Source organism: Halomicrococcus gelatinilyticus, assembly GCA_024227995.1.
GTDB lineage: Archaea > Halobacteriota > Halobacteria > Halobacteriales > Haladaptataceae > Halomicrococcus > Halomicrococcus gelatinilyticus.
In genome coordinates, this window is record CP100465.1 from 1,317,558 (window position 1) to 1,371,643 (window position 54,086).

Annotated in this window: 56 protein-coding genes and 1 tRNA gene (1 of these 57 only partly in view); 33 read left to right on the top strand and 24 right to left on the bottom strand. The window is 69.0% G+C overall.

The window, feature by feature from the left end:
• Window positions 1-246: the 5' end (the start) of a thermosome subunit alpha gene (gene thsA, locus NKT36_RS07025; RefSeq protein ID WP_327053370.1), read on the bottom strand. It extends 1,428 nt beyond the left edge of the window; only the first 246 of its 1,674 coding nucleotides appear in the window; its start codon is at window positions 244-246; its stop codon lies beyond the left edge, outside the window.
• A gap of 168 nt (window positions 247-414) precedes the next feature.
• Window positions 415-963: a KH domain-containing protein gene (locus NKT36_RS07030; protein ID WP_327053247.1), complete on the bottom strand. Its 549-nt coding sequence runs from the start codon at window positions 961-963 to the stop codon at window positions 415-417.
• Between the two features lie 146 nt (window positions 964-1,109).
• Here NKT36_RS07030 and sufU point away from each other — a divergent pair, with 146 nt between their 5' ends.
• A complete protein-coding gene (sufU, locus tag NKT36_RS07035; protein WP_327053248.1) occupies window positions 1,110-1,526 on the top strand; it encodes a Fe-S cluster assembly sulfur transfer protein SufU in 417 nt (138 codons plus the stop codon).
• 63 nt (window positions 1,527-1,589) lie between these two features.
• On the opposite strand, the gene radA is transcribed toward sufU, so the two are convergent.
• Both radA and pspAB read right to left on the bottom strand, forming a co-directional pair.
• On the bottom strand, window positions 1,590-2,621 hold the full coding sequence (gene radA, locus NKT36_RS07040; protein WP_327053249.1) for a DNA repair and recombination protein RadA: 1,032 nt from the start codon (window positions 2,619-2,621) through the stop codon (window positions 1,590-1,592).
• 171 nt (window positions 2,622-2,792) lie between these two features.
• On the bottom strand, window positions 2,793-3,398 hold the full coding sequence (gene pspAB, locus NKT36_RS07045; RefSeq protein ID WP_327053250.1) for a PspA-associated protein PspAB: 606 nt from the start codon (window positions 3,396-3,398) through the stop codon (window positions 2,793-2,795).
• A gap of 103 nt (window positions 3,399-3,501) precedes the next feature.
• On the opposite strand from pspAB, the gene NKT36_RS07050 reads away from it, so the two are divergent.
• From NKT36_RS07050 to NKT36_RS07085, 8 genes are all read left to right on the top strand, one after another.
• Entirely contained in the window at window positions 3,502-3,660 is a 159-nt protein-coding gene (locus NKT36_RS07050) for a DUF1059 domain-containing protein (RefSeq protein WP_327053251.1), read from the top strand.
• Window positions 3,661-3,722: 62 nt separating this feature from the next.
• On the top strand, window positions 3,723-4,853 hold the full coding sequence (locus NKT36_RS07055; protein ID WP_327053252.1) for an ORC1-type DNA replication protein: 1,131 nt from the start codon (window positions 3,723-3,725) through the stop codon (window positions 4,851-4,853).
• Between the two features lie 52 nt (window positions 4,854-4,905).
• On the top strand, window positions 4,906-6,969 hold the full coding sequence (gene uvrB / locus NKT36_RS07060) for an excinuclease ABC subunit UvrB (protein WP_327053253.1): 2,064 nt from the start codon (window positions 4,906-4,908) through the stop codon (window positions 6,967-6,969).
• Between the two features lie 453 nt (window positions 6,970-7,422).
• Complete coding sequence (locus tag NKT36_RS07065) at window positions 7,423-8,508, top strand: sulfite exporter TauE/SafE family protein (protein ID WP_327053254.1); 1,086 nt, start codon at window positions 7,423-7,425, stop codon at window positions 8,506-8,508.
• Complete coding sequence (locus NKT36_RS07070) at window positions 8,509-8,946, top strand: universal stress protein (RefSeq protein WP_327053255.1); 438 nt, start codon at window positions 8,509-8,511, stop codon at window positions 8,944-8,946.
• A gap of 161 nt (window positions 8,947-9,107) precedes the next feature.
• The gene (locus NKT36_RS07075) at window positions 9,108-9,755 is read left to right on the top strand and encodes a hypothetical protein (RefSeq protein WP_327053256.1); all 648 of its coding nucleotides are present in this window, start codon (window positions 9,108-9,110) and stop codon (window positions 9,753-9,755) included.
• Between the two features lie 91 nt (window positions 9,756-9,846).
• Window positions 9,847-9,919: transfer RNA gene (locus tag NKT36_RS07080), tRNA-His, on the top strand.
• A gap of 371 nt (window positions 9,920-10,290) precedes the next feature.
• Entirely contained in the window at window positions 10,291-16,830 is a 6,540-nt protein-coding gene (locus NKT36_RS07085) for a PGF-pre-PGF domain-containing protein (protein ID WP_327053257.1), read from the top strand.
• 3 nt (window positions 16,831-16,833) lie between these two features.
• Here NKT36_RS07085 and NKT36_RS07090 read toward each other — a convergent pair whose 3' ends face one another.
• Window positions 16,834-17,520: an SOS response-associated peptidase gene (locus tag NKT36_RS07090; protein WP_327053258.1), complete on the bottom strand. Its 687-nt coding sequence runs from the start codon at window positions 17,518-17,520 to the stop codon at window positions 16,834-16,836.
• 114 nt (window positions 17,521-17,634) lie between these two features.
• On the opposite strand from NKT36_RS07090, the gene NKT36_RS07095 reads away from it, so the two are divergent.
• The 6 genes from NKT36_RS07095 (at window position 17,635) to NKT36_RS07120 (ending at window position 23,142) form a co-directional block, all read left to right on the top strand.
• Window positions 17,635-18,615 (top strand): CapA family protein, encoded by a 981-nt coding sequence (locus NKT36_RS07095; protein WP_327053259.1) that lies wholly within the window; start codon window positions 17,635-17,637, stop codon window positions 18,613-18,615.
• Between the two features lie 62 nt (window positions 18,616-18,677).
• On the top strand, window positions 18,678-19,934 hold the full coding sequence (gene thrC, locus NKT36_RS07100) for a threonine synthase (protein ID WP_327053260.1): 1,257 nt from the start codon (window positions 18,678-18,680) through the stop codon (window positions 19,932-19,934).
• Window positions 19,935-19,977: 43 nt separating this feature from the next.
• Window positions 19,978-20,664, top strand: a complete 687-nt coding sequence (locus NKT36_RS07105) for a DUF4129 domain-containing protein (RefSeq protein ID WP_327053261.1) — start codon at window positions 19,978-19,980, stop codon at window positions 20,662-20,664.
• Complete coding sequence (locus tag NKT36_RS07110; protein ID WP_327053262.1) at window positions 20,661-21,218, top strand: DUF7269 family protein; 558 nt, start codon at window positions 20,661-20,663, stop codon at window positions 21,216-21,218. Before NKT36_RS07105 ends, NKT36_RS07110 begins: the two co-directional genes overlap by 4 nt.
• Window positions 21,215-22,462 carry a DUF58 domain-containing protein gene (locus NKT36_RS07115; protein WP_327053263.1) on the top strand — a complete coding sequence of 416 codons (1,248 nt, stop codon included), beginning with the start codon at window positions 21,215-21,217 and terminating at the stop codon, window positions 22,460-22,462. The genes NKT36_RS07110 and NKT36_RS07115 overlap by 4 nt, the downstream gene beginning before the upstream one ends.
• On the top strand, window positions 22,459-23,142 hold the full coding sequence (locus NKT36_RS07120) for a DUF7519 family protein (protein ID WP_327053264.1): 684 nt from the start codon (window positions 22,459-22,461) through the stop codon (window positions 23,140-23,142). Before NKT36_RS07115 ends, NKT36_RS07120 begins: the two co-directional genes overlap by 4 nt.
• On the opposite strand, the gene NKT36_RS07125 is transcribed toward NKT36_RS07120, so the two are convergent.
• Together NKT36_RS07125 and hjc are read right to left on the bottom strand one after the other, a co-directional pair.
• On the bottom strand, window positions 23,139-24,374 hold the full coding sequence (locus tag NKT36_RS07125) for an MFS transporter (protein WP_327053265.1): 1,236 nt from the start codon (window positions 24,372-24,374) through the stop codon (window positions 23,139-23,141). The genes NKT36_RS07120 and NKT36_RS07125 overlap by 4 nt on opposite strands.
• Window positions 24,375-24,649: 275 nt before the next feature.
• Window positions 24,650-25,180, bottom strand: a complete 531-nt coding sequence (hjc, locus tag NKT36_RS07130) for a Holliday junction resolvase Hjc (RefSeq protein WP_407652206.1) — start codon at window positions 25,178-25,180, stop codon at window positions 24,650-24,652.
• A 96-nt stretch (window positions 25,181-25,276) separates the two neighbouring features.
• Here hjc and NKT36_RS07135 point away from each other — a divergent pair, with 96 nt between their 5' ends.
• The 5 genes from NKT36_RS07135 (at window position 25,277) to rio1 (ending at window position 28,189) form a co-directional block, all read left to right on the top strand.
• The gene (locus tag NKT36_RS07135) at window positions 25,277-25,492 is read left to right on the top strand and encodes a hypothetical protein (RefSeq protein WP_327053266.1); all 216 of its coding nucleotides are present in this window, start codon (window positions 25,277-25,279) and stop codon (window positions 25,490-25,492) included.
• A complete protein-coding gene (locus NKT36_RS07140) occupies window positions 25,489-25,899 on the top strand; it encodes a formate/nitrite transporter family protein (RefSeq protein WP_327053267.1) in 411 nt (136 codons plus the stop codon). Before NKT36_RS07135 ends, NKT36_RS07140 begins: the two co-directional genes overlap by 4 nt.
• A 71-nt stretch (window positions 25,900-25,970) precedes the next feature.
• Complete coding sequence (eif1A, locus tag NKT36_RS07145) at window positions 25,971-26,255, top strand: translation initiation factor eIF-1A (protein ID WP_327053268.1); 285 nt, start codon at window positions 25,971-25,973, stop codon at window positions 26,253-26,255.
• Window positions 26,256-26,546: 291 nt separating this feature from the next.
• The gene (locus NKT36_RS07150) at window positions 26,547-27,215 is read left to right on the top strand and encodes a nitroreductase family protein (protein WP_327053269.1); all 669 of its coding nucleotides are present in this window, start codon (window positions 26,547-26,549) and stop codon (window positions 27,213-27,215) included.
• Between the two features lie 110 nt (window positions 27,216-27,325).
• Window positions 27,326-28,189 carry a serine/threonine-protein kinase Rio1 gene (rio1, locus tag NKT36_RS07155; protein WP_327053270.1) on the top strand — a complete coding sequence of 288 codons (864 nt, stop codon included), beginning with the start codon at window positions 27,326-27,328 and terminating at the stop codon, window positions 28,187-28,189.
• A 33-nt stretch (window positions 28,190-28,222) separates the two neighbouring features.
• Here the strand turns inward: rio1 and NKT36_RS07160 are convergent, their stop codons facing one another.
• Complete coding sequence (locus tag NKT36_RS07160) at window positions 28,223-28,888, bottom strand: HD domain-containing protein (protein WP_327053271.1); 666 nt, start codon at window positions 28,886-28,888, stop codon at window positions 28,223-28,225.
• A gap of 70 nt (window positions 28,889-28,958) precedes the next feature.
• Entirely contained in the window at window positions 28,959-29,111 is a 153-nt protein-coding gene (locus tag NKT36_RS07165; RefSeq protein WP_327053272.1) for a hypothetical protein, read from the bottom strand.
• A gap of 118 nt (window positions 29,112-29,229) precedes the next feature.
• Between NKT36_RS07165 and NKT36_RS07170 the strand changes: the two genes are divergently transcribed.
• On the top strand, window positions 29,230-29,592 hold the full coding sequence (locus NKT36_RS07170; RefSeq protein WP_327053273.1) for a hypothetical protein: 363 nt from the start codon (window positions 29,230-29,232) through the stop codon (window positions 29,590-29,592).
• A 12-nt stretch (window positions 29,593-29,604) separates the two neighbouring features.
• Here NKT36_RS07170 and NKT36_RS07175 read toward each other — a convergent pair whose 3' ends face one another.
• On the bottom strand, window positions 29,605-30,849 hold the full coding sequence (locus NKT36_RS07175) for an aminotransferase class V-fold PLP-dependent enzyme (RefSeq protein WP_327053274.1): 1,245 nt from the start codon (window positions 30,847-30,849) through the stop codon (window positions 29,605-29,607).
• 195 nt (window positions 30,850-31,044) lie between these two features.
• Between NKT36_RS07175 and NKT36_RS07180 the strand changes: the two genes are divergently transcribed.
• Complete coding sequence (locus NKT36_RS07180; protein ID WP_327053275.1) at window positions 31,045-31,224, top strand: hypothetical protein; 180 nt, start codon at window positions 31,045-31,047, stop codon at window positions 31,222-31,224.
• Here NKT36_RS07180 and NKT36_RS07185 read toward each other — a convergent pair whose 3' ends face one another.
• Together NKT36_RS07185 and NKT36_RS07190 are read right to left on the bottom strand one after the other, a co-directional pair.
• Window positions 31,225-31,515: a DUF424 domain-containing protein gene (locus NKT36_RS07185; protein ID WP_327053276.1), complete on the bottom strand. Its 291-nt coding sequence runs from the start codon at window positions 31,513-31,515 to the stop codon at window positions 31,225-31,227.
• Window positions 31,512-32,315, bottom strand: a complete 804-nt coding sequence (locus NKT36_RS07190; RefSeq protein WP_327053277.1) for a tetratricopeptide repeat protein — start codon at window positions 32,313-32,315, stop codon at window positions 31,512-31,514. The genes NKT36_RS07185 and NKT36_RS07190 overlap by 4 nt, the downstream gene beginning before the upstream one ends.
• A gap of 251 nt (window positions 32,316-32,566) precedes the next feature.
• On the opposite strand from NKT36_RS07190, the gene NKT36_RS07195 reads away from it, so the two are divergent.
• Both NKT36_RS07195 and NKT36_RS07200 read left to right on the top strand, forming a co-directional pair.
• The gene (locus NKT36_RS07195; protein WP_227776536.1) at window positions 32,567-33,127 is read left to right on the top strand and encodes a TATA-box-binding protein; all 561 of its coding nucleotides are present in this window, start codon (window positions 32,567-32,569) and stop codon (window positions 33,125-33,127) included.
• Between the two features lie 200 nt (window positions 33,128-33,327).
• The gene (locus NKT36_RS07200) at window positions 33,328-33,678 is read left to right on the top strand and encodes a DUF7473 family protein (RefSeq protein ID WP_327053278.1); all 351 of its coding nucleotides are present in this window, start codon (window positions 33,328-33,330) and stop codon (window positions 33,676-33,678) included.
• 287 nt (window positions 33,679-33,965) lie between these two features.
• On the opposite strand, the gene hisG is transcribed toward NKT36_RS07200, so the two are convergent.
• Window positions 33,966-34,814, bottom strand: coding sequence for an ATP phosphoribosyltransferase (gene hisG / locus NKT36_RS07205; RefSeq protein ID WP_327053279.1), 849 nt, complete (start codon window positions 34,812-34,814; stop codon window positions 33,966-33,968).
• 163 nt (window positions 34,815-34,977) lie between these two features.
• On the opposite strand from hisG, the gene NKT36_RS07210 reads away from it, so the two are divergent.
• Together NKT36_RS07210 and NKT36_RS07215 are read left to right on the top strand one after the other, a co-directional pair.
• The gene (locus tag NKT36_RS07210; RefSeq protein WP_327053280.1) at window positions 34,978-36,270 is read left to right on the top strand and encodes an amidohydrolase; all 1,293 of its coding nucleotides are present in this window, start codon (window positions 34,978-34,980) and stop codon (window positions 36,268-36,270) included.
• 191 nt (window positions 36,271-36,461) lie between these two features.
• Window positions 36,462-37,244: a hypothetical protein gene (locus NKT36_RS07215; protein WP_327053281.1), complete on the top strand. Its 783-nt coding sequence runs from the start codon at window positions 36,462-36,464 to the stop codon at window positions 37,242-37,244.
• An 86-nt stretch (window positions 37,245-37,330) separates the two neighbouring features.
• Here NKT36_RS07215 and NKT36_RS07220 read toward each other — a convergent pair whose 3' ends face one another.
• Together NKT36_RS07220 and NKT36_RS07225 are read right to left on the bottom strand one after the other, a co-directional pair.
• Window positions 37,331-39,082, bottom strand: a complete 1,752-nt coding sequence (locus NKT36_RS07220; RefSeq protein ID WP_327053282.1) for an excinuclease ABC subunit C — start codon at window positions 39,080-39,082, stop codon at window positions 37,331-37,333.
• A gap of 9 nt (window positions 39,083-39,091) precedes the next feature.
• Entirely contained in the window at window positions 39,092-39,703 is a 612-nt protein-coding gene (locus NKT36_RS07225) for a hypothetical protein (RefSeq protein WP_327053283.1), read from the bottom strand.
• 177 nt (window positions 39,704-39,880) lie between these two features.
• Here NKT36_RS07225 and NKT36_RS07230 point away from each other — a divergent pair, with 177 nt between their 5' ends.
• The 3 genes from NKT36_RS07230 (at window position 39,881) to NKT36_RS07240 (ending at window position 42,094) form a co-directional block, all read left to right on the top strand.
• Complete coding sequence (locus NKT36_RS07230) at window positions 39,881-40,135, top strand: hypothetical protein (RefSeq protein ID WP_327053284.1); 255 nt, start codon at window positions 39,881-39,883, stop codon at window positions 40,133-40,135.
• 139 nt (window positions 40,136-40,274) lie between these two features.
• Window positions 40,275-41,192 carry an ABC transporter ATP-binding protein gene (locus NKT36_RS07235; protein ID WP_327053285.1) on the top strand — a complete coding sequence of 306 codons (918 nt, stop codon included), beginning with the start codon at window positions 40,275-40,277 and terminating at the stop codon, window positions 41,190-41,192.
• Window positions 41,189-42,094 (top strand): ABC transporter permease subunit, encoded by a 906-nt coding sequence (locus tag NKT36_RS07240; RefSeq protein WP_327053286.1) that lies wholly within the window; start codon window positions 41,189-41,191, stop codon window positions 42,092-42,094. The genes NKT36_RS07235 and NKT36_RS07240 overlap by 4 nt, the downstream gene beginning before the upstream one ends.
• A gap of 38 nt (window positions 42,095-42,132) precedes the next feature.
• Here NKT36_RS07240 and ligA read toward each other — a convergent pair whose 3' ends face one another.
• Together ligA and NKT36_RS07250 are read right to left on the bottom strand one after the other, a co-directional pair.
• Window positions 42,133-44,199 (bottom strand): NAD-dependent DNA ligase LigA, encoded by a 2,067-nt coding sequence (gene ligA / locus NKT36_RS07245; protein ID WP_327053287.1) that lies wholly within the window; start codon window positions 44,197-44,199, stop codon window positions 42,133-42,135.
• A 119-nt stretch (window positions 44,200-44,318) separates the two neighbouring features.
• Window positions 44,319-44,603, bottom strand: a complete 285-nt coding sequence (locus NKT36_RS07250) for a DUF5789 family protein (protein ID WP_327053288.1) — start codon at window positions 44,601-44,603, stop codon at window positions 44,319-44,321.
• A gap of 126 nt (window positions 44,604-44,729) precedes the next feature.
• On the opposite strand from NKT36_RS07250, the gene NKT36_RS07255 reads away from it, so the two are divergent.
• A complete protein-coding gene (locus tag NKT36_RS07255) occupies window positions 44,730-45,527 on the top strand; it encodes a PHP domain-containing protein (protein WP_327053289.1) in 798 nt (265 codons plus the stop codon).
• Between the two features lie 95 nt (window positions 45,528-45,622).
• Entirely contained in the window at window positions 45,623-45,787 is a 165-nt protein-coding gene (locus tag NKT36_RS07260; protein WP_327053290.1) for a DUF6757 family protein, read from the top strand.
• A gap of 10 nt (window positions 45,788-45,797) precedes the next feature.
• On the opposite strand, the gene NKT36_RS07265 is transcribed toward NKT36_RS07260, so the two are convergent.
• From NKT36_RS07265 to NKT36_RS07275, 3 genes are all read right to left on the bottom strand, one after another.
• Complete coding sequence (locus tag NKT36_RS07265; protein ID WP_327053291.1) at window positions 45,798-46,817, bottom strand: hypothetical protein; 1,020 nt, start codon at window positions 46,815-46,817, stop codon at window positions 45,798-45,800.
• Window positions 46,818-46,934: 117 nt separating this feature from the next.
• Window positions 46,935-47,255: a 4Fe-4S dicluster domain-containing protein gene (locus NKT36_RS07270; RefSeq protein ID WP_327053292.1), complete on the bottom strand. Its 321-nt coding sequence runs from the start codon at window positions 47,253-47,255 to the stop codon at window positions 46,935-46,937.
• Window positions 47,256-47,415: 160 nt separating this feature from the next.
• Window positions 47,416-47,883, bottom strand: coding sequence for a cupin domain-containing protein (locus tag NKT36_RS07275; protein WP_327053293.1), 468 nt, complete (start codon window positions 47,881-47,883; stop codon window positions 47,416-47,418).
• A gap of 141 nt (window positions 47,884-48,024) precedes the next feature.
• Between NKT36_RS07275 and NKT36_RS07280 the strand changes: the two genes are divergently transcribed.
• On the top strand, window positions 48,025-48,615 hold the full coding sequence (locus tag NKT36_RS07280) for a protoglobin domain-containing protein (protein ID WP_327053294.1): 591 nt from the start codon (window positions 48,025-48,027) through the stop codon (window positions 48,613-48,615).
• Between the two features lie 349 nt (window positions 48,616-48,964).
• Window positions 48,965-49,753: an aldo/keto reductase gene (locus NKT36_RS07285; protein ID WP_327053295.1), complete on the top strand. Its 789-nt coding sequence runs from the start codon at window positions 48,965-48,967 to the stop codon at window positions 49,751-49,753.
• A 54-nt stretch (window positions 49,754-49,807) separates the two neighbouring features.
• Here NKT36_RS07285 and NKT36_RS07290 read toward each other — a convergent pair whose 3' ends face one another.
• The 4 genes from NKT36_RS07290 to NKT36_RS07305 all read right to left on the bottom strand — a co-directional run bounded on the left by NKT36_RS07290 (window position 49,808) and on the right by NKT36_RS07305 (window position 53,996).
• The gene (locus NKT36_RS07290) at window positions 49,808-50,725 is read right to left on the bottom strand and encodes a DUF4352 domain-containing protein (RefSeq protein ID WP_327053296.1); all 918 of its coding nucleotides are present in this window, start codon (window positions 50,723-50,725) and stop codon (window positions 49,808-49,810) included.
• Between the two features lie 187 nt (window positions 50,726-50,912).
• Window positions 50,913-51,359, bottom strand: coding sequence for an MOSC domain-containing protein (locus NKT36_RS07295; RefSeq protein WP_327053297.1), 447 nt, complete (start codon window positions 51,357-51,359; stop codon window positions 50,913-50,915).
• A 54-nt stretch (window positions 51,360-51,413) separates the two neighbouring features.
• Window positions 51,414-52,676 (bottom strand): homoserine O-acetyltransferase MetX, encoded by a 1,263-nt coding sequence (gene metX / locus NKT36_RS07300; protein ID WP_327053298.1) that lies wholly within the window; start codon window positions 52,674-52,676, stop codon window positions 51,414-51,416.
• Window positions 52,677-53,996 (bottom strand): O-acetylhomoserine aminocarboxypropyltransferase/cysteine synthase family protein, encoded by a 1,320-nt coding sequence (locus NKT36_RS07305; protein WP_327053299.1) that lies wholly within the window; start codon window positions 53,994-53,996, stop codon window positions 52,677-52,679.
• Between the last annotated feature and the right edge of the window lie 90 nt (window positions 53,997-54,086).

The window sequence follows — 54,086 nt, forward strand, 5'->3', positions numbered from 1 at the left end:
GACCTCGACGACCATGTTGGCCGCGGGGTGCTCGATCTCCATCTCCTTGAGGATGGTCACGCCGTCGTTCGTGACGACGACGTCGCCCATCGAGTCGACGAGCATCTTGTCCATCCCCTTCGGGCCGAGCGTCGTCCGTACGGACTCGGCGACCGCCTTGCCGGCGGTGATGTTCATCGACTGCGCGTCGCGTCCGGAGGTTCGCTGGCTGTCCTCCGAGAGCACGATCAGCGGCTGGTTACCCATTGGCTGCTGTGACATAGTCATCGCAAGGATTGATTGTGATTCTATATAAAACTTGCCTTCGGTGCGTGCGAACGTTACGCAAAGTATCGACAGGACGGAAAGCGCCGGAGCAACGGGAAAGAGTTTATAAGGCGTTCTGCAGGACGGTCGGGCGCGATGGGCGGCCGGTCAGCCGGGGAACTGGTGGTACTCCATCCCCTCGCGCTTCATCTCGTTGCGCTTGCGCTCGAGGAACGAGTACACGGCGCCGTGGGGGGCACCGTCGAGGATCATCTCGGCGGCGCTCCGGATGACGTCGACCTGCTTCGGGGTGCCGATCATGCCCAGCGTGGACCCGTAGATGACCACGTCGGCGCCCGTCAGTTCCTCCATCAGTTCGCGGGTACGGCCGTTCTCGCCGATGAGCCGACCCTTGTGTCGCTGGAGGTCGTTCTGGTTCCGGGAAGCAGCGTCGATGTCGACGATGTCGAACATCATCATCTCGTCCTCGAGGAGCGTGAGCGCGACCTCGGGCGCGAACCCGCGGCCGATGGCCTTGACGATGTCGGGGGCCTTGAGTCCCAGAACGGGGTCGCCCGTCTGCTTGATGGCCACGGAGCCGTCGTCGGAGTCGATGTCGAGGCGAACCTCCGCGCGACTCTCGATCTCGCGCATCGTCTCACCACCTTCGCCGATGAGAACGCCGATACGGTCCTGCGGAATCGTCACGTGTTTCATACGACGACGTAAAGCCCACGCGCGTTTAAGCGCTTCCCCAGCGACGTCGCACCGACCGGACGGCGGCGTTTCCCGGCAGAACCGGCCGCGTTCCCGTCGGCGGCGTCGGAATCCTTTTGGTCCGGACTCGCCTATTCGCAGACAGTATGAGCATGGGTTCGGACATGTACCGACAGCAGATTCTCGACCACTACAAGAACCCGCGTAACTACGGGGAGCTGGAGGACCCGACGTTCTCCCACGTGGGACACAACCCCTCCTGTGGCGACGAACTGGAGTTCGACGTGGTCCTCGCCGACGACGACGAGACCATCGAGCGGGTCGCGTTCCGCGGGGAAGGCTGTGCCATCAGCCAGGCCAGCGCCAGCATGCTCTCCGAGCGACTCCCGGGGACGACCCTGGAGGAGGTCGAGGAGATGGACCGCGACGACGTCATCGACATGCTGGGCGTCGACATCAGCCCGATGCGGGTCAAGTGTGCCGTTCTCGCCGAGAAGATCGTCCAGGACGGTGCGGAGATCTACGAGGGCGAACTGGACGCCGACGAGACGACGACCGAGTAAGCTCTCCTTCGTTCTTCCGACTGCTTCCGCCGCGACAGCGTAAAGTCGGTCGCGACGCCCGCGTTACTCCGGCTTGAGACCGCCGTCCTGTACGCGCATGACGGCCTCGCCGTCGGCGAGGTTCGGCGCGTCCACGAGGCGGACGATGCGCTTGTCGCCCTTCGACTTGCGGAGGTAGATGCGGAACGTGGACTTGTGGCCGAGGATGTTGCCACCGATGGGCTGGGTCGGGTCGCCGAAGAACGAGTCGGGGTTCGACGCGACCTGGTTCGTCACCACGACGGCGGCGTTGTAGAGGTTGCCGACCTTGTCCAGGTCGTGGAGGTGGCGGTTGAGCTTCTGCTGTCGCTCGGCGAGTTCGCCGCGGCCGACGTACTCGGCGCGGAAGTGGGCCGTGAGGCTGTCCACGCAGAGCAGGCGGATGGGCCACTCGCTCTCGTCGTGCTCGTTGGCGAGCTCCTGGGCCTTCTCGGCCAGCAGCATCTGGTGGTTGGAGTTGAACGCCTTCGCGACGTGGATCTTGTCGAGGAAGTCGTCGACCAGTTCCTCCATCGCCTCCTCGTCGTCGGGGCTACCCTCGATCTCGCGGTCGTCCATCGCGGCCTGGATGGCCTCGTCGGGGAGTCCGCGAACCATGTCGTCGACGCGCTCGGGACGGAACGTGTCCTCGCTGTCGATGAACATCGCCGCGCCGCCGAGCCCGCCCTGCTCGGGTGGCAGCTGGACGTTCACGACGAGCTGGTGGGTGACCTGGGACTTGCCGGCCCCGAACTCGCCGTACACCTCGGTGATGGACTGGGTCTCGACGCCGCCGCCGAGCAGGTCGTCCACCTCGTCGATGTTCCAGGTGAGCTTCCCGATGCGCTCGCGTCGTTCGAGCACCTGCGAGCCGGTCTCGAAGCCGCCGATGTCGGCATGCTCGCGGGCACCCTGGATGATGTCCGCCGCGGTGCTGTCGCCGACGTCCGCGGTGTTGCTCAGTTCGCCGGGGCTGGCGACCGCGAGGCTCTGGAAGGAGTCGAAACCTGCGTCGCGGAGCTTCTCTGCCGTGGCCGGGCCGACGCCCGGCAGCTCTTCGAGATCGATATCTGCCATCGTATTCCCTCCTTGTGCCCCCCATCATATAAACCTCCGTTAACACCAGAGTGAAAGTGTAATCGCAAGGTGGCGTCGTCCCGGGGGCGGCCACGTGCCGAGTTTTATATGGGAAAGGGCGAGAAAATAGAGATGGCGGGGAACGCTCCTCGCAGCGGTGGCGGTGGGACGCTACGCCCAGGGGTGGCGGCCGGAGCGGTCGGGCCAGAGCGGATACCAGTACTCCTCGTCGGTCTCGAGGTCGAGTTCGCCGTCGAGGTTGCTCTCCAGTTTGAACTCGGCGGCGGAGTCACGCTCTTTCCCCGCGCGGGGGGCGAACGGGTAGTACGCACCGCGACGGAACGAGTACACCCAGTAGTCGTAGTCGCCGCCCTTCTCGAAAGCGAACAGGACAGCCAGCAGCCGCGACCCGTAGCCCGCCTCGACGAACGTGTCGGCGGCGAAGTGGACGCTGGTGACCAGGTCCTCGAAGTCGTCGTCCTCGAGGACTACCCAGGAGTATCCTTTCGCGTCCGTGTGTGCGTGGGCCTTCGTCCCCGTCTCCTCCTCGCCCGCCTCGAGGATGGCGTGCACCTCGTCGACGGCGTCCTGGAAATCGGTGCTGTCCGCTTCCGAGAAGCAGAGCGCCGCTTCGCCGGCCGGAGCGTAGCCGAGGTCGGCCTCCATCGTGACGTACGCGGTGCTCATCCCGAAGAGGTCCTCGGGGTCGGCGTCCTGTGTGGCGTCGGCCTCGGCCCTGACGCCGAGTACCTCGCGAAGTCCGTCGAGCAGTCCCATGGCCGACGTTACGCGTGCCGGAACAAAAAGGGAGACGGACGGCGAGAGGCCAGAAGCATTACCACACCGTGCGCCGTCACCCCATGGAGGAGGGAGAGCTACGATGGCACACCAGTTCGAATGCACACAGCAGGACTGCGACTTCATGGTCCGGGCGAACGACGAGAACGAGGTCGTCGACATGGTCCAGGAGCACGCACGGGAGAAACACGGCATGGCGATGGACCGGAGCGACGTGGAGAACGCGATACAGCGGACCTGAATCGGCGATTCTTTTGTCGGTCTGGCGAAGGATTAAGTAGTTCCGGGAGCGTGGTGAAAGTGATGGCAGACGACCCGGAGGATGGGATGCTGTCGTGGGACGAGTCCGTATTCCGGGACGAACACGTCTTCGAGATAGATTACGTGCCGGAGACGTTCGAACACCGCGAGTCCCAGATGCAGAGCCTGCAGTACGCGCTGCGGCCTGCGGTCCGCGGGTCGCGCCCGCTGAACGTGATGGCCCGGGGGCCACCCGGCACCGGGAAGACCACGGCCGTCCAGAAGCTGTTCGACGAACTGTCGACCCAGACCGACGTCCGGACGGTCCGCGTCAACTGTCAGGTCGACTCGACGCGCTACTCCATCTTCTCTCGCATCTTCGAGGGCATCTTCGAGTACGAACCGCCGTCCAGCGGCATCTCGTTCAAGAAGCTGTTCCGCCAGATAACGGAGAAACTGGTCGAGGACGACGAGGTGCTGGTGGTCGCGCTCGACGACGTGAACTACCTCTTCTACGAGGGGGAGGCGTCCGACACGCTGTATTCGCTCCTGCGCGCGCACGAGGCGCACAGCGGCGCGAAGATCGGCGTCATCGTCGTCTCGTCGGACCTCAACCTCGACGTCATCGAGGAACTGGACGGCCGCGTCCAGAGCGTCTTCCGCCCGGAGGACGTCTACTTCCCGGTGTACGACCAGGGCGAGATCGTCGACATCCTCGACGAGCGCATCGAGCGGGGGTTCCACGACGGGGTCATCACGAGCACGGTACTCGACCGCGTCACCGAGCTGACCGCCGAGAGCGGCGACCTCCGGGTCGGCATCGACCTGCTGCGGCGCGCCGGCCTGAACGCCGAGATGCGCGCCAGCCGCACCGTCAGCGTCGAGGACGTCGAGGACGCCTACGAGAAGTCGAAGTTCGTCCACCTCAGCCACAGCCTGCACGCCCTGAGCGAGAACGAGGAGGTCCTCGTCAGGGTCATCGCCGAGCACGACGGCGAGCAGGCCGGCGAGGTGTACGACGCCTTCCACGAGGAGACCGACCTCGGCTACACCCGCTACTCGGAGATCATCAACAAGCTCGACCAGCTCGGCATCATCGACGCGACGTACACGAACGTCGACGGCCGCGGGCGCTCGCGGTCGCTCTCACTGCGGTACGACCCCGAGGCGGTGCTGGCGCGGCTGGACGACTGACGACTCCGCCGAACGGGGGTGTCAAGTAGCTCGAATGCCTACCGACGGCCACATGAGCGACGCAGAGTCCGGTCCGCTGTCTCCCGACCGTCCGGACGCCGAGAGCGAGTTCCGGGTCGACGCGCCGTTCGACCCGGCGGGCGACCAGCCCGAGGCCATCGAACAGCTCGCGGCGGGGTTCGAGGAGGGGATGGACAAACAGACCCTGCTCGGCGTGACGGGGTCGGGCAAGACCAACACCGTCTCGTGGGTGATAGAGGAGATCCAGAAGCCGACGCTCGTCATCGCGCACAACAAGACGCTCGCCGCCCAGCTGTACGAGGAGTTCCGCAACCTCTTCCCGGACAACGCCGTCGAGTACTTCGTCTCCTACTACGACTACTACCAGCCGGAGGCGTACGTCGAGCAGACGGACAAGTACATCGAGAAGGACGCCTCCATCAACGAGGAGATCGACCGCCTGCGTCACTCCGCGACCCGCTCGCTGCTCACCCGCGAGGACGTCATCGTCGTCGCCTCCGTGTCGGCCATCTACGGCCTCGGTGACCCGCGCAACTACGAGGACATGAGCCTCCGTCTGGAGGTGGGCGACGAGGTGGGCCGCGACGAACTGCTGGCGCAACTGGTCGACCTGAACTACGAGCGCAACGACGTCGACTTCACGCAGGGGACGTTCCGCGTCCGCGGCGACACCGTCGAGATATTCCCCATGTACGGCCGGTACGCCGTCCGCGTGGAGCTCTGGGGCGACGAGGTCGACCGCATGGTGAAGATCGATCCGCTGGAAGGCGAGGTGAAGTCTCAGGAACCAGCCGTTCTGGTCCACCCCGCGGAGCACTACTCCATCCCCGAGCAGACGATGGAGCAGGCCATCGCGGAGATCGAGTCGGACCTCGACGACCGGGTGAGCTACTTCGAGCGGACGGGCGACCTCGTCGCCGCCCAGCGCATCGAGGAGCGCACCACCTTCGACCTGGAGATGCTTCGAGAAGCGGGCTACTGCTCGGGCATCGAGAACTACTCCGTCTACCTCAGCGACCGCGAGTCCGGCGACGCGCCGTACACGCTGCTGGACTACTTCCCCGACGACTTCCTCACCGTCATCGACGAGTCCCACCAGACCGTCCCGCAGATCCGCGGCCAGTACGCCGGCGACAAGTCCCGCAAGGACTCGCTGGTCGAGAACGGTTTCCGCCTGCCCACCGCGTACGACAACCGTCCGCTCACCTTCGAGGAGTTCGAGGCGAAGACCGACCGGACGCTGTACGTCTCCGCGACGCCCGCCGACTACGAGCAGGAGGAGAGTGGACAGATCGTCGAACAGATCGTCCGCCCGACGCACCTCGTCGACCCCAAGGTGTCGCTGGCCGACGCCTCGGGCCAGATCGACGACCTGATGGACCGCATCGACCGCCGCATCGAGAACGACGAGCGCGTGCTGGTGACGACGCTCACCAAGCGCATGGCCGAGGACCTCACCGAGTACCTGGAGGAGGCCGGCGTCGCGGTCGAGTACATGCACGACGAGACGGACACCCTGGAGCGACACGAGCTCGTCCGCGGGCTCCGCCTCGGCGAGTTCGACGTGCTCGTCGGCATCAACCTGCTCCGGGAGGGGCTGGACATCCCCGAGGTGAGCCTCGTCGCCATCCTCGACGCCGACCAGGAGGGCTTCCTGCGCTCGGAGACGTCGCTCGTCCAGACGATGGGCCGGGCGGCCCGCAACGTCAACGGCGAGGTCGTCCTCTACGCCGACGAGCGGACCGACGCGATGGAGTCCGCCATCGAGGAGACGCGCCGTCGCCGCCGCATCCAGCAGGAGTTCAACGAGGAGCACGGCCACGAACCGCAGACCATCGACAAGGAGGTGTCGGAGGCGAACCTGCCGGGGAGCAAGACCGACACCAGCGGCGTCGCGAGCGGCGAACCGGAGACGGAGGACGAGGCCGAGCGCCGCGTGGCCGAACTCGAAGAGCGCATGGACGAGGCCGCCAACAACCTGGAGTTCGAACTCGCGGCCGACATCCGCGACCGCATCCGCGAACTGCGCGAGGAGTTCGACCTCGACGTCGCAGTTGGCGAAGGCGGCGTGCCGGAACCGGACGCGGAGTTCTGACGCCGCGACGCCCCCACGGACACGTCGCCCAGATGTACGTACGATATCCGATAGGTGCTGGGATAGACGGGCGTTCGGTACCGGCGGGGAGACCCCTCGAAACGCCCGACTCGACCGCCACGCGCGGTCCGATGAACCTGACGGCCGATAGCTGACAGCCATCTTTAATATAATAATCTTCCACCATTGTTTAGGCCAGTTATCAAGACTTTTTTGACCCGATTCGATTAGTCCGGGGCACTATGGGCCAGCAGGCCGCTACCGCACGCAACGACCCCGGGAACCACGTCCGACTGCCGACGGGAGGGTTCACCTAGATGGACGCATCGTTCGACGGTTCGCCCCCGACTCGTCTGGAGGTCCCGTCTCGCTTCCGTCAGACGTCCACCCACGAGCGAGCGACCGCGACCGGCGCGAAATCTATCGCCACCGTCACCGAGGGCTGATTTCGGCATGGAGACACCATCCTACAGTCGCATCCAGAAGTCGTTCCTGAAGTACCAGCACCTCTTCGTATTCACCGTCCCCGTGCTGTTCGTCGCGGGCGTCTACCTCTTCGCGCCCACGTCGGGGGACGGCGGCACGGGCTACTGGCTGGAGTACTGGTGGCTGTTCCCGTTCTTCCTCCTCGGGGCGACCACCGTGAACACCGTCGGCATCAGCGGGTCCGCGCTGTTCGTGCCGTTCTTCATCTTCATCTTCCCGCTGTTCGCCCACCCGCTCGAACCCGAGACGCTCGTGAAGGTCGGCCTCATCAGCGAGGCGTTCGGCCTCTCCAGTTCTGCCGTCGCGTTCATCCAGTACGGTCTCGTCGACCGACGGCTGGCGCTCACGCTCGTCGCCGGCTCCCTGCCGTTCGTCATCGGCGGCGCGCTGCTGTCGTTCGTCGTCCCCGAACCCGTGTTCCACGGGCTTCTCGGGATCGCACTTATCGCCGCGTCCTACCTCCTGTTCAAGGCCGACCTCGGCCACGACGGGAGCGACGCCGGCGCGGAGTCAGAGGCCGTCGCCGACGGTGGCACCGAACCCGACCTCCCGGACGACGACGGGAAGCTCGGCCCCGCGGGCGTCAACACCGACGACGATGGGACGGTGACGCGCGTCGACCGGGAGGGCGACGACTACACCTACACCCGGGGCGGCTACCTGCGCCGGTTCGCCAACTACAGCATCGGCGGCACCTTCCAGGGACTCGCCGGCTTCGGCATCGGCGAGCTGGGCATCATCTCGATGCTCGGCACGTCGGTTCCCGTCCGGGTCGCCATCGGCACCAACCACATCGTCGTCGCGCTGACGGCCATCATCGCCTCGCTCGTCCACGTGTTCGGCGGCGGACTCGTCCCCGGCGGCCACTCCATGAGCCTCGCGACGACGCCGTGGAACATGGTCGTGTTCACCGTCCCGGCAACGGTCACCGGCGGCCAGATAGCACCGTACGTGTCCAACGCGCTGGAGACCGAGACCATCAAGAAGTTCGTCGGGACGCTGTTCGCGGTCATCTCGGTCGCGCTGTTCCTGATGGCCACGGGAGGCATCTAGATGTACGAGAACATCCTGCTGCCGACGGACGGCAGCGCGGGGACCGAGAAGTTCGTCGCCCACGCCGCCGAACTCGCGACGACGTACGACGCGACGCTCCACGTCCTGTCGGTCGTCGACACGCGCAACCGCTTCGAGAGCCCGTCGAGCGGCATCGCTCCCGAGGCCTGGACGGAGGCCGAGCGGGAGCGCGCCGAGGAGTCCGTCGAGGCGGCGGTCGCCAGCCTGCCCGAGTCGGTGACCGTCGAACGCGTCGTCCGCGAGGGCGTGCCCCAGACCCAGATCATCGAGTACGTCGACGACGCGGACGTCGACGTCGTCGTCATGGGGACCCACGGCCGGACCGGACTCGACCACTACCTCATCGGTAGCGTCACCGAGCGGGTGGTCCGGAGGTGCCCCGTCCCCGTCCTCACCGTCCAGATCGACGACGAGTAGGGCGGCCGACCGCGCCCGCGAGTCCGCCCGTGGGCGCCTATCATCGCCCGGCGACGGTTGTCCGCCTGGCGACGATTATTTATCGCGTCCAGACGATTCCCAACTATGGGTATCGTCATCTCGACACGCGGGCGCAGGACGACGGCAGTCCGCCGCGAACCATGACCGAGACGACAGACGGGACGAACGAACCCGTCGACGTCCCCGACAGGGACGAGGTCCTCGACGCGACGACCGACGGGGAGCCGGTCGTCCCCGACTGGGAGGACGAGTACGTCGACCGCGTCAGCGACCGGTTGCTGGTGAACTACGACCTGGAGAAGGACGTCCGGATCGGCGGCGAGTGGTTCGAGTTGTACGGGCGACTGGTGATGGAGAACCACAAGCAGTTCTTCCACCCCGCGCTCAACTACGCGAACCACGACGCCGAGGAGCACCTCTTCGTGACCCGCGTCGACGCCGTCGGCGTCCCCGACCTCCAGACGCTCGCCGACCTCGGCCACGCTCTCGCCGACGAGTGGATCACCCCCAGCGAGCGCCACTTCGGCACCGAGTTCACCTTCGCACTCGTCGCGCCGTCCATCCCCGGCGACGTCCACGAGTTCGTCGACGGGTTCCGCGACCGGACGCTGCTGAAGTTCGGCTACCACGGCAAGTACGAGGTCAACCTGGTGGTCGTCGCACCGGCCGAACAGGCGGTCGTCGCCAGCCAGAACGCCGACGTCCAGCGGGCGTTCGCGCTCTGGCAGCCCCCACAGCAGGAGCGCGACGGACTCCTTCGCCGCGTCGCTCGCCGGTTGCGTCCCTGACGGCGGGGCCGGAACCACCACGAGAACCAGTCACAGGAACGCTCGCTTCCGAAACGTATTTCAATCTCAGTGGACAAGCAACGACTGCGTGTCCGGGTTGGGGTAGTGGACTATCCTCCAGCCTTGTGGAGGCTGGGACGCGGGTTCAATTCTCGCACCTGGACCTTCTTCCGAACGTCACACCGCGAGCGGTCGCTGTCGGTCGAGTGCGTCGCGAACCACGGCACCAGCTGTTCGTCCGACTCCGCGATTCGCCGGTCGCCAGACCTGACGGACGACACCGTCGTACGTGCTGGAATCCGTAGATTTCACGCCGCAGTCGAACACGTTCCACCGCGATAGACGCTATCCCCGACGAATCGGGGATTTACTCGCTGGCAAAAATACCACACCCACATGATATTTATGGCCGTGAGCAGTCGGTACTGACAATGATGCGAGTAGTGCGCGAGTTATTTGAACGGCGGGCCGGCGACCGAAGGACCGCCGCACGGTTCGCCCGACCATGACGCCGAGTCGGGGCGTCGATTCGCTGGTGGTCCTGTCGATCGTGGTGGCCCTGGTCGCGCCGGTCGCAGCGGTGCCGCTCGGAGCAGGAGGGGAGGACGCGGCAGCGGGACAGCGGTCGGAGCGCGTCGTGCAACGGCCGGGGGCTGGGGAGGTGGACGCGGTCGAGCGTACGCGACTGCTGAACCCGGCCCCGATGGCGTCGGGTGAGCCGGACATCTCGAACTTCACCGTGACGAACCCATCTGGGCGCAACGTTTCTGTGATTTTTGACTCACATGAAACGCTCAGCAGCATTTCCGTGACAATCGAAAGGAACGGCGATCCGGAGTACGTCCTTGACGAAGATGATTTCTCGAAGAGCGGAACTGGACCATACACCTACAGTGCCACCTACAAAGCGGGTGAAGATGCAGAGTTCAATGCCACACTCATCACGGCAGAAGACTCGGACGGGAACGATGGAGCCGACAGTGAATCCGGGAGCACCATCGTAGACACCACTCCACCAACCATCTCTGGGATATCCGTCTCAGACGAAACAGACACCGACGGCACCGTCGCAAACGGCGACGACGTCAGGGTCAGCGCGACCGTCAACGACACCACGAGCGACGTCGCGTCCGTCACGGCCAATCTCTCGGCGTTCGGTGCGGGGTCAGCGGTGTCGTTGCACTACGATAGCGGGAACACGTACGTGGAGACGGTTCCGGTCGGAAATCTCAGTGCGCCGACCGACGGGAACCACACCGTGACGGTCGAGGCAACCGACACCGACGTCCACACCAACACGGCGAACGCGACGTCGACCGACGCGCTGACGGTCGACACGACGGCGCCGAACGTCACCGACGTGGGGTTCAACGGGAGCGCGACCCAGGACGGCGAGGTCCACGAGGACGACGACGTCACCGTCGAGGCGAACGTCAGCGACGACCCCGCTGGCCCCACGCTCGCCACGTCCGCGCCCGTCACGGCCGACCTCTCGGCGTTCGGCGCCGGCGCGAGCGTCGAACTGACGGACGGCGACGGCGACGGCGTCTACGACGCGACCGTCAGCGTCGACGAGGGGAGCGCGGCCCGCGACGGCAACTACACGGTGAACGTCACTGCCGAGGACGAGGTCGGGCACAGCACGACGGCCGAGGTCGGGGAACTGGAGCTCGATACGCCGCCGGACCTCTCGAACTACACCGTCACCAACCCGTCGGGCCAGGAGCTCGCGATATCGTTCGACTCCTCGGAGGCGCTGTCGACGATAGCGGTCGACGTCTCGGGCGCGACGACGGCCACGCTGGACGAGACCGACTTCACCGAGAGCGGCGGGCCACCGTACGCGTACGACGCGACGTGGAACGCCAGCACCGACGGCAACGTCACGGTGACGCTGTCGAACGCCAGCGACGCCGACGGCACCAACGGTTCGAGCGGCCAGGCCGTCGACGTGACCCTCGACACCACGCCGCCGTCGGTGTCGAACCTCACGCTCGCCGACGACGACGACGGCGACGGCAACGTCACCCACGGCGACACGATCCGTATCGACGCAAACGTCACCGACAACATCGATGCCACGCCGACGGTGGAAGCCGACGCCGGCGCGTTCGGGAACGGGACCGTCACGCTGACCGACGCGGACGGCGACGGCGTCTACAACGCCACCGCCACCGTCGACGGCAGCGCGTCCACCGACGGCGAGCGTGCCGTCACCGTCGACGCCACCGACGATCAGGGCAACCGCCGGTCGACCACCTCGGACACCCTCACCCTCGACACCGCCGTCCCGACGGTCACGAACGGGACGCTCACGGACGCCACCGACGGCAACGGCATCGTCGGCGACGACGACAACCTCACAGTCAGCGTCGACGTCGACGGCACGGGAAGCAACGTCGTCAACGTCACGGCGAACCTCTCGGCCTTCGGTGGGGGGTCGGCGGTCGAACTCACGCACAACGCCAGCAGCGGCGCCTACGACCGGACCGTGAGCGTAGACGACGCCAACGCCAGCGCCGACGGCCAGTACAGCGTCGACGTCACGGCGAAAGACGACGCCGACAACGTCGAGACGAACGCGACGGACGCGCTGAAACTGGACACCAGGGCGCCGGTCATCAAGAATCCGACGCTCACGGACGCCACGGACGGGAACGGGACCGTGGGCGACGGCCACGAGGTCCGCATCACCGCGAACGTGACGGACGTCACGAACGTCGCCTCGGTGGCGGCCGACGTCTCGGCGTTCGGCGCCGGCACCGTCGCGATGAACAACACGGCCGGCGACGTCTACAACGCGACCGTCACCGTCGACGGTACCAACGCCACGGACGGCATCCACGACGTCGCCATCACCGCCACGGACAGTCAGGGCAAGAGCATCACCAACGCGACGAACAACCTGACGCTCGACACCGCGCCGCCGCTCGTCGAGAGCGCGACGCTCCACGACGACGGCGACGGCAACGTCACCGACGGCGACGCGGTCACCGTGCGCGTCGACGCCAATGCGACGGGTAGCGACGTCGGGTCGGTCACCGCGAACCTCTCGGCGTTCGGCGCGGGGTCGGCGGTCGACCTGGGATTCAACGCCACCAGCGGCGTCTACGAGGGAACCGCCGCGGTGAACGCGTCCGATGCGGCCGCCGACGGCGAGCGCGACGTCGCGGTCACCGTCACCGACGCGGCGCAGAACGACGCGAAGGGGACGACGAACAACCTCACGCTGGACGTGACGCCGCCGACGGTGTCCGGGAACGTCATCGACGCTCACGACGGCGACGGCGTCGTCGGCGACGGGGACGCGATCGACGTCACCGCGGACGTCACGGAGGCGACGACGAACGTCACCGCGGTCGTCGCGAACGTCAGCGCGTTCGGCGTCGGGAACGTGACGCTGGAGGACACGAACGACGACGGCGTCTACAACGCGACCGTCGACGTCGACGCGAGCAACGCCGCGGACGGCACGCACGCGGTCACCATCACGGCGACAGACGGGGCGGGCAACGACGGCGTCAACACCACGCAGGCGCTCGCGCTCGACACGACCGCGCCGACGGTCCTGAACCGCTCCGTCAGCGACGCCACCGACGGCAACGAGACGGTCGGCGACGGCCACCGGGTCACCGTCCGCGCGAACGTGACCGACGCGACGGCCGTCGCGTCGGTGACCGCCGACCTCTCGGCGTTCGGGAACGGCAGCAGCGTCGCCCTCTCTCACGACGGCGGCACCGCCTACCAGACGACGGTCAGCGTGAATGCCACGAGCGCAGCGCCTGACGGCGACCACGCGGTCACCGTCACCGTCGCGGACAACCAGAGCCACAGCGGGAACGTGACGACCGGGAACCTGACCCTAGACACGACCGCGCCGGACGTCGACAGCGTCTCGCTCACCGACGACGGCGACGGGGTCGTGAACGACGGCGACGACGTCACCGTCACCGCCGAGATCTCGGACGCCACCAGCGGCGTCGCCTCGGTGACCGCCAACCTCTCGCAGTTCGGCGCGGGAGAGAGCGTCACGCTGGGCCACGCCGGCGGTACGACGTACGAGGCGACGGTCCAGGTGACCGATGGGAGCGCGGGGGTCGACGGCGACCACGTCGCGAACGTCACGGTCACCGACGACGCCGGCAACGTCGCCGACAACGACACGGGCGCGCTGACGCTGGACACGACCGCACCGTCGCTCTCGAACCTCTCGGTCACCGACGACGCCGACGGGAACGGCGTCGTCGACGACGGCCACGTCGTCGCCGTCACGGCCAACCTGTCGGACGCGAACGACGGCAACGCGACGGTGGCTGCCGACCTCTCGGCGTTCGGCGCCGGCACCGTCGCGCTCACCGACGGCGACGACGACGGCGTCTACCAGGGCAGCGGTACCGTCGACACGGCGGACGCGAACGCGGACGGCAACTACACGGTTACGGTCACCGGAACGGACGACACGGGCAACCAGCACAGCAGCGACGCCGGGAATCTCACGCTCGACACGACGGCGCCGACGCTCTCGGGCGTCTCGCTCGCGGAGGTGAACGGCGACGGCAACGTCACCGACGGCGATGCGATCCGCGTCACCGCGACGGTCGCCGACGCGACGAACGTCTCTACGGTGACCGCCGACGCCACGGCGTTCGGCGCGGGGACCGTGACGCTGACCGACGGGGACGGCGACGGCGAGTACCAGGGGAACGCAACCGTTGGGAGCGGCGCTGCCGCCGACGGCAACCACGCCGTCACCGTCAACTCCACCGACGCGCAGGGCAACGCCCGGACGAACGCGACCGGCACGCTGACGCTGGACACGACGCGGCCCACCGCGAGCTCGCCCACGGTGGTCGACACCACCGACGGGGACGGCACGGTCACGGGCGGCGACTTCGTCACCGTCAGCGTCGACCCGGGCGACGCGACGACGGGCGTCGCCTCGGTGACCGCCAACGTGTCCGCGTTCGGGGCGGGCACCGTCGCGCTCGCCGACGGCGACGGCGACGGCATCTACGACGCGAAGGTCGCCGTCGACGGACTCAACACGTCCGCCGACGGCAACCACACGGTGAACGTCACCGTGGCGGACGCGGCGGGCAACGAACGCAACGACACGACCGGCGAGCTCACCGTCGACACCACCGGCCCCTCGCTGTCGGCGCTCGACCTGGTCGACGCGACGGACAGCAACGGAGAGGTGGCCGTGAACGACTCCGTCACGGTCCGCGCCCACGCCACGGACACGACGAGCGACGTCGAATCGGTCACCGGCTTCGTCTTCGACTTCGGCGTGCAGTCGTCGGTCACGCTGACGGACGGCGACGGCGACGGCACCTACGACACGACCATCACGGTCCGGTCCGGCGCGTCGGGTGGCACGCAGTCGGCCACCGTCTCCGCCGAGGACGCCGTCGGCAACTCCGAGTCGGCGACGACGCCGTCGGTGACCGTGGTCGCCTCCGGTCCGTCGGTCTCCAATGCCACGCTCACCGAGCTGAACAGCAGCGACGGCGTCGTCGCGGACGGTGACCGGGTCCGGGTCACCGCCACCGCCACCGACGGCGACGGCGTCACCCAGGTAACGGCCGACGCGTCGGCGTTCGGGGCCGGCACGGACGTCGTGCTGAACGACACGGACGGCGACGACGTCTACAACGCGACGGTCGCCGTCGACGAAACCGACGCTGCACCGGACGGCGGCCACTCGGTCACCGTCACCGCGCGCGACACGGACGGCAACGAACAGGACGACGCCACCGGCTCGCTCACCTTGAACACGCCGCCAGAGGTGTCGAACTTCGCGCTCTCGAACCCGTCCGGCCAGACCGTGGAGGTGCGCTTCGACGCCTCCGAACCGCTGGCGGACGTCTCGATCGACCTCGACGGCCCGGCCACGACCACGTTGACAGAGAGCGACCTCACGACGACCGACGTGGCGTCACCGTACACGTACACCGCCACGTGGGACGCCGGTGCCGACGGCACGGTCACGGCCACCCTCGACACCGCCGCCGACGCGTCCGGGAAGCAGTGGCCCGGGGGGAACCTGTCGGCCACCGTCACCGTCGACTCGTCGAGCGGTGGCGGCGGAAGCCCCGGTAGCGGAAGCCCCGGTGGAGGCGGTGACGGCGACGATAGCCCGAAGACGTCGGTCGAACTCCCCGACGTCGACGTCTACGACAGGGGAACGCCCGCCGCGACGGTGACCGTCGAGAACGTGAAACCCAGCACGCCCGTCTCGATGCCGGTCAACGTCTCGGTCGCGAACGAGACCGTCCGGGTCAAGCAACTGGAGATGGCCGTCTGGCAGTACGACTACGAGCTTTCGACCCGCTCGGTCGACGGACGCCGAGGGGAGGCGCCGCTCGGCACGACCTCGTTCGGCTACGTCGAGGTGAACGGCTCGATGCCGGAGGAGGACGTCGACTACGCTACGGTCACCTTCGGAGTCGAGGCCGAGGAACTGGAACGGCGGAACGTCGAACCGTCGAGCGTTGCCCTCTACCGGCTGCAGAACGGCACCTGGACGGAACTCGACCCCATCCACCTCGGCTGGCAGGGCGACTACCACGTCTTCCGGGCCGAATCGTCCGGACTCGCGACGTTCGCCGTCGCCGGCCAGCGCGCCGACCGACTCGACGTCGTCGGCGCGACAGTGAACCGCACGAGTGTCGCGGCGGGCAACGCCGTCGAGGTGACGGCGACGCTAGAGAACGCGGACGAGACGGCGACGACGCGGACCGTCCGCTTCCAGGTCGACGGCGAGACGGTCGCGACCCGCTCGGTCCGGGTCGCGGCGGGCGAAACGCGGGCGGTGTCGGTGACGCGACGGTTCCGGACGACCGGGACCCACGAGGTCGCGGTGAACGGAACGCGCGCCGGCACGGTCTCGGTGCGGCGGGCCGAGACGTCGACCACGACGACACAAACGTCGTCGACCACGACGACCGCTACCCCGACGAGTAGCGTGGCGTCCACGTCGTCCACGTCGACCGGGAGTTCCACGCCCGGGTTCACCCTGGTGACGGCGCTCGTCGCGCTGCTGGTGGCCGCGATGCTGGGCCGCCGTCGCTGACGGTCAGCCGAACTCGTCGAGGCCGGTCTGGGCGTCCTCGTCCGGCACGACCGCCTCGACGACGGCCGGCGAGTCGTTGGCCGGGTCGTTCACCCGCTTCGAGACGGGGTAGGCGCGCATCTCGTCGCCGGGGTAAGTGTCGAGGACGGCCGCGCACTCCCGTTCGTCGCCGTGGAGCCACCGCCGCTCCTCGTCGGGTGCGAGCACGACCGGCATCCGGTGGTGGACGTCGGCGACCACGTCGTTCGGTTCCGTCGTGACGACGGTGAACGACGTGCGGTCCTCGCCGTCGGGACCCGACCAGCGCTCCCACAGCCCCGCCATCGCGAACGGGTCGGCGTCGGCCAGTTCGAACCGGTAGGGCTGGCGGCCGAGCGGCGTCTCCTTCCAGTCGTAGAAGCCGTCGGCGAGGACGAGACAGCGCCGCTGCTCGTAGGCGTCGCGGAAACTGGGTTTCTCGGCGATCGTCTCCGCGCGAGCGTTGATATGCCCGCCGCCGAACTCGTCGGCCCAGCGGGGAACCAGTCCCCACGTCGGGAAGCGGATCTCGTCGTCCGCGTCGTTCCGGACGACGGCGTGTTCCTGGCCCGGCGCGACGTTGTAGCGCGGGCGAAGCGGTCGGGTCGGCCGGGCGTCGAACCGCTCGACGACGACCTCCCGGGGAGCGTACAGCGACGTGCGACCGCACATGGTCGCCAACGGGGCAGCCACCGGCATAAGTCCGCGGGTGCGGGGCACGACCAGGGGTCGCACGACGGCGACGGGGCGAGTACGCTTTTTGCGTCCCCGGGCGAATCTCCAGGGATGACCCGACTGGGGTTCACGGGGGACGTCATGCTGGGACGACTGGTGGACGAACACCAGCGCCGGCGGGCGGTCGACGCGGTCTGGGGCGACGTGCTCGACCGCCTGCGCGCGCTCGACGGACTGCTCGTCAACCTGGAGTGCTGCCTCTCGACGCGCGGGGAACCGTGGCGGCGGACGTACCGCCCGTTCCACTTCCGCGCGGACCCGGACTGGGCCGTCCCGGCGCTCGAGGCGGCGGGCGTCGACTACGCCAGCCTCGCCAACAACCACGTCCTCGACTACGGGCGGACGGCCCTGCGCGACACGCTCGCACACCTCGACGACGCAGGCATCGCCCACGCCGGCGCTGGAGAAGACGAGGACGCGGCGCGCGACCCGGCCGTCGTCGACGTCGACGGCTGTGAGGTCGCGGTCGTCTCGTTCACCGACAACACGCCGGAGTACGCCGCGGGGCCGGACGCGCCGGGCACCGCGCACGTCGAGTTCGACGCCGAGAGCGAGGCGACCCGCCGGGTGGTCGGGCGCACGCTCGCCCGCGTTCGCGACCGCGACCCCGACCTGCTCGTCGCGTCGCTGCACTGGGGGCCGAACATGCGGACTGAGCCAACGGACGCCTTCCAGGGGTTCGCGCGCTGGCTGGCCGACGCGGGCGTCGACGTGGTCCACGGCCACAGCGCCCACGTCTTCCAGGGCGTCGAGGTGCTCGACGGGACGCTCGTGCTGTACGACGCCGGCGACTTCGTCGACGACTACGCCGTCGACGGCGACCTGCGCAACGACCGCAGCTTCTGCTTCGAGGTGCGCGTCGACGACGGCCCCGTCGAGCTCCGCCTGCTGCCGACCGAGATCGACGACTACGCCGTCCACCGGGCGCGCGGCCCCGCCGCCGACTGGAGTCGAGAGCGGATGTGCGACCTGTCGAACGCGTTCGGAACGACGTTCGAGCGCGACGGCGAGGAACTGGTCCTGTCGCTGTAGCGAGCGGTCGAAGTTGCCACCGTCCCGCGCCTTTTTGGCCCCGGCACCCCTCCACCCGCCCGATGGACCTGACGCTCGCGAATCCCACCGCCGCGACGCCCGACTGCGCCGACGACGGGGCCTGGCTCGCCTGCATCGACTGCGGGTGGACCGGGCCGCCGTTCGAGGAGATCCGCTACCGCTGTCCCGACTGCGACGGCCTGCTGGAGGTGCGCTACGACGACCACCCGACGTTCGACGACTTCTCGGGGCGCGGCGTCTGGCGGTACGCCGACGCGCTCCCCGTCGACCACGGCGTGAGCATCGACGAGGGCGACACGCCGCTGTACGAGGTGCCGACCATCGAGGACGAGGTCGGCGTCGCCGCGCTACGGGTGAAACACGAGGGGATGAACCCCACGGGCAGCTTCAAGGACCGCGGGATGACCGTCGGCGTCCGCGTCGCCGAGAAGCTCGGCGTCGACCGCCTCGCCTGCGCGAGCACGGGCAACACGAGCGCCGCGCTCGCCTGCTACGGCGCCCGCGCCGGGACGCCGGTGCTCGTCCTCCTGCCCGCCGGCAAGGTCGCCGCGGGCAAGGTCGCCCAGGCCAGCCTCCACGGCGCACACATCCTGGAGGTCGACGGCAACTTCGACGACTGCCTCGACGTCGTCGCGGACCTCGCCGACCGCGGGGAGGCGTACCTGCTCAACTCGCTGAACCCCTTCCGGCTGGAGGGCCAGAAGACCATCGGCCTGGAGATGCTCGAACAGTTCCGCGAGGGGACCGGCTCGCTGCCCGACCGCGTCGTGCTTCCCGTCGGCAACGCCGGCAACACGTCCGCGCTGTTCAAGGCGTTCCGCGAACTCGTCGCCGCCGGCGAACTCGCCCCCGACGAGGTGCCGACGATGACCGGCGTGCAGGCGGAGGGCGCGGCCCCGATGGTCGAGGCCGTCGCGGAGGGCCGCGAGACGGTCCGGCGCTGGGACGACGTGGAGACGCGCGCGACCGCCATCCGCATCGGCAACCCCGTCAACGCGCCGAAGGCGCTCCCCGCCATCCGCGAGACGGGCGGCACCGCCGTCGCCGTCTCGGACGAGGAGATCACGGACGCCCAGCGCGCACTGGCCCGCGACGGCGTCGGCGTCGAACCGGCCAGCGCCGCCTCCGTCGCCGGCCTGCGGAAGCTGCGCGAGCAGGGCGTCGTCGGAAGCGACGAGCGCGTCGTCTGCCTGACGACCGGGCACCTCCTGAAGGACCCCGACGCGGCGGCCGCGGCCGGCGTCGAACCCGACCCGGTCCCTGCCGACACCGAGGGCGTGCTCGACCACCTCGGGTAACGACGACGAAACCCTTGAGTGGCTGCCATATCCACTCTCACGGGTGACCCCGACCCGCAGGAAAATCGCCGCTGCCGCCGCCCTCCTCGCCGTTGGCGCGCTCGCGAGCGCCGCGACCGCACTCGAACGCTCGCTCGCCGTCGACCAGTCCCTCCCAGGCCAGGACCGCGGCCCCGCCCCGTCCGTCTCGCTCGTCGCCCTCCTCTATCGCCTGGCCGCCCGCCTGCTCGCCGCGGTCGGCATCGAACCGTCAGGCGGTCCCGGAGCGGCCGGCAGGTCCGCCCTCGCCACCGTAATCTCCGTTCTGGCCGCGCACGCGACCGAACTCGTCGTGCTGGCGACGCTCGGAGTCGCTGCCGTCGTCGCCATCGCGGTCGCGCACCGCACGACAGTCGGCGCCCTCCTTCTCCGGACAACCCCATCGACGTCGGACATGACGGGAGAACGGTCGGCCGAGCGACGGGAGTCGCTGCGGTCCGTCGACCCCGAGAACGAGGTGTTCAGCGCGTGGCTGGCGATGGTCCGGCACGTCTCGGACGACCCCTCGCGGTCGCGGACGCCGACCGAATGGGCGTCGCTGGCCGTCGACGCCGGTCTCGACCCCGATGCAGTGCAGTCGCTGACGGAGTCGTTCAGGCAGGTCCGATACGGCGACGCGCGAGCGACCGAGGACCGCGAGCGGCGGGCATCGGAGAACCAGGAACGACTGGGGACGGTGAGCGACCGATGAGGGCGGTGCGCCTGGCGACGGTCGCCGCCGGTGCCGTCCTCGCGCTCGCGGCCAGCGCACTGGCAGTCGCAGAGGCGGTAGCGATACTGCCCGCGCCACCCGCCGTCGACGACACGCTCGTCGTCGTCACCGGCTTCACCGTCACGTTCGTGGCGGGTGTTCTCGTCTGGAGCACGTCGTGGCTGGGACGCGATAGCGACCGCGAGACGCCGACAGTCGAGACGGCCACGGCAGGACGACGGTTCGGCTCCGAGTTCGACCGCACCGTCGAGCGACCGGTGGGCTGGCCACCGGACGACGTGCGCGACGACGTCCGCGAACGACTCCGAACGGTCGCCGCGGTGACAGTAGCACGTGCTGACGGCTGTTCGCTGGAGACCGCACGCGAACGGGTGCGTCGCGGCACGTGGACCGACGACGCCGTCGCCGCCGCGTTCCTGCGACCGGACGACGAACGGGGGCCGGTCACCGCGGTCCGCGACCGCCTCCTGTTCCGGCGCGACGTCCGACAGACGGTCGATGCGATACGCCGCCGCGAGGAGGGAGTCGCGTGACGACGGTCCGCCGGACGCGCCGCTGGACCGTCGTCCACGCCCTCGCGTTCGGTCTGTTCGCCGTGGGCGTCTACTTCGGCCGGCCCGGCCTGCTGCTGGCGTCGGCCGTCGGCGTCGTCTTCGCCGCATACCCCCACATCACCGCCGACCCCACGGTCGACGTTGTGGTCGAGCGCCACCTCGAACCGACGGCGCCCGAACACGGCGACCGCGTCACCGTCACCGTCGAGGTCACGAACGTCGGAGACTCCACGCTCGTCGACCTCCGCCTCGTCGACGGCGTCCCACCGACGCTGTCGGTCGCCAGGGGGACGCCCAGACACGCGGCCGCGCTGCCGCCAGGGTCGTCGACCACGATCGCCTACGACGTCGTCGCGACCCATGGGGTCCACCAGTTCGAAGCCGCGACGGTGCTTGCCCGCGACCCGAGTGGTGGCGTCGAGATGGAGACGAGCGTCTCGGCCGACACCGAACTCGTCTGCCTGCCCGCCGTTCAGTCGTCGGCCGTCGCAGCGGAGGCGCTCGTACCCGGTCCGGTCGCGACCGGGCGCGGCAGCGGCGTCGAGTTCGCGCGCGTCCGGGAGTACCGCCGCGGCGACGCGCCGACGCGCATCGACTGGCGTCGGTTCGCCCGCACCGGCGACCTCGCGACGGTCGCGTTCCGCGACGAGCGACGCGTCGCGGTCGTCTGCTGCTTCGACGCCCGCGAACCGGCCTACCGTCGCCGCTCGGACGAGGAGCCACACGCGGTCTGCTACGGGGCCGCGGCCCTGCTGGCCGCGACCGACGCACTGCTCGCCGACGGCCACCGCGTCGGCCTCGCCGCCCTCGGGCGGCAGTCCTGCTGGCTGGCCCCGGGCGAGGGCGCCGACCGTCGCGGCGAAATCCGCCACTTGCTCCGCAACCACCCCGGATTCGGGATGACCGCACCCGACGACCCGCTCGACACCCACGACGAGCAACTGGCCGCCATCGAGGCACGCCTCGCCGACGGCGACGTCGTCGTCCTGTGTTCGCCGCTGACCGACGACGTCGTCCCCGAGTTCGCGACGCGGTTGCGTGCCCTGGGCCACCCGGTCACCGTCCTCTGTCCCGACGTGGCGACGACCGACACCGCCGGCGCGACGGTCGAGCGACTGGAGCGGACGCGTCGCATAGACGCCCTCCGTAACTTCGGCGTCAGGGTCGTCGAGTGGACTCCCGGTGAACCGCTCACCGGCGTCGAACGGCGGTGGTCGCGGTGAGCGTCGAACGGACGCCGACGCTCGCCGGGGCCGGGGTCGCGCTCGGCGCGGCGCTCGGCGCGGTCGCCGCACTGGTGGACGCACCACGTCAACTCGTGCCATTCGCGGCGGTCGGCGTCGGCCTGCTGGTGGTCGGTGCGGGCGTCGCGCTCCAGGCGAACGACCGGCGCATCGCCGGTCGCGTGGCGGCACTCGTCGGATTCGGTGTCGGCCTCGCGGGACTCGGACTGGCGGCCAGCGTCCCCGGAGGGCTGTTCGCGCAGGTCGTGCTGGCGACGGGGCTGCTCGGCGCGTACGCGCTCTCGCTGGGGCTGTACCCCGTCCGACGGGCGTGGTCGAGGCCGCTCGCGGTCGTGGGAACTGCCCTGCTCGTGGGCGCCGCCGCGCTCGACAGCGTGCTCCACGGCATACCGGTGCCCCGCCTGCTCGCGTCGGTGACGGCTGCGCTAGTCGCCTGGGACGCTGCCGAGCGGGCGATAACGCTCGGCGAGCAGGTCGGCCGACGTGCACGGACCGCCACGGTCGAACTCCTCCGTGGCGGTGCGACGGCGACCGTCGGCGCGCTCGCGTGCGTCGTCTCCCTCGCCGCCTTCGGTGCGACCCCGGCGGTCCTGCCGACGGCGACGCTCGCGCTACTGCTCGCGGTCGCACTCCTCGCCACGACGTCCCTGTTCGCCTAGCTCGTGCGCGCCAATCCGAACACGAGCGCGGCGCTGACGAGCAGGCACGCCAGCAGGCCCGCGAACGCGGTCGCGTAGTCCGCGTGTTGGGCGACGAAGCCGACGTACGTCGTTCCCAGACTACCGAAGCCGAGGTAGACGGTGCGCGTCGCGCCGAGGTCGCCGCCCATGCTCCCGTCGGGGAACGCGTCCATCAGGTGTGCCTGCATCACCGGCGGGTAGGCCATCAGGCCGGCCGCGAACGCGACGACGGCCACGGCGACGAGCACGGTCGAATCGGCGACGAGCACGCCGGCCAGCGACAGTGTCGCCGCGACGAGCGCGCCGCTGGCGACGACCGGCCGGGAGACGCGGTCGCCCAGCGACCCGGCGAGCGGTTTCACCGTCGCGCCCACGACGAACAGCGCCGCGAATCCGCCGCCCGCCAGCGCCGCGTCGAACTCCTTCGCGTTCTGCAGGAACGTGGGGAGGAAGCCCGTCACCGACTGCCAGGTGAACGCGTACAGCGAGTAGGCGACCAGCAGCGCCGCCGTCCGCCGGTCGGCGAACCGACTGGCGGTCGAACGCACGTCCGCGACGCCCGTCTCGATAGCAGCGCGGTCGACCGGCGGCGGGGTGTAGGACTCGCGACTCCAGCGGTGGAGGAGGACGACGACGAGCGCGAGCACCGCGACGACCGGCGCGAAGGCGGCGCGCCACGTCGCGACCGTGAGCACGACGACCGCCAGTCCCGCCGCTATCGCGCCGCCGGTGTCGCCCGACGCCGTGTGCAGGCCGAACGCCTGCCCGCGGCGCGCGACGAACAGGTCGGAGACGAGCGCGCGGGCCGGGGTCGGATAGAGGCCGGCGCCGGAGCCGACGAGCGCCGCACCGACCAGGAACTCGGGGTAGCCGGCGGCGGTCGCCAGCGTCGCGAAGCCGACGACGAGCAGGCCGAGACCCGAGACGAGCAGCGTCTTCCGCGTGAGGCGGTCGGAGAGGCGACCACTGGGGTACTGTCCGATGGCGTACAGGCCCCAGAGCAGTGTGAGTGCCACGCCGGCCCGGAAGTCCGAGATGTGGAGGTCGACCATCACGGCGGGGAGCATCGGCGAGAGCACGAGTCTGCCGGCCTGGATGGCGGTCCAGCCGAGCGAGACGGTCAGCAGCAGTCGGCCGGAGTAGCCGCTCAGGAGGCGTTCGCCGTCGCTCGCTGCAGCGTCGCCAGCCACCCCTCGTACGTCGTCCGGCACTGTTCCGACGAAGGCCAGGCGGCTACTTGAGTCGTGCTTTCCCGGGGAGCAGTGGGGAGCCGTGACACGCCAGCGGAGGGCGTCAGGTCATCTCGTCACTCCCGTCCGTCGTCGGCGTGCGCTCGCCACTTCCGGTACCGGGTGCCGTCGCAGGTCGGCGTCGCTACTTGAGTCGTGCTTTCTCTCCATCCGTCGCACCGGCGTTGGTCCCGTCACCACTGAAAAAGGTTCGTGCAGGGAGAAGCCGCGTTGGCGGACTCCGGTCCCGCTGCTCGTCAGTCCAGCATCGACGCCGCCTCGTCGGGCGAGAGGACGCCCTGTTCGACGGCGTTCAGCACCTCGCGGACGCGGTCGTCGGCGACGTCGTCGGCGTCGTCCCCGTCGTCGCCGACCTCGTCGAGCGTGGTCTTCGTCGACTGGCCCGTCAGTTCGGCGAAGTCGGTGCCGTCGGCGAGCGCCGTCTCCTTCTTCACGCGGTAGTTGCCGCCGTCGGTGACGTACAGGTCGGCCGGGTGGAAGAAGTACCAGTCCTCGCGGTCGAAGCGGACGCCGATCTTCGGCTTCGCGCCGAAGTTCCGCGAGAAGTAGACCAGCGCCTCGACCTCCTCGCCGGAGAGATAGATAGGGTCGCCGGCGCTCGACTTGGCCTCGATAGCGTAGAAGACGTCGCCGTCGCCCGCGAGGACGTCGGGAAGTTCGCGCTCGGTGGCGCTCCCGCTGGCGGGCGCGCGCATGACCGCGAACCCGGACTCGTCGAGGAGGTTGACGAGTTCGCGCTCGCGTCGGTCCCCCTTCGCGTTGGACATACGGATACGTCCCCACCCCATCGATTTAACGTCTGCGTCCGGCGGTCGCGACGGCGGCCAGTCGGCGTTTCGGTCGCTGTCACGACCCGTCCAACAGTGGCGAAGGAAGAACTCGACGAGCGCATCAGGAGCGCCCCGTCCGAGGGCGTCCAGAAGTCGAAACAGGAGATCCGCGAGGGGTTGGAGGAGCTACGACGACCGGCCGGCGGACCTTTTATCTCAGGGCTGTCGGCCGGCCTCGACATCGGGTTCGGAATGCTGTTCATGGCGGTGATACTCACGTTCGTGGACGGGCGTGGGGAGAGCCGTTGACGCGCATCGCCGTGGCGAACGCCTACGCGGTGGGGTTCATCTTCGTCATCGTCGGCCAGTCGGAGCTGTTCACCGAGCACACCACGCGGGCGACACTGCCGGCGGTCGACGGGAGCGTCTCCTACCGGAGGGTCGGCCGACTGTGGGCGCCGGTGTACGGCGGGAACGTCATCGGCGGCGCACTGTTCGCCGTCACGATGGTGTACCTCGCCCCGGCATACGGCATCGCCTACCTCCCACACTCCATCGCGGGGAACGTCGAGGTGCTGGCGGCGACGGTCGCCGCGCCGGCCGTCGGCGTGCTCGATTACGCCGGATTCCTCGCGCTCGCCACGCTCGGCAACGCCGTCGGCGGCATCGTCTTCGTCTCGCTGCTGAAGTACAACCACGTCATCCGGGGCAGCTAGCGTCGGCGAGCGTTCGCCCGGGCAGGCGACGCCTCGCAGAAGTTAAAGGTGTCCCGCACGAACCGGCAATCATGAGCGACAACAGCGGACGCAAGAACCTTCGCATGCCCGAGGACGACGAGGTGTTCGCCACCGTGACGAACATGCTCGGTGCGAATCGTGTGAAAGTACGCTGTGCCGACGGGACGGAACGAACCGCTCGAATCCCCGGCAAGATGCAGAAGCGCATCTGGATCCGGGAGGACGACGTGGTCCTCGTCGAACCGTGGGACTGGCAGGACGAGAAGGCCGACATCAAGTGGCGCTACGACAAGCAGGAAGCCGACCAGCTCCGCGAAGAAGGCCACATCCAGTAGCTTTTTTCGACGCCGGGTCCGTGGGCGTACGCTCGCGACCCGCGGGACCGGCGGTCCACGGTCGGACGTCCGGGTGCTCGTGCGCTCCGACGCCGTCCCGGTAGGCGACGCCGCACGTATCGAGCGTCGCGCTCACGCTTCACGGGACGGCCCGGACTCTCGCGGACCGACCGGGCTCGCTCCGCAGCGGCCGGTTCGGGTGGTTACGCCTGCGTCACCACAGCAACCCCCAATCGGCAAGAACGAGCGGTTGCGTCTGGTGTTTACGTTCAACCCCCCTACTCGCCGTCGATGGCAATCGGTGATTCCGACGTTGCTGAGGCCGAGGTAGCACACGACGACGAGTTCCCCGCGGCGGTCGAGGCGCTGCGCACCCGGCGCTCCGGGCACAACTTCGACGCCGACGCCGAACTGGACGACGAGACGCTGGAGGCGCTGATCCGCGACGCCGCGCTCGCGCCGTCCTCGTACAACCTCCAGCCGTGGGAGTTCGTCGCGGTGCAGGACGACGACCGCCTGGACGAGGTCGTCGACCTCGCCTACGGGCAGGAGCACGTCCGGGAAGCCGGCACCGCCATCCTCGTCGTCGGCCACACCGAACCCGAGACGGCCGACCGCGTCTTCGACGAGTGGGTCGAGGCGGGCCGCTTCGACGAGGAGACCGGCGAGCAGGTCAAAGAGCAGACCGTCGCAGGGTACCAGAGCGAACAGGCCGGACGCGACTACGCCATCCGGAACGCCAGCCTCGCCGCACAGAACCTGCTGCTGTCGGCGCACGCTCGCGGCCTCACCGCGACGCCGATGACCGGGTTCGACTTCGAGGGGATGGCCGAGTTCCTCGGCCTCCCGGAGGACAAGGTGCCGGTGCTGCTCGTCGCCGTCGGGCCGAGCGGCGGCGCGGAACCGGACCGGCTTCCGCGGCGCGGCGTCGACGAGATACTGCACCGCGAGACGTACTGACGGCGGCCGACGCGGGGTCGTCGGGCCGACGAGCGAGGCGGCGACCGGCCACCGTCGGCGAACCGCCGACGGGCCACGCTTTTACGCGTGCCACCCATATCCCCGGATAGATGACCGAGGAGTACGGCCTGCTCGACCAGGGGAACGCGGACGGTCCCGGCGACGAGTGGGAGGAGATCGACGTCGCCGACACCGAGGCCGACCGCATCGCCCGCGAGCGGGACCGCGAGTTCGCCGAGTTCCGCGAACGGGTCAAGGACAGCGACCAGTTCAAGGTCGAGCAGTCCGTCTTCGACGACGCCACGCTGGCCGCCCTCTACAAGCTCGTCCAGGACGACTACGTCCGGGCGTTCGGCGGCCCCATCTCCTCGGGCAAGGAGGCGACCGTCTACAACGCGCTGGGCGGCGACGCCCACGACGAGGTGGCGGTGAAGATCTATCGCATCAGCGCCAGCAACTTCAACGACATGCGCGAGTACCTCGTGGGCGACCCGCGCTTCGAGAACCTCCGCGGCGACAAGAAGCGGATCGTCCTCGCGTGGGTGCGCAAGGAGTTCGCCAACCTCAAGCGGGCGGCGAAGGCGGGCGTCCGCGTCCCCGAACCGCTCGCGGTGCAGCGCAACGTGCTCGTCATGGAGTTCCTCGGCGACGACGGCGAGCGCGCGCCGACGCTCGACGACGCCCACCTCGAGAACCCCGAGACCGCCTACGAGGTGGTCCGGGAGTACATGCGGCGGCTCCACGACGCCGGCCTCGTCCACGGCGACCTCAGCGAGTACAACATCATCGTCCACGACGGCGAGCTCTGCATCATCGACGTCGGCCAGGCGGTCACGGTCCACCACCCCAACAGCGACGACTTCCTCACCCGCGACTGCGCCAACGTGGCCTCGTTCTTCCAGCGCCAGGGGATGGACGTGACCGGCGACGAACTGGAAAACTGGGTCCGCGAGCACGCCGACCCGGACGCCTGAGTCGGGCCTCGCGACGAGTAGGCCTGCGCAGGGTCAGGCGTCACCCGCGACCTCGCGCTCGAAGCGCTCGACGAACGATTCGACGAACGCGTGGCGCTCCTCGGCGACGGCGCACCCGGGGTCGGTGTACATCCGCTCGCGCAGCGAGAGCACCTTCTTCTGCAGGTGATTCAGTTGCGTCTCGCCCGCTTCCGTGTCGTCGGCCGCGAGCGGCAGGTCCGGGTCGTGGATGGGCTGGCCGAGTTCGCCGCCGTAGGTGAAACAGCGCGCGACGCCGACCGCGCCGAGCGCGTCGAGGTTGTCCGCGTCGCAGAGGAGTTCCGCCTCGACGGTCTCCGGTTCGACGTCGTTCGAGTAGCGGTGCGCGCGGACGCAGTGCTGGACCGCCGCCACGGTGTCGGGGGTCGCGCCGAGGTCGGTGAGAATGCGTTCGGCCTCCGCAGCGCCCCACGCGGCGTGGTCGTCGATCTCGCCGCGGTCCTCCCTGCTGCGTCCCACGTCGTGCAGCCAGACGGCCGCCAGGAGCGTCCGCTCGTCGACGTCGCGGTCGGACTCCGCGGCGAGCGTCTCGGCCAGTTCGGCGACGCGGCGGACGTGCTGCCAGTCGTGGGCGGGCGCGACGTCGCCGAAGTACGACGCGGCGCGCTCGCGGACGTCGGCCGGCGTCCACGACCTGTCCCGGGTCCGTTCCTCGGACATGGACGAGTCGACTCACGAACCGCTGAAAAGCGTTCAGATTTCCGAGCGATGCGTCGTCGGTGGTTCCGCGCTACTGCTCCGTCTCGTCGTCGCTCGCGTCCGCGATGGCCGGCGCAGCTTCGCCGAACTGCGCCGAGAGCGCCGCCTTCGCGCCGACGAAGACCGCGCTCGCCACCGCGAACCAGCCGACGGACAGGAAGAGGAGGAGTTCTTCAGGTGCCATGGTGGAAGGCAACGGGAACGAACTGAAAAGGACTTCGACTGGGGGACCACCGTCGGACGGCACGGAACGTTTTTCCCAGCATCCGCCGAAGGATAGAAAGACCGGGTGCCAGCCGGCCATGACCGAGCGACGGGAGACGAGAGCCTGGTCCGTCGACGTCGTCGAGACGCTCGTACTGTTGCTGCTACCGGCGCTCCTCGTCGGCCTCGTGACCGCACTCGAGAGCGACGAGAGCCTCGTGACGGGACTGTTCGTCGGCGGGCTGTTCGGAGCCACGTTGGCCGGCTACAGGCGCGCGTTCTACGCGGTCCGGACGGTGGACGGAATCGAGCGACGGCTCCGGCCGCGAGACGGAGAGAGCGACCACTGGATGGTTCGAGTCGCGGAGTACGACGGAAAGTACGAGTGGCTCCTCGCCGCGCTGCTGCTCGCGCTCGGAATCGTCGTCTTCGCGCTGCAGTTCGCCCGGCTGGTCGGGTGAGTCCGGAACGCGTCAGGCGAACAGCTGACGCGCGTCGTCGATGGCCTCGATGAGCTTGTCGACCTCCTCGCGTGTGTTGTAGACGTAGAAGGACGCACGCGCCGTCGCGGCGACGCCGAGCTTGTCGTGGAGCGGCTGGGTGCAGTGGTCGCCGGCCCGGATGGCGACGGCGTGGTCGTTGAGGATGCTGGAGAGGTCGTGGGCGTGGACGCTGCCGACGTTGAACGAGACGAGGCCGACGCGGTCGTCGCCCGGCGGGCCGTACACCTCGACGTCGTCGAACTCGGTCAGCCGGTCGTAGGCGTACTCCGCGAGCTGTTCCTCGTGGCGCTGGATGCGCTCCATGCCGATGTCCTCGAGGTAGTCGACGGCCGCCGCGAGCGCGATGCCCTGCGCGATGACGGGCGTGCCGGCCTCGAACTTCCAGGGGAGTTCGGCCCACGTCGAGTCCTCGAAGGTGACCCGCTCGATCATCATGCCGCCGTAGAGGTACGGCTCCATGTCCTCCAGTAGCTCCTTGCGGCCGTAGAGACAGCCGATGCCCGTCGGGCCGAGCATCTTGTGCCCGGAGAAGGCGTAGAAGTCCGCGCCGATGTCCTCGACGTCGACGGGGCGGTTCGGGACGGCCTGCGCGCCGTCGACGAAGAACAGCGCGTCGTGGTCGTGGGCGATGTCGCCCAGTTCCGCGACGGGGTTGACGGTGCCGAGCGTGTTCGAGACGTGGACGGCGTTGACGAGCTGGGTGTCGTCGGTGATCAGCTCGGCCGCGGCGTCCATGTCGAGGTAGCCGTCGTCGGTGACGGGGATGTACTTGACCTCCGCGCCCGTCTTCTTGGCCACCTGCTGCCAGGTGACCAGCGAGGCGTGGTGCTCCATCTCGGTGAGGACGACCTCGTCGCCGGGCCCGAGTTCGTTCAGACCCCACGCGAACGCGACGAGGTTCTCCGACTCCGTGGTGTTCTTCGTGAACACCATCTCCTCGCGCCCGCCGCTCGCGCCGACGAACTCCGCGAGGCGGTCGTGGGCGTCCTCGTAGGCGATGGAGGCCTCCTGGCTGAGGTGGTGAAGACCCCGGTGGACGTTGGCGTTGGTCTCCCGGTAGTAGTCGGCGATGACGTCCACGACCTGGTCGGGGGTCTGGCTGGTCGCGGCGTTGTCGAGGTAGACGACCTGGCTTCCCGAGAACTCCCGCTGGAGGATGGGGAAGTCCTCGCGGATGGCCGCCACGTCGAGCGCGTCGGACTGTTGGGTTTCCATTAGGCGTGCCTAGGGGTTCGAGTCAAAACACTCCTTCGGTCCACCAGGCCACGCGACGTCGGAATCGGGACGCTCGTCGCGGCGGCCGGACGCCTCTCGCGGCGGTAGGGGCTCCGGTCGCGGGGCGGGCGAGTCGGTTCCCCCTCGCCCGGAAGCCAGGGACGGCGTTAAGACGCTGGCGTTCCATCGATGCGTATGGTCTCGAAGCGACGGCTCGGTGCGAGCATGTTGTTCGCCGGACTGACGTTCGTCGGTGCGTTCCACGCCTTCGCAGCGTTCGCGTTCGACACCGGACTGGCACCTCTGAGCGGCGGCATCGCCGTCTTCGCGCTGCTCGGACTGGTCGCCGTCAACGTCCCCGCACTGCTGGACTGACTACATCCGCAAGAACTGGGCGTGTCGCGTCGCCTCGAATTCGAGGACGTTCTCCTCGTCGACGAACCCCTCCTCGATGGCGAGCGCGACCGTCTCCGTGCCGACGAGGTTCGCCACGGCCGCCCGCGAGAGGCTGTCGACCACCTCGGCGGCGTCGGCCTGCTCGCCGCCGTAGAACTCCTCGGTGACGGTGAGCGACACGGCGCCGTCCTCGAACGTCTCGCCGAGCACGTCGTCGTCGCAGACCGCGACGAGCAGCCCCTCCTCGGTCTCGCGCTCGCGGAGGATCATCGCTGGAGTCGTTCCTGCCCGGATTCCTGGACGAGTTCCTCTTCCGCGCGCTCGCGCATCTCCTCGGCCTCCGCCGCGATCCGCTCGGCCTCGTCGTACTCGCCCAGTTCCTCGAGCGCCTGGGCCTTCTCCTCGAGAATCTCGGCGTTGCGGAGACCGAGCCGGATGGCGTTGTCGAAGGATTCGCGCGCCTCCTCGGCGAGCCCGCGCTCCAGCAGGAGGAAGCCGCGGTTGTACCAGGCCTGCGGGAAGCGCTCGTCGATCTCGACGGCGCGCTCGGCGTGCTCCAGCGCCTGATCGCCGCGGCCGGACTCCCAGAGCGCGTACGCGAGGTTCGTCTCGGCCTCGGCGGCGTACTGGCCCGACGGCAGGCGCGGCTCGCCCTCGTCAGGGTCGCGCTCGATCTCCGTCTTCTCGCCGATGTACAGCGCCTCGCGGTACGCGCCGATAGCGGCGTCCCACTCCTCGAGTTCGGCGTGGGCCACGCCCTTGTTCACCCAGGCCTCCTGTTCGGCGTCGCTGTCGTCCGCGGCGAACTGGGCCGCCCGTTCGAACGTCTCGGCGGCCTGCTCGTAGCGGTTGATGCTCATGTAGTTCAGCCCGACGTCGACGAGCTCCTCGACGTCGACCTGGTCGTCGGGGATCGCCTGCTCGTCGAGCAGGTCGGCGACGACGCGGGAGTCCACCGGGTCGACCTTGTCCGGGTCCACGTCGAGCTCCGGCGGGTCGAGGTCGAACGCCTCGTACGGGTCGTCGAATCCGCCACCCTCGGAGAACTCGTGGTCCTTCTCGTCGGTCATTACCATCCGGTTGGGGCGGCGTGCTGTTAAGGTCTGCGCCATCGGGCTCGCGCGCGCCACTGCCGGCCGTTCTCGCCGCCATCGAACGGCGTCCCCGGTCGCTGCGACCTCCTGTGGCGGGCGGGATTCGACCCCGGTCATAAAGGAAACGCCGGAAATCACGCCGTACAACCCCTGATAAAGCACGTCCGGAACCTGTCAAAGGGGACTACCAACCTTTATAAACCTTAAATACGTCATTTAAGTCGCGTATGACCGACCCCAAGGAAACCATCAACATTGAAAACGTGGTCGCCTCGACGGGTATCGGGCAGGAACTCGACCTCCAGAGCGTCGCCATGGACCTGGAGGGCGCCGATTACGACCCGGAACAGTTCCCCGGTCTCGTCTACCGTACCCAGAACCCCAAGTCGGCCGCGCTCATCTTCCGCTCCGGCAAGATCGTCTGCACCGGCGCGAAGAGCACTGCGGACGTCCACGAGAGCCTCGAGATCGTCTTCGACAAGCTCCGCGAACTGAACATCGAGGTCAACGAGAACCCCGAGATCGTCGTCCAGAACATCGTCACCAGCGCCGACCTCGGCCGCAACCTCAACCTCAACGCCATCGCCATCGGCCTCGGCCTGGAGAACATCGAGTACGAGCCCGAGCAGTTCCCCGGCCTCGTCTACCGTCTCGACGAGCCGGAGGTCGTCGCGCTACTCTTTGGCTCCGGCAAGCTCGTCATCACCGGCGGCAAGAAGCCCGAGGACGCCGAGAAGGCGGTCGACAAGATCGTCTCGCGCCTCGAAGAGCTCGGCCTGCTCGAATAGTCTCTCTCTCTCTCTTTCACTGCAGTCGTTCCAGCGACGACCGTCGCAGCCGCGTCCACGGCGGCCCTCGCCGGCCGTCGACCGCCGACGGGTCGGCCTCGCGGACGAGACGCGACCGTCGCGGTCGGCGACTCCTCCGGTCGGTGACCTGTCGGCGGAACATCGCCACGCACAAGCCCTCCCGGGTCCGACCGTCGAGCATGGCGATCCTGGGCGACCTGACACCTATCGTCGGGACCTACCTCCTGCTGGCGGGCTTCCTCGCGCTGACGGGCCACGTCGCCGCGCGGAACGTGCTCGGCGGCGTACCGTTCCGGCGCGCGCTCGTGGTCGGTCCCCCCGTCGCGGCGCTGCCGTTCCTCCTGCAGCGGTACTACCCCCCGGCGGTCGTGCTCCTCGCGCTCGCGCTGGACCTGACGCTGTTCCACGTCGTGTACCGACTGAAGTGGCGCACCGCCGGGTTCGTGACGTTCATCCACGTCGTCGTCACCTTCCTGGCGAGTCTGGTCCTCGGCGGTATCCTCTTTCTCGCGTCGACCGCGCCGACGTGAGGGGCATTCAGAGACGGCTTTGAGCGGCCGGGAACAGTCAAGAACACCTCGAAAGGGGCTGGCGGCTCCGGGAAGACGGACGACGTCGTCGTGAGCGAAGCGAACGACGGCTCGGCGAACTCGTTCGCCGGTGTAAGCACTGGACCGAGCGCAGCGAGGGAAGCGCGCAGCGAGCGCATCGACCGGAGCCGCCAGCCCCTTTCGAGGCAGTCACAACCGTTCCTGCAGAACAACTGCTGGTCGAACCGACGCAGTCGGGACGGAAGAACGTCGTGGAGAACAGTTACCTATTCGACCATCCGCTCGATCTCGGTGACGAGGATGCCGCTCGCGCCGAGTTGCTTGACCTCGTTGATCGTCTCGAACACGTCGCGCTCGTCGACGACGGTGTGGACGGCGACCATGTCGCTGCCGGCGATGTCCATGACGGTCGGCCCGCCGAGGCCCGGCATCACGTCGCGGATGGCGTCGAGGTTCTCCTCGGGCGCGTTCATCATCAGGTAGCGCTTGCCGTCGGCCGACAGCACGGACTGCAGCGCCATCACGACCTGTTCGACCTTGTCGTCGTCGACGACGTCGTCGCGGGCGAAGAGGTAGACGGAACTCGACAGCACCTCGTCGACGATACCGAGGCGGTTCACCTGCAGGGTCGTCCCCGTGCTCGTGATGTCGATGATGGCGTCGGCCATGTCGACGTGGGGCGTGAGTTCGGTCGCCCCGCTGACCTCGACGATCTCGGGGTCGACGGCCGTGTCGGCGAAGTACGTCTCGGCGATGTGGGGGAACTCGGTGGCGACCGTCTTGCCGGCGAGGTCCTCGACGGCGTCGATGTCGCCGTCCTCGGGCGCGGCGAGCACGAGGCGACACTGGCCGTAACCGAGGTCCAGCAGGTCCTGGACGTTGTCGGGGTCGGCCTCGCGGACCTGGTCGAGTCCGGTGATGCCGACGTCGGCCGCGCCGTCGCTGACGTACTCCGGGATGTCGGACGCGCGGGCGAACAGCAGGGTGACGTCCGGGTCGACCGTGCTCGCGTAGAGTTTGCGGTCCGCGCCGTCGACGACGTGGAGTCCGGCGTGTTCGAGCAGTTCCATCGACGGGTCGTGCAGCCTGCCCTTGTTGGGGACGGCAATACGCATTACCGCGCGTTTCGTACTCACCACGCAACTGTCTTTCCTTCCCGGCGAGTAATCCGCGCCCGTTCGTTCACTCGTCGACGTCCCGGTCACGGGGATGCCACCGGTCAGCGCTCCTCGAAGGGAATCCACCAGAGTAATGCGCCGACGGAGGCAACTCCGGCCCATGACGACGCTGCAGATCACCGGCGGGCGGGTGCTCCTGCCGGACATGACGGTCGAGCGCGGGGACGTCCTCGTCGACCAGGACGACGGCGAGATCCTCGCGGTCGGCGACGTGCCGGCGGGCGACGAACGACTCGACGCCGAGGACGCGCTCGTGATGCCCGGCCTCGTGAACGCCCACACGCACGCCGCGATGACGCTCCTCCGGGGCTACGCCGACGACAAGCCGCTCGACGCGTGGCTCCAGGAGGACATCTGGCCGGTCGAGGGCGAGCTGACGGCCGACGACGTCCGCGCTGGCACGGAACTGGCGCTCGTGGAGATGGTCCGCTCGGGGACGACCGGGTTCGCGGACATGTACTTCCACGAACCGGAGGTCGTCGCGGCGGTCGACGACGCGGGACTGCGCGCCCGTCTCGGCCACGGCGTGGTCACCGTCGGGAAGGACGACGAGGCAGCGCACGAGGACTTCGAGACCAGCCTCTCGTTCGCCCGCGAGTACGACGGTGCCGCCGACGGCCGCGTCAGGACGATGGTCAACCCCCACAGTCTCACCACCGTCGGGGAGGAGTACCTCCGGGAGTACGTGACACAGGCCCGAAAGGCCGGGATTCCGCTCCACTACCACGCCAACGAGACCACCGACGAGGTCGACCCCATCGTCGACGCGGAGGGCGAGCGCCCGCTCGCGTACGCCCGTGACCTCGACATGACGGACGCCGACGACTTCGTCGCCCACGGCGTCCACGTCGACGAGCACGAGATCGACCTGCTCGCAGAGACCGGCACGACCGTCGTCCACTGCCCGGCGTCGAACATGAAGCTCGCCAGCGGGATGGCCCCGGTCCAGGCGATGCTCGACGCGGGCGTCAGCGTGGGCCTGGGCACGGACGGCGCAGCGTCGAACAACGACCTCGACATGTTCGACGAGATGCGCGACGCCGCGATGCTCGGGAAACTGGCGGCCGACGACGCCAGCGCGGTCAGCGCCGAGGCGGTCGTGGAGATGGCGACCGCGGGGAGCGCCGCCGCGCTCGGGTTCGACGGCGGTCGCATCGAGGCGGGCGCGAACGCCGACCTCGCGGTCGTCGACCTCGACGCGGCGCACCTCACGCCCCACCACGACCTCGTGAGCCACCTCGCGTACGCCGCGCGCGGCAGCGACGTGAGACATACGGTCTGCGACGGGTCGGTACTCATGCGCGACCGCGAGATACTCACGCTCGACGAGGAGTCGATCCGAGAAGCGGCCGAGAGCCGTGCGAATGCGGCCGTCGAACGGGCCATCGAGTAGTGTCGTCTGCAGGGTAGGTCGATCGACGTCACTGCCACAGAGTAGTGTTACTCGACTGTTTCGAAGACCGGTTTTGAACCTTCAGATACCGTTTTGAACGTTCTCGTACTATCTGACGCCTTCGTGGAGAGAAATAACTTTCCAGAACGAGAGTCCCCCTTTATCTTTTCCCCGGCGGTCGTACAACCTGCATGAGCACGAAACGAAACTTGCTCGCTGTGTCGCTCGCGGCAGTCCTCCTGGCGTCCGTCGCCGCGCCCGTCATCGCGGGTACGAGCGGAACGGACGGACTGTCCGTCAACGTCGAGCAGGCCGACGGCGTGACCGTCTCCGTCACCGAGAACGGCACCGCCGTCGAGAACGCGACCGTCAACGTCACCGCGCTCGACAACGGCTCGTACGCGGGCGAGGGGACGTACACCACCGACGCCAACGGCACGGTGGGACTGCCCGCGCCCTCGCAGAACGTCTCCGTCGAGGTCGCCGCCGAGCACGGCAACCTGACCGCGACGACGACGGCGACGCTGACGGTCAGCGACTCCGGCGAGGAGGACCAGAAAGAGGACGACGAGGAGGGACCGTTCGGCCAGGAAGTCTCGGGTTTCGTCAGTGAGGTCATCGAAGACGACAGCGTCGACAACCCCGGCCAGGCCATCTCCCAGTGGGTGACCGAGAACAACCCCGGACACGCCGACGACGAGACGGACGAGCAGGAAGAAGAGGAGGACGACGAACAGGAAGACGACGAGGAGGGCGAGCGCGGCCCGCCCGAACACGCGAACAACGACAAGAAGGACGACGAGAAGGAAGAGCAGGACGAGAACGAGCAGAAAGAAGAGGAAGAGCAGGACGACGAGAACGAGCAGAAAGAAGAGGAAGAGCAGGACGACGAGAACGAGCAGAAAGAAGAGGAAGACGACGAGGACGACCACCCCGGCAAGGGGAACGGCAAGAAGAAGGGCCACGGCAACTAGCGCCCGATAGCGGTCCTCGCTGCGACACCGACGTCGACCCATCCTCTCGGACGCTACCCGGATAGCTGCGGCACCGGCGTGGGGCTTCAGAGACGCTGCCTGAGCGCCGCGACCGTCTTCTCGCCGACGCCGTCGACGGCGCGGAGTTCGTCGTCCGAGGCGGACCGGACGCCGTCGACGCTGCCGAACCGACGGAGCAGTTTCCGGCGCGTCTGCGGACCGACGCCGTCGACGCCGTCGAGTTCGGTGGAGACGTCGTCGCGGAGCGTCTGGTGGTACTGCACCGCGAAGCGGTGGGCCTCGTCACGGACGCGCTGGAGGACGTGGAGCTGCGGCGCGTCGGTCGGCCAGTCGTGGGTCCCGTCGGGCGTGACGACCAGCTCCTCCGCCTTCGCGAGCGCGACGGCGGGGACGTCCCAGCCCACCTCACGCAGCGCCTCCCGGGCCGCGTCGAGTTGCCCTTCGCCGCCGTCGACGAGCAGCAGGTCGGGGTCCGGGCGGTCGTCGCGGCCCTCGACCGCGCGCGCCGCGCGCCAGCGGACCAGCGCCCGCATGTTGGCGTAGTCGTCGTTGCGTTCGTCGAGCTTCTTGCGTCGGTAGTCGGCCTTCTCGGGGGACCCGTCGGTGAAGACGACGTCGCTGCCGACGACGGCCGACCCCTGGGCGTGGCTCACGTCGAAGCCCTCGACGCGCGCGACCGAGTCGAGGTCCAGCGCGTCGGCGAGCGCGCGGAGTTCGTCGGGCTCGCTGGCACCCCGGCGGGCGTTCTTCAGCGCGAGGTCGACGAGCGTCGCCTCCCGCCCCGCGCCGGGGACGCGGACGGCGACGCCCTCGCGTTCGAGCCAGTCGACGACGTCCGCGTCCCCGGGGCGCTCGGAGAGCAGGAGGGCGTCGGGCAGGTCGCGTTCGGCGTAGAACTGCGGGACGAACGCTGCGAGGACGGCCGCGACCGGGTCGCCCGGCGAGTCCTGACCGTCGTCGGGGATGGAGAGCGCGTGCCGGTCGCGGTCGACGAGCTGGCCGCGCTCGCTGTGCAGGCGGGCGACGGTCGCCGTCTCCCCCTCGACGACGGCCGCGAGAACGTCGACGCGGTGCTCGTCGCTGTCGGCCGCGATGGCCTCCCCGTCACCGCCGTGGAACCGTTCGACGGCGTCGAGCTTGTCCCGGACGTTCGCCGCGCGCTCGAACGCCTGCTCCTGTGCCGCCCGCTCCATCTCGCGCTGCAGGGGGTCCGCGAGCACGCCCGTCTCGCCGCCGAGGAACCGCTCGACGCTCTCGACGTCCGCGAGGTACGCCTCGCGCCCGATCTCGTCGGTGCAGGGTGCGGTGCAGAGCCCCATCTCGTGGTCGAGGCAGGGGCGGTCGCGGTTGGCGTACTTGTAGTCCGAGCAGCCGCGGACGCCGTACGTCTCCCGGAGCGCCTTGACCACGGTCTCGACGACGGATTTGCGCGTGAACGGGCCGAAGACGGTCGCGCCCTCCCGGTCCGGGTCGCGCGTTATCTCGATGCGGGGGAACTCGTGGCCGGTCACCTGGACGAGCGGGTAGGACTTGTCGTCCTTCAGGCGGACGTTGTACCGCGGCTGGTAGCGCTTGATGAGGTTCGCCTCCAGCAACAGTGCCTGCGTCTCGGTGTCGGTGACGGCGAAGTCGACGGCGTCGGCGCGCTCGACCATCCGCGCGATGCGGTCGCTGCGGGGGTCGGCGTAGGAGCGAGCGCGGGCGCGGAGGTCGACGGCCTTGCCGACGTAGAGGACCGTCTCCCCCTGGAGGAACTGGTACACCCCGGGTTCGCGCGGTAGCTCCCCCGCACGTTCCCGGACCGTGGCGGCGTCCATCGACGCCGCCTAGTCGTTCCGCCGGTTTGAACTTGTCCCAACGATGCCGCGTATCTGGCGCGCCGCCGTCTCGGCCCGCTCGGCGTCTGCGGGGATGCAGATCGCGTCCCTGCCGAGGCGCTCGATGACGAGTTCCTCGGACTGGCTGGCGTAGTAGCGGACGGCGAACGCCGCAGCGAGAACGAGCAGCGCGACGCCGAGGAACAGGAAGACGTCGGTGAGGACGCCGAACAGGTCCGAGGCGACCCGGATCGCCCGGTCGACGCCGCCGATGGCCCGGCCGCCCGGGACGTTCGACCCCCCGACCGTGGCGAGGACGCCGCTGTTGTGCAACAGCGTCCCGAACCCGACGAGCACGCCCCCGTACACCATGCTCCGGACCGCCCAGGAGAGGTACTGTCCCCGGCCGGCGGTCCGGACCCGTGCGTCCACGACGTTCGGCCGGTCCGCGTGGTCGAACAGGCGCTCGTCGCCCTCGGGCGTGAACGCGAGAACGCGGTGGCTCGTCACCACGATCCGGGCGCCGCCGACCGGGATCTCCTCTTCGACTTCTTCGCCCGCGAACAACAGTTCCGCCAGACGGTCGTCCGACGTCTGGGACAGCGGGGACTCACTCATCATGTACCGGTGCAATGACGGGGAAGAATAAGGTTGCGGCTCCCGGATTCCGCGAGCAAGCGACGCGGTGGTCGCACGGCGTCGCGGGTGTGTCGCCGGCGACCGCCGCAGCGCTCACACGACGTCGACGCAGCGTCGCAGCCCGCCAGATTCAAACCCGGTGGCAGGGAACGGAGGAACATGGACGACGAACGGGTCTGGCTGGTCGAGCGGACGTACTCCCAGCGCGACCTCGTCACGCTGGTGTACGCAACGCCGGACGGCGAGCGCTACCTGCGCAAGGAGAAGGCGGCGCACCTCGGCGGCGACGCGACCGCCGCCATCGAGGTCTCGCCCGACCGCCTCACACCGGTCGACGACGAGGACGACCTGGAACGCTACGCCAGCGAGGCCGCCCGCATGGCCGAGAAACACGACCCGGACGAGACGATCTGAGACGGAGGCTGCGTCGCCGCAACCGAACGACGAGGCATCCCTGAACTGCCACGTGAGGCGGTTTCCGCGGCACACAGAGGAGTGCCACCACCCGGCATGGAACAGTAACATTTTATGTGCGTTACCGTAACCCGGAACCATGGCTGCGATAGAACTCGACGGGGTGACGAAACGCTTCGGCGACCTCACCGCCGTCAGCGATCTCTCCCTGGAGGTGCAAGAAGGGGAAGTGTACGGCTTCCTCGGCCCGAACGGGGCCGGCAAATCGACCACCATCAACCTGGTCCTGGACTTCATCCGCCCCACCGAGGGGTCGGTCCGCGTTCTCGGCCGCGACGCCCAGGCGGACAGCGTCGCCATCCGCCAGCGGACGGGCGTGCTGCCCGAGGGATTCTCCGTCTACGACCGGCTCACCGGACTCCAGCACGTCGAGTTCGCGACCAAGTCGAAGGAGAGCGACGACGACCCGGAGGCGTTGCTCGACCGCGTGGGCATCCTCGACGCCGCCGACCGGAAGGCGGGCGGCTACTCGAAGGGCATGCGTCAGCGCCTCGCGCTCGCGATGGCGCTGGTCGGCGACCCCGACCTCCTCATCCTCGACGAACCGTCGACCGGACTCGACCCGAACGGCGCCCGCGAGATGCGCGAGATCGTCCGCGAGGAGGCCGACCGTGGCACGACCGTCTTCTTCTCGAGCCACGTCCTCGGCCAGGTCGAGGCGGTCTGCGACCGCGTGGGCATCCTCCGCGACGGCACGCTCGTCGCCGAGGACAGCATCGAGGGACTGCGCGAGACGACGGGCGCGGAGACGACGCTCCGCGTCGAGACGGCGTCGGTCCCGAACAGCGCGGTCGAGGAGGTCCGCGCCGTCGACGGCGTCTCGGGCGTCACCCGCGACGGTGACGCGCTGTACGTCGACTGCGACCCCGACGCCAAGACGACGGCCATCGCCACGCTCGAGAGCGCCGGCGTCGACGTGACCGACTTCGAGACGGAGGAGACGTCGCTGGAGGACATCTTCGTCACCTACACCGAGGGCGAGGAGGTGTCGGCATGACCTGGCAGGCCGTCGCGTCCAAGGACTTCCAGGACGCCTCCCGCTCGCGCTGGCTGTGGGTGTTGACCGTCCTGTTCATCGCTATCTTCGCCGGCCCCGCGCTGCTCATCGCCGGCGGCGTCATCGGCCTCTCGTCGGAGGGCGGCGTCACCACGGACGACTACCTCTCGCTGATGCGGCAGGGGTCGTCGATCATCGTCCCGCTCATCTCCATCGTCGTGGCGTACGCGTCCATCACCCGCGAGCGCGAGTCGGGGACGCTGAAGCTGCTGCTCTCGCTGCCTCACTCGCGGGACGCCATGGTGTTCGGCAAGGTCATCGGGCGCGCCGCCGTCGTCGGCCTCGCCATCCTCGTCGGCGTCGTCGTCTCGGCCGTCGCGCTGGTCGGCGCGGGACTGGAGTTCAGAATCGTCAACTACCTCGCGTTCGTGCTGCTGACGCTGTTGCTGGGCGTGGTGTTCGTCGGGCTCGCCACCGGCATCTCCGCTAGCGTCAGCACCAGCCGTCGCGCCATGGGGCTGGCGATGAGCATCTACATCTCCTTCGTCGTGCTCTGGAACGCCTTCGCCAACCAGGTCGGCGGCCTGCTCAAGGACACGGTGGGCGTCAGCACCGCCACGCAGTTCAAGGCCATCATGTTCCTCAAGCTACTGAACCCGACCGCCGCGTACAAGTCGCTGCTCGGGAGCGTCATCTTCGACAGCGCGCTCAATGCCCGCGTCCGCATGTTCAGTGGCAGTTCCGCAATCGAGACGGTCGGTCGGTGGCAGACCGCCGCGAAGGCCATCAACGAGACGGTCCCCCTCTGGGCGAGCGACCTCTTCGTCGTCGTCTACATGCTGGTCTGGCTGTTCGTCCCGGTCGCCATCGGGTACTTCCTCTTCCAGAAGGCCGACCTCTGACGCGGTTCGCGAACCCTTCTCGACCATAGCGTGCCGGGTTACTCGACTTCGACGCCCCGTTCTTCGAGCAGGTCGTGGAACGCCGCCGGCGACAGCTCCGGCACGCCCTCGGCGTCGGCGTCCGCACGCTTCGTCGTCCCCGGATTGTCGCCGACGACGAGGTAGTCCGTGTTGCCCGACACGCTACCCGTCGCGTTGCCGCCGTGGCGCTCGACCAGGTCGGACAGTTCGCCCCGTGGCCTGTCGAGCGACCCGGTGAACACGAACGTCAGCCCGGCGAGTTCGTCGCCGCCGCCGGTCTCGGCCGACTGCGGGTCGACGTACTCGCGGAGGTCCGCGATGACCGCCCGGTTGCGGTCGGAGTCGAAGAACTCCCGGATCTGGTCGGCGACCGTCGGACCGACGTCCGGGACGGATTCGAGGTCCTCGCGAGAGGCGTCCATCACGGCGTCGAGGGTCCCGAACTCCCGGGCGAGGTCGCGGGCGGTCGCGGGCCCGACCTTCGGGATGCCGATGGCCGAGAGGAACGACGCGAGCGGCGGGTTCCGCGACGCCTCGATCTCCTCGAGCAAGTTCTCGGCGCTGCGTTCGCCCCAGCCGTCCAGGTCGAGCAGGTCGGACGCCTCGATGCGGTAGAGGTCGGCAGGGCTGTCCTCGATTACGCCGGCGTCGACGAGCTGGTCGACGCGCTCCTCGCCGAGGCCGTCGATGTCGAGGCCGTCGTCGCTGCCGTAGTACGCGACGGCGCGGCGCAACTGGGCGTCGCAGGCGAGGCCGCCCGTACAGTAGGCGATGGGGCCGTCGTGCTCGATGGCGCTGTCGCAGACCGGACAGCGGTCCGGCATCTCGTAGTGGCCCTCGCTGCGCTTCTCGACCACCTCGTCGACGTAGGGGATGACGTCGCCGGCCCGCTCGACGCGCACGACGTCGCCGACGTTGACGTCCTTCGCCGCTATCTCGGCGGGGTTGTGGAGGCTCGCACGCGAGACGGTGACGCCGCCGACGTCGACCGGTTCCAGGAGCGCGACGGGCGTCACCCGCCCCGTCCGGCCGACCTGGAGCACGACGTCGGTCACCGGCGTCTCCTCCGAGCGCGGCGGGAACTTGTAAGCGTAGGCCCACCGGTAGTGCCGGGAGGTGGTTCCGAGCTCCTCACAGCGGTCGAGGGCGTCGACCTTGACGACGACGCCGTCGACCTCGTAGTTCAGGTCCTCGCGGTCGGCCTGCAGGGCGTCGCGGAACCGGATGGCGGCCTCGACGTCGTCGACGCGCTCGGTCCGGTCGTTGGTCCGGAGCCCGTACGTCGGGAGCGTCTCGCGTTCCTCCCAGTTCGTCGCGAACTCCGCGGAGGCGTCCAGCACGTCGTAGAAGAAACAGTCGAGCGGGCGGTCGGCGGTGACCGACGGGTCGAGCTGCCGGAGCGAGCCCGCGGCCGCGTTGCGCGGGTTGGCGAACGGGTCGTCGCCGCGCTCGACGCGCTCGCGGTTGAGCTGCTGGAAGGCGTCGCGCGGCAGGTACGCCTCGCCGCGCACGGCGAGGAAGTCGGGATGGTCGCCGCGCAGGCGCTCGGGCACGCTCGCGATGGTCCGGACGTTCTCGGTGACGTCCTCGCCCTGTTCGCCGTCGCCGCGCGTCGCCGCGCGGACGTACTCGCCGTCCTCGTAGACGACCTCGACCGACAGCCCGTCGAACTTCGGCTCGCAGACGTAACGGACGTCGTCGACGCCCAGCGTCCGCCGGACCCTGTCGTCGAACGCCCGCACGTCGTCGGGGTCGCCGCTGGAGTCGATGGAGAGCATGGGCGCGACGTGCTCGACCGTGCCGAGTTCCGCGACCGGTTCGCCGCCGACCCGGCGCGTCGGACTGTCCTCGGTCTGGACGTCGAACGCCGCTTCGAGGTCCTGCAGCCGCGAGAAGAGAGCGTCGTAGGTGCGGTCGGCGACGACGGGGTCGTTCTCGACGTAGTAGCGGTAGTCGTGGTAGCGAATCGCTTCCCGGAGCTGTTCGGCCTGCTCGCGCGCCTCATCGGCGTCCAGTTCGTCGACCGACGCGAAGTCGGTCGGCGGCGACTCGACGTATGGGTTCTCCGCGCTCACCGATGCCATCGTTTCACTGGTCGTTCCGTCCCGGGTTATAAGTTCGTGGGAGAACGCCGGCGGTGGCTCGCGGGCGGTGCTCCAGCGACGAGAACAGGCGAAAGGGAAGGCCAGACCAGCGACCGGGGTCAGAACGAGACCTGGTCGGGACCGAACGTGCCGAGCGGCATCGGGTCGCGGTCGCTGTAGTGACGGCGGCCGATGGCCTTGCTGCTGAGCGCGCAGTACATCGCCTCGCGGGCCTCGTGGGCCGAGTCGTACGTCTCCTCGCCCATCCGTTCGAACACTTCGGCGAGCGTCTCGGACCCGTTCGGCAGGTCGAGTTCGTAATCGCCGTGGGCGTCGACGAGTCCGGCGGTGTCGGTCGGGTACTGGTGGTCGTCGAGCAGTCGCGTGGCCTGCTTGAGCGTCATCACCAGAAACAGGAGTAAAGATAATTATAAACTTTGTCCACAAGGGAATGGGGTTGCGTACTAGGGCCTAAAACACGTTTAATCGCCCACCGCAAACGCCTTGCCGGGCCGCGACACAGGGAGAGCATGAGCGTCTTCGCGGACCTGCACGTCCACACGACCAACTCCGACGGGGCGATGGCCCTCGACGAGGTTCCGGAGGCCGCCCGCGACGCGGGCGTGTCGGTCGTCGCCATAACGGACCACGACCGACTCCACCCCGACCTCTCGACGCCCGTCGCCGTCGTGGACGGCGTGACCGTCGTCCACGGCATCGAACTCCGCGTCGAACCCGAGGGCGGCGAACGGGTCGACCTGCTCGCCTACGGCGTCTACCCGACGACGGAGCTCGCGGCGGAACTGCGGCGACTCCAGGAGGACCGGAAGGAGCGCGGGCGGGCCATCGTCGAGTGCGTCGAGGACCGCCTCGGCGTCGACCTGGACGTGGACATCCGGGAGGGCCTCGGCCGGCCGCACGTCGCGCGGGCCATCGCGGCCCACCCCGACACCGACCACGACGACGTCGGCGACGCGTTCGCGGAACTCATCGGCAACGGCCGCCCCTGCTACGTGGCCCGTGACGTGACGGGGTTCGAGCGAGGCGTGGAACTGCTCTCCGACGCTAGCGGGCTCGTCGGCCTGGCACATCCGTTCCGCTACGACGACCCGGCGGCCGCCCTGGAGTTGACGAGCGAACTGGACGCCGTCGAGCGGTACTACCCCTACGGACAGGAGGTCGACCACCGCCCGGTCGAGAAGGCCATCGCGGACCACGACCTCGTCCCGACGGGGGGCAGCGACGCACACGACGACGCGCTCGGCGAAGCCGGACTGTCGAAGCCGGAGTACCGCCACTTCCGGTCGGCGGTGTCGCTGGGGAACTGACGGGACCGTCGCGCCGGCCGACGGAGAAAGATTATCCCCGCGATTGACAGGAAGGCGGCGTAGCGTTAAGGTACGTCGAGTCCTTACCGTGGCGTATGCAGTGTCACTACTGCGATAGGGAAGCGACCTTCGCCCCCGAGAAGGACGGCGTTCGGGTCGGCCTCTGCGACGAACACTTCCGCGAGCGGTTCGAGGAACTCTCGGAGACCGACGCGCTGGACGCCATCGAGCAGGAGTTCGACGCGGACCAGTTCGAGTAACTTCGGTCCGTCAGTCCTCCACCGTCGCCCGGAAGACGGTCCCGGCGTAGTCGTAGACTCGTTCCGCCTTCGGCGGCGCTTCGTTCTCGGTCGTCGGGTCGCGGTAGGCCGCGGCGAGGATCGTCTGCACCATCCCGACCCCGTCCGTCTCGACGCGCACCGTCGAGACGTCCGTCTCCGTGAGATACGGCAGTCCGTTCCGGAGCGCGTACGACTGGATCGCCTGCTCCGTGACGAGCGTCGCCGGCGTACTGTCGGGCGACGCGCGTTCCAGCACCAGCGTCTCGGGCGAATCGGCCCCCTCCGCCTTCGCCGTCCTGACCGTCAGGACGTCGCCGTCGCGCTCGGTGGCGGCGACGTCAGGTGCGTCGAGGGCGAGCGTGTCGCCGGTCACCTCGAACAGCGCGAGCGCGCCAGCGTGGGCGAACGCGTAGACGCCCGGACCGAGGTGCTCCACCCTCGCGCGACTGCCCATCGCGTCCTCCTCGACGTCCGCGTCCCCGATGCCGAACTGCCACGTGAACCGGGTGCCGGGCTCGACGTGGGTGTACGGCTGTGGCACGACGTGCGGGGCGACGTAGGCCCAGCCGTCGTCGACGCGCTTCGCCACCGTCCACGCGAATGGGTTCATCCCCACCGACTCGTCGCCGCCGTTGTACAGCGTGAACGTCGTCGAGTCGCTCGGACGCGCCAGCACCTCGTCCCCCGGGACGACGTACGCCGTCTCGTGGACGCCCGTATCGAGCGCGTGGTAGCAGGTGGTGTCGTCGACGAAGGCGGGACAGGGCTCGCCCTCGAACCGCGACTGTTCGACCGGAACCGGGTCGTCGGCGGGCGGTTCGTCGGTCGTCGTTCCGTCCGTGGTCGTCCCGGTCGTCGTTCCGTCCGTGGTCGTCCCGGTCGTCGTTCCGTCGTCGGTTCCGCCGGGCGTGGTCGAGTCGGTGGGTCCGTCAGCCCCCTCGCGGAGCTGGCCGACGCAGCCGGCGAGCGCGCCGGCACCGAGGAGGGCGATGAGTCTGCGGCGTCGCATACTGCACGCCTCGCTCCGGTCGGGTAAAGCCTTTCAGTAGGCTCAAAGAAGCGTTTGAGTGATTCGAGACGGGGACGACGTCGGCGTCTCCAGGGCGTCGAACGAAGTATCGGCCGATCAGACGCGGCCGGCGTCGACGTCGATCGCGTCGACCGGGCAGACGTCGACACAGAGCATACAGTCGATGCACTGGGCCTCGTTCGCCGGGTCGGCCTTCCGCTCGCTCTCGGGGTGGTCGGGGGTGTCCACCCACTCGAACACGTCCACCGGGCAGTCTTCGAGGCACGCGCCGTCGGCGATGCAGAGGTCGAAGTCGACGGCGACGTGGGTGCCGTGGATGCCGAGTTCCTCCGGTTCGTCGACCGGACCCCACACGTCGTGGCCCTCGTGCTCGTCTACCTTCTCTCTGTTCTCAGTGAATTGGGGGTCGATAGCCATCGATGTTCACCTGCACGTACCAACGCGAAAGCAGTACTTAAACCTCCCGTCAGAACTTAAAGGTGGTGCCGCCGGCGAAAGTTTAGGTAGGGCTAAAAACGGCAGCGAGAGGACCGAGCACGAGCGTTCGGCGATTCGGCCGGACGTGAGATTTAAGTACTCAGTCGAACCGACCGGTCACCGCGCCGCAGTCGACGCAACGGGTCACGAGCGCGTCGCGGTCCTCTGTCATCTCGATGTCGTTCGGCGTGCGCTCGCCGCAGTCCTCGCAGTGGCGACGCACCTCGGTCTCGCCGGCGTCGCGAGGTGCGCCGACGGCGAGCGCGACGACCCGCTCGTCGCCCTCGTTGACGCCGCGCTGGAACTCGCCAGGGGCGACCCGGACGGCCTCGCCCGCTCCGACCGCGACCGGGTCGTCCGCCGTCTCGAACGTCACCGTCCCGGACTGGACGTAGAACACCTCCTCCTGGTCCTCGTGGGCGTGGTAGCCGAACGCGAAGCTGTCGCCCGGCGCGAGTTCGTAGTAGTTGAGCGCCACGTTCTCGGTGCCGAGTTCCTTCGTCAGCGGTCGCTTCACGTCGGCCGGACCCATGTACGACTTCGCGTCGTCGATGCGAATCTTCTCCATACCCCGTGGTACCGCCCCGCGTGAAAAAACTGCTCCGGTGGCGGCACGCCGGCCTTCGGGAGGGAGGACGTGGTGTATCAGCGCCTCTCCGGCGGCCAGTACGCCTTTGCTCGCCCGCGCCGTCGCACGACGCGGTCACGCATGAGCGACGAGAGCATCCCCGGGTACACGTTCGGCGAACCGTCCGTCGCCGAGTCACCCATCGACGACGAGGAGTTCGAACTGTTACAGGAGACGGTGATGTTCACCGAGGAGGACGAAAGGCACCTGCGCATGGCGGGCGAGGTGCTCGACGGGCAGGTCGACGACGTGCTCGACACCTGGTACGGGTTCGTCGCCGACCACGAGCATCTCGTCCAGTACTTCAGCACGCCCGACGGCGAACCCATCGACGAGTACCTCGACCGCGTCAGGGAGCGGTTCGCCCAGTGGATACGCGACACCTGCGACCCGCCGTACGACGAGGACTGGCTCGACTACCAGCAGGAGATCGGGCTCCGGCACACCCACGAGAAGAAGAACGAGACCGACGACGTCGACTCGGTCGACCACATCCCCTACCGGTACATGGCGGCGTTCATCTATCCCATCACGGCGACGATGCGCCCGTACCTGGCGAACGGCGACCACGACGAGGAGACGGTCGAGAAGATGTACGACGCCTGGTTCAAGACGGTCGTCCTGCAGGTGACGCTGTGGAGCGAACCGTACGTCCGCGACGGCGAGTTCTGACCCGACCGCGGACGACGGTCGCGTCTCCCGCCGCGGCCGCCGGCGAGAAAGCAGGGATACGACGGACCGACCCGTGGAGACGGGAACGCAGGCGAAACCCTCCCCGGGTGCGAGCAAAGGGCACAGTTCCACGCGAAACGCAGGGGGGTACGTCACCATCCCCCATCCACGTCGCGTAACGCGAAGTCACCCGCCCCACCCCGACAGTTCAACTGGCCAACGAGTCCCGGGTGCGGTCGGGAGTCACGGTATCCCACACCCGTTCGTTTCGACTGGAGCGACGGCCCCGGTCGGCGTCCACCTGACCGCTACACCTGCTTTTTTGCGCCCGCCACTCATCTCCCGAGTCGTGACCGAGATACCGAGTCCCGGCCTGGGAACGTCGGGGAACGACGACCACGAACAGTGCGCCGCGACGGTCGAGTCGGCCATCGAGATGGGGTACCGCCACGTCGACACGGCGCAGATGTACGACAACGAGGCGGCCGTCGGCGAAGGCATCGCACGCGCCGACGTCGACCGCGAGGAGGTGTTCCTCGCGACGAAGGTCCACCCGGAGAACCTCGCGCCCGAGGACGTGCGAAGGACGGTCGAGGAGAGCCTCGACCGCCTCGGCGTCGACCGCGTCGACCTGCTGTACGTCCACTGGCCGACGGGTGCCTACGACCCGGAGACGACGCTTCCGGCGTTCGACGAACTGCACGACGCGGGGGCGACCCGCCACGTCGCCGTGAGCAACTTCACGCCCGCGCTGCTGGACGAGGCGTGTGAGATACTCGACGCACCCGTGGTCGCCAACCAGGTCGAGGTACACCCGCTACTCCAGCAGGACGACCTCCGGGCGTACGCCCACGAGCACGACGTCACCCTCGTCGCCTACGCGCCGATACTGCGGGGCGAGGCCGGCGACGTGCCCGAACTGCGCGAGGTAGCGGAGAAGCACGACGCCACGCCGTCGCAGGTCAGCCTCGCGTGGCTCCACGCGAAGGACGTCGTCCCCATCCCGAAGGCGACCGGCGACGGTCACCTCCGGGAGAACTTCGAGACGCCCGACCTCGACGACGAGGACGTCGCGACGATCGACGCCATCGACCGCGAGCGCCGGCTCATCGACCCCGACGCGGCCCCGTGGAACTAGCTGCGCACGGTCTCGCGCAGGCCGGCGTTCGACCGCAGGCCGGCTAGCTCTCGCTCACGGCGACCAGCGAGCGTCCCACCGGCCGATGCCGTCGGTGCCCTGCCATCGCACCGACCGTATCGAGGCCTCGGACGACGTCTCGTAGGCGATCCAGCCGCGGTTGGTCCCGCCGGACTCGACCTCGGACGACTCGTACCGGCCGTCCTCCTTCGCGATGCCCGCCGGCCCGACCTCGGTCGTCCCGTCTTCGCCCGGCGGGTCCACCATGAGCGTGATGTCGGACCGAGAGGCGGTTCCCTGGGCCGACTCGAGTCGGTTGCCGGCGACGACGGCGACGAACACCCACTGCCGACCGTCGCCGGCGGGAACCTCTCGCCGACTCCCGTTCGGCGGGTTGTAGCTGTAGCGACTCGTCGGCGTCACGTCGTTGACCGTGAGCGCGGTGTCGACCGGGCTGACGTACGTCCCGCCGAGCGAGAACGTCCGCGGGCTGACGTCGACCGTGAACGCTCGCTGTGCGTTCGGAATCCGGAAGATTGCTCGACCGGCGTAGGGGTACCTGTACCCGGCCGACCACTTCGCTGTCTGGCCCGGGTCGATGATCTTCGTCTCGATGTCGGTCGCCTTGTGCCAGCCGTCGCCGCTGCCCGACACCCGGATGGGTGAACTGAACGCACCGGGACGGCCGCCCGTGTTCTTCACGACCGCCTTGAGCGTGAGCTCGTCGCCCATGACGGCCTCCTTCGGCACGTCCAGGGAGGTGATCGTGAACGACGGCCCTTGACTGGTGGTCCCACCGTCGTCGGTGGTCGTCCCGTCACCGCCACCCGTCGTCCCATCCCCCCGTCCCGTCGTGGTTGTCGTCGACCCGTCGCCCCCACCGCTATCAGGCCCGGAACCGCCGGTGCAGCCCGCCAGGACGGACCCGACGAAGGCAGTTCCGGACGCCGTCAGAAATCTTCTACGGCGCATGGGTAATTTATATATGGAGTGCTAAATAAAGTCTATGTAAGCAATTTGAGTCCAGACGGGACCGTTCAAGAGTTCCGACCGTATCGGCGTAGAATCCATCGTCCCTCCCCGGAAAGGAGTTGTGGCCGTCGCAGTTCGACCGCCAGAAACCGGGAGGATTCCGGCCAGAGACGTGATGCGATGGCGCTCACCGCTGCTCGACCGGGTCGCCCACGCTGATGTCCCCCGACTTCACGACCCTCGCCCGGAGGCCGCCGCGGTGGACCAGCGCGGAGAGCGCGCCGTCCTCGGTCAACGATTCGAGGTGCGAGCAGGGTTCACAGAGTTCGACGCCCTCGCAGACGGCGTCCCCGACGCGGAACCGCTCGCCGACGAGGTGGTTCAGCGCCGCGTCGCGGGTCGTGACGTTGCGGCGGTGAGCGCCGTCGGCGAGTTCGATGTCGGCCTCGCGCTCGACCGCTTCTAGCGTCTCCGCCTCGATGAGCGTCAGGTCGTTGCCGTCCATCCCGGGGTCGAAGTGGCGGTCGCCGCGGAGTCCGCTGCCCGCGACCGCCTCGACCGACCCCACCGACTCCGTCGCTGCGCCGGACTCGGGTGCGACGTGGAGCGCCGCGACCTCGCCAGTGCCGTCCATGCGGGTCGCTTCCCAGCGGGGAGATATAAACGTAGGGTCGACACAGCCCGGCGGTCAGTTGGCGAACAGGCCGGCGTGGACGGGTGCGAAGTCGCTGCCGGACGAGACGAACCGGCGCAGCGGCGCGCTGATGAGTTCGGGCCGGGCGAGGAACGCGTCGTGGCCGTAGTCGGTCTCGACGACGCGGTGGGTCGCGTCCGCGCCGGCCTCGTCGAACGCCGTCGCGAGCGCGTCGCCCTGCGCGGTCGTGAAGTGCCAGTCGGACGTGAACGAGAAGACGAGCGCCTCGCCGTCGAACTCGGCGAGCGCGTCGGCGTCCGACTCGTGACCGGCCGCGAGGTCGTAGGTCTCCATCGCGCGCGTCAGCCGAAGGTAGCTGTTGGCGTCGAAGCGGTCGACGAACTGCGAGGCGTTGTAGTCGAGGTAGCTCTCGACCGAGCGGTAGGCGTCGTCCTCGCGGCCGTCGCCCGGCGACGGAGGGACGGCCCCGGGAGCGAACTCCCGCGGCGGGGAGTCGGCCAGTTCGCGACCGAACTGGTCGGTCATCGACGGCTTCGACCGGTAGGTGACGTGCGCGATCTGGCGGGCGAGCGCCAGCCCCCGGTCGGGGTGGTCGGGGTAGTAGTCGCCGCCCTGCCACGCGGGGTCGACGGCGAGGGCACGGCGTGCGACGGCCGAGAGCGCGACCAGTTGCGGGTCGAGGCGCGCGCCGGTGGCGATGGGGACGACGCGCTCGACGCGGTCGGGGTAGCGCTTCGCCCACTCGATGGCGTTCATGCCGCCGACGCTGCCGCCGACGACGGTGTGGAGGACGGAGACGCCGAGGTAGTCGAGGAGGCGGCGCTGCGCGCGCACCCAGTCGCCGACGGTGACCGCGGGGAAGTCCGAGCCGTACGGCTCGCCCGTCCGCGGGTCCACGCTCGACGGACCGGTGGTGCCGTAGCAGGAGCCGGGGACGTTCGCGCAGACGACGAACTTGTCGGTGGTATCGATGGGAGCGCCGGGGCCGACGACCTCGTCCCACCAGCCCGCTGCCTGGGCGAGTTCGTCGTCCTGCTCCGGTTCGCTCGACCGCGCCGCACCGCGTCCGAGACGCACCTGGTGGCTGCCGGTGAGCGCGTGACAGACCAGGACGGCGTCGTCGGACGGGTCGCCGTACGTCTCGTAGGCGACCTCGAGGTCGGGGACGCCGCCGCCGCGTTCGAACTCGAACCGGCCGAGGGAGACGTGTCCGGACGTGAGGTCGCGGGGGTCCCTCGCGGCGCGTGTGTCGTTCCTGGCGCGTGTGCCGTTCGCGGGGTCGCGTGTGCCCGTCATCTACGCTACCTCCGTCGCGCGCTCGATGCTCCGGTCGAGGTCGGCGAGCAGGTCGGCCGGGTCCTCGATACCGACGGAGAGGCGGACGAGGTCGGGCGTGACGCCGGCCTCGCGCTGCTCGTCGGGCGATAGCTGTGCGTGCGTCGTGCTCGCCGGATGGATGACCAGCGTCTTCGCGTCGCCGATGTTGGCGAGGAAGCTGGCGAGTTCGGTCGTCTCGCAGAACGCCTTGCCCGCCTCGTAACCGGCCTCCAGGCCGAACGCGACCATCCCGCCGTAGTCGTCGAGATACCGCTCCGCGTTCTCGTGGGTCTCGTGGCGCTCCAGCCCGGGGTAGGCCACCCACGCCACGTCGTCGTGGTCGGCGAGGTACTCGGCGACGACGGCGGCGTTCTCGCAGTGGCGCTCCATGCGCAGCGGCAGCGTCTCCAGGCCCTGAAGGGTCTGCCAGGCGTCGAACGGCGACTGCTGGTTGCCGAGGCTGCGGAGCGACCGGAAGCGGGAGGCGGCCGCGAGCGGGGCGTCCGCGAAGTCGCGGGCGAAGTCGGTGTCGCGGTACGCGGGGTTGTCGTCGGCGAGTTCGGGGTAAGCGTCGGCGTGGTCGGTCCAGTCGAAGGTCCCGCCGTCGACGAGCACGCCGCCGACCGTCGTGCCGCTGCCGTGGATCCACTTCGTCGTGGAGTTCCAGACGACGTCGGCGCCGTGTTCGAGCGGGCGACAGAGCGCGGGCGTGGCGAAGGTGTTGTCCACCACCAGCGGCGCGCCCGCCTCGTGGGCGATTTCGGCCACGCGTTCGAGGTCCGGGGTGACCAGCGAGGGGTTGCCGATCGTCTCGACGTGGACGTAGGCGGTGTCGCCGTCGACCGCGTCCTCGTACGCCGCGTAGTCGAGGGTGTCGACGAACCGCGGTTCGACGCCGCGCTTCTCGGCGTTCGCCGAGAGGTAGGTCGTCGTCCCGCCGTAGGTGTCCGTCGAGCAGACGACGTTGTCCCCCTGCTCGCCGAGGACGAGGGTCAGCGCGTCGAGGGCGGCCATGCCGCTAGCGGTGGCGACGGCACCCGCACCGCCTTCGAGCGAGGCGAGGCGCTCCTCCAGCATCCGGGTCGTGGGGTTCGAGATGCGGGAGTAGATGTCGCCCTCGCGCTCCAGCGCGTAGAGGTCGGCCGCGTAGTCGGCGTCCTCGAACTCGTAGGAGGTCGTCTGGTAGAGCGGGGGCGCGACCGCGCCGGTCGCGGGGTCGGACTCCTGCCCGGCGTGGACGCTGCGGGTCCCCAGTCCCGGTCCGTCCGCCGCCCGCCGTCGGCCCTCGTCGTTGGTCATGTACTACAGGCATATTCGTGGAGAGATTTATAACCAGCGGTTACGACAGGAGCTGCGGCCGTCCGGAGGGCTGAACCGACGGGTCGACGG

What these genes read in the sequence shown, in the direction of transcription:
- NKT36_RS07280 (WP_327053294.1), top strand. Translation starts at nt 48,025, where the DNA reads ATGAGCGACGAGAGCATCCCCGGGTACACGTTCGGCGAACCGTCCGTC.
- pspAB (WP_327053250.1), bottom strand. Translation starts at nt 3,398, where the DNA reads ATGGGACTGCTCGACGGACTTCGCGAGGTACTCGGCGTCAGGGCCGAG.
- NKT36_RS07225 (WP_327053283.1), bottom strand. Translation starts at nt 39,703, where the DNA reads ATGATGAGTGAGTCCCCGCTGTCCCAGACGTCGGACGACCGTCTGGCG.
- NKT36_RS07090 (WP_327053258.1), bottom strand. Translation starts at nt 17,520, where the DNA reads ATGTGCGGTCGCACGTCGCTGTACGCTCCCCGGGAGGTCGTCGTCGAG.
- NKT36_RS07170 (WP_327053273.1), top strand. Translation starts at nt 29,230, where the DNA reads ATGACCGAGCGACGGGAGACGAGAGCCTGGTCCGTCGACGTCGTCGAG.
- NKT36_RS07095 (WP_327053259.1), top strand. Translation starts at nt 17,635, where the DNA reads ATGACCCGACTGGGGTTCACGGGGGACGTCATGCTGGGACGACTGGTG.
- NKT36_RS07195 (WP_227776536.1), top strand. Translation starts at nt 32,567, where the DNA reads ATGACCGACCCCAAGGAAACCATCAACATTGAAAACGTGGTCGCCTCG.
- hisG (WP_327053279.1), bottom strand. Translation starts at nt 34,814, where the DNA reads ATGCGTATTGCCGTCCCCAACAAGGGCAGGCTGCACGACCCGTCGATG.
- NKT36_RS07065 (WP_327053254.1), top strand. Translation starts at nt 7,423, where the DNA reads ATGGAGACACCATCCTACAGTCGCATCCAGAAGTCGTTCCTGAAGTAC.
- NKT36_RS07210 (WP_327053280.1), top strand. Translation starts at nt 34,978, where the DNA reads ATGACGACGCTGCAGATCACCGGCGGGCGGGTGCTCCTGCCGGACATG.
- radA (WP_327053249.1), bottom strand. Translation starts at nt 2,621, where the DNA reads ATGGCAGATATCGATCTCGAAGAGCTGCCGGGCGTCGGCCCGGCCACG.
- NKT36_RS07110 (WP_327053262.1), top strand. Translation starts at nt 20,661, where the DNA reads ATGAGGGCGGTGCGCCTGGCGACGGTCGCCGCCGGTGCCGTCCTCGCG.
- NKT36_RS07265 (WP_327053291.1), bottom strand. Translation starts at nt 46,817, where the DNA reads ATGCGACGCCGCAGACTCATCGCCCTCCTCGGTGCCGGCGCGCTCGCC.
- NKT36_RS07070 (WP_327053255.1), top strand. Translation starts at nt 8,509, where the DNA reads ATGTACGAGAACATCCTGCTGCCGACGGACGGCAGCGCGGGGACCGAG.
- NKT36_RS07235 (WP_327053285.1), top strand. Translation starts at nt 40,275, where the DNA reads ATGGCTGCGATAGAACTCGACGGGGTGACGAAACGCTTCGGCGACCTC.
- NKT36_RS07185 (WP_327053276.1), bottom strand. Translation starts at nt 31,515, where the DNA reads ATGATCCTCCGCGAGCGCGAGACCGAGGAGGGGCTGCTCGTCGCGGTC.
- NKT36_RS07050 (WP_327053251.1), top strand. Translation starts at nt 3,502, where the DNA reads ATGGCACACCAGTTCGAATGCACACAGCAGGACTGCGACTTCATGGTC.
- thrC (WP_327053260.1), top strand. Translation starts at nt 18,678, where the DNA reads ATGGACCTGACGCTCGCGAATCCCACCGCCGCGACGCCCGACTGCGCC.
- NKT36_RS07275 (WP_327053293.1), bottom strand. Translation starts at nt 47,883, where the DNA reads ATGGAGAAGATTCGCATCGACGACGCGAAGTCGTACATGGGTCCGGCC.
- NKT36_RS07160 (WP_327053271.1), bottom strand. Translation starts at nt 28,888, where the DNA reads ATGTCCGAGGAACGGACCCGGGACAGGTCGTGGACGCCGGCCGACGTC.
- ligA (WP_327053287.1), bottom strand. Translation starts at nt 44,199, where the DNA reads ATGGCATCGGTGAGCGCGGAGAACCCATACGTCGAGTCGCCGCCGACC.
- eif1A (WP_327053268.1), top strand. Translation starts at nt 25,971, where the DNA reads ATGAGCGACAACAGCGGACGCAAGAACCTTCGCATGCCCGAGGACGAC.
- NKT36_RS07290 (WP_327053296.1), bottom strand. Translation starts at nt 50,725, where the DNA reads ATGCGCCGTAGAAGATTTCTGACGGCGTCCGGAACTGCCTTCGTCGGG.
- NKT36_RS07250 (WP_327053288.1), bottom strand. Translation starts at nt 44,603, where the DNA reads ATGACGCTCAAGCAGGCCACGCGACTGCTCGACGACCACCAGTACCCG.
- NKT36_RS07295 (WP_327053297.1), bottom strand. Translation starts at nt 51,359, where the DNA reads ATGGACGGCACTGGCGAGGTCGCGGCGCTCCACGTCGCACCCGAGTCC.
- NKT36_RS07175 (WP_327053274.1), bottom strand. Translation starts at nt 30,849, where the DNA reads ATGGAAACCCAACAGTCCGACGCGCTCGACGTGGCGGCCATCCGCGAG.
- NKT36_RS07255 (WP_327053289.1), top strand. Translation starts at nt 44,730, where the DNA reads ATGAGCGTCTTCGCGGACCTGCACGTCCACACGACCAACTCCGACGGG.
- NKT36_RS07030 (WP_327053247.1), bottom strand. Translation starts at nt 963, where the DNA reads ATGAAACACGTGACGATTCCGCAGGACCGTATCGGCGTTCTCATCGGC.
- metX (WP_327053298.1), bottom strand. Translation starts at nt 52,676, where the DNA reads ATGACGGGCACACGCGACCCCGCGAACGGCACACGCGCCAGGAACGAC.
- NKT36_RS07220 (WP_327053282.1), bottom strand. Translation starts at nt 39,082, where the DNA reads ATGGACGCCGCCACGGTCCGGGAACGTGCGGGGGAGCTACCGCGCGAA.
- sufU (WP_327053248.1), top strand. Translation starts at nt 1,110, where the DNA reads ATGAGCATGGGTTCGGACATGTACCGACAGCAGATTCTCGACCACTAC.
- NKT36_RS07165 (WP_327053272.1), bottom strand. Translation starts at nt 29,111, where the DNA reads ATGGCACCTGAAGAACTCCTCCTCTTCCTGTCCGTCGGCTGGTTCGCG.
- NKT36_RS07215 (WP_327053281.1), top strand. Translation starts at nt 36,462, where the DNA reads ATGAGCACGAAACGAAACTTGCTCGCTGTGTCGCTCGCGGCAGTCCTC.
- NKT36_RS07260 (WP_327053290.1), top strand. Translation starts at nt 45,623, where the DNA reads ATGCAGTGTCACTACTGCGATAGGGAAGCGACCTTCGCCCCCGAGAAG.
- hjc (WP_407652206.1), bottom strand. Translation starts at nt 25,180, where the DNA reads ATGTCCAACGCGAAGGGGGACCGACGCGAGCGCGAACTCGTCAACCTC.
- NKT36_RS07270 (WP_327053292.1), bottom strand. Translation starts at nt 47,255, where the DNA reads ATGGCTATCGACCCCCAATTCACTGAGAACAGAGAGAAGGTAGACGAG.
- NKT36_RS07075 (WP_327053256.1), top strand. Translation starts at nt 9,108, where the DNA reads ATGACCGAGACGACAGACGGGACGAACGAACCCGTCGACGTCCCCGAC.
- uvrB (WP_327053253.1), top strand. Translation starts at nt 4,906, where the DNA reads ATGAGCGACGCAGAGTCCGGTCCGCTGTCTCCCGACCGTCCGGACGCC.
- NKT36_RS07240 (WP_327053286.1), top strand. Translation starts at nt 41,189, where the DNA reads ATGACCTGGCAGGCCGTCGCGTCCAAGGACTTCCAGGACGCCTCCCGC.
- NKT36_RS07305 (WP_327053299.1), bottom strand. Translation starts at nt 53,996, where the DNA reads ATGACCAACGACGAGGGCCGACGGCGGGCGGCGGACGGACCGGGACTG.
- NKT36_RS07190 (WP_327053277.1), bottom strand. Translation starts at nt 32,315, where the DNA reads ATGACCGACGAGAAGGACCACGAGTTCTCCGAGGGTGGCGGATTCGAC.
- NKT36_RS07200 (WP_327053278.1), top strand. Translation starts at nt 33,328, where the DNA reads ATGGCGATCCTGGGCGACCTGACACCTATCGTCGGGACCTACCTCCTG.
- NKT36_RS07180 (WP_327053275.1), top strand. Translation starts at nt 31,045, where the DNA reads ATGGTCTCGAAGCGACGGCTCGGTGCGAGCATGTTGTTCGCCGGACTG.
- NKT36_RS07055 (WP_327053252.1), top strand. Translation starts at nt 3,723, where the DNA reads ATGGCAGACGACCCGGAGGATGGGATGCTGTCGTGGGACGAGTCCGTA.
- NKT36_RS07150 (WP_327053269.1), top strand. Translation starts at nt 26,547, where the DNA reads ATGGCAATCGGTGATTCCGACGTTGCTGAGGCCGAGGTAGCACACGAC.
- rio1 (WP_327053270.1), top strand. Translation starts at nt 27,326, where the DNA reads ATGACCGAGGAGTACGGCCTGCTCGACCAGGGGAACGCGGACGGTCCC.
- NKT36_RS07230 (WP_327053284.1), top strand. Translation starts at nt 39,881, where the DNA reads ATGGACGACGAACGGGTCTGGCTGGTCGAGCGGACGTACTCCCAGCGC.